General features: G+C 55.6%; 53 protein-coding genes (2 of these 53 running past the window's edge). 20 read left to right on the top strand and 33 right to left on the bottom strand.

Annotation, left to right across the window (positions count from 1 at the left end; genetic code table 11):
• Both nadB and ACN0XZ_RS02780 read right to left on the bottom strand, forming a co-directional pair.
• On the bottom strand, positions 1 to 1,152 hold the 5' portion of the coding sequence (nadB, locus tag ACN0XZ_RS02775) for an L-aspartate oxidase (protein ID WP_417456185.1). Its footprint begins 477 nt before the window's first position; 1,152 of the gene's 1,629 nt are visible here — the first part of the coding sequence; it begins with the start codon at positions 1,150 to 1,152; its stop codon lies off the left edge, out of view.
• Complete coding sequence (locus ACN0XZ_RS02780; RefSeq protein ID WP_417456186.1) at positions 1,149 to 2,105, bottom strand: ABC transporter ATP-binding protein; 957 nt, start codon at positions 2,103 to 2,105, stop codon at positions 1,149 to 1,151. The genes nadB and ACN0XZ_RS02780 overlap by 4 nt, the downstream gene beginning before the upstream one ends.
• Before the next feature lie 148 nt (positions 2,106 to 2,253).
• Between ACN0XZ_RS02780 and ACN0XZ_RS02785 the strand changes: the two genes are divergently transcribed.
• The 4 genes from ACN0XZ_RS02785 (at position 2,254) to ACN0XZ_RS02800 (ending at position 7,521) form a co-directional block, all read left to right on the top strand.
• Positions 2,254 to 2,436 (top strand): zinc-finger domain-containing protein, encoded by a 183-nt coding sequence (locus ACN0XZ_RS02785; RefSeq protein WP_417456187.1) that lies wholly within the window; start codon positions 2,254 to 2,256, stop codon positions 2,434 to 2,436.
• 73 nt (positions 2,437 to 2,509) lie between these two features.
• Positions 2,510 to 5,284 (top strand): DNA polymerase I, encoded by a 2,775-nt coding sequence (gene polA / locus ACN0XZ_RS02790; protein WP_417456188.1) that lies wholly within the window; start codon positions 2,510 to 2,512, stop codon positions 5,282 to 5,284.
• Between the two features lie 141 nt (positions 5,285 to 5,425).
• Complete coding sequence (locus tag ACN0XZ_RS02795) at positions 5,426 to 6,184, top strand: alpha/beta hydrolase (protein ID WP_417456189.1); 759 nt, start codon at positions 5,426 to 5,428, stop codon at positions 6,182 to 6,184.
• Positions 6,185 to 6,309: 125 nt separating this feature from the next.
• Positions 6,310 to 7,521 carry a Bcr/CflA family multidrug efflux MFS transporter gene (locus ACN0XZ_RS02800; protein WP_417456190.1) on the top strand — a complete coding sequence of 404 codons (1,212 nt, stop codon included), beginning with the start codon at positions 6,310 to 6,312 and terminating at the stop codon, positions 7,519 to 7,521.
• A gap of 49 nt (positions 7,522 to 7,570) precedes the next feature.
• Here the strand turns inward: ACN0XZ_RS02800 and ACN0XZ_RS02805 are convergent, their stop codons facing one another.
• The 6 genes from ACN0XZ_RS02805 to ACN0XZ_RS02830 form a co-directional block, all read right to left on the bottom strand.
• Positions 7,571 to 9,016 (bottom strand): inorganic phosphate transporter, encoded by a 1,446-nt coding sequence (locus ACN0XZ_RS02805; RefSeq protein ID WP_417456191.1) that lies wholly within the window; start codon positions 9,014 to 9,016, stop codon positions 7,571 to 7,573.
• A 152-nt stretch (positions 9,017 to 9,168) separates the two neighbouring features.
• Positions 9,169 to 11,706 (bottom strand): TonB-dependent receptor, encoded by a 2,538-nt coding sequence (locus tag ACN0XZ_RS02810; protein WP_417456192.1) that lies wholly within the window; start codon positions 11,704 to 11,706, stop codon positions 9,169 to 9,171.
• Positions 11,707 to 11,994: 288 nt separating this feature from the next.
• Positions 11,995 to 14,592, bottom strand: a complete 2,598-nt coding sequence (locus tag ACN0XZ_RS02815) for a TonB-dependent receptor (RefSeq protein ID WP_417456193.1) — start codon at positions 14,590 to 14,592, stop codon at positions 11,995 to 11,997.
• Positions 14,593 to 14,947: 355 nt separating this feature from the next.
• Positions 14,948 to 17,617 (bottom strand): TonB-dependent receptor plug domain-containing protein, encoded by a 2,670-nt coding sequence (locus ACN0XZ_RS02820; protein ID WP_417456194.1) that lies wholly within the window; start codon positions 17,615 to 17,617, stop codon positions 14,948 to 14,950.
• Between the two features lie 150 nt (positions 17,618 to 17,767).
• Positions 17,768 to 18,181 (bottom strand): hypothetical protein, encoded by a 414-nt coding sequence (locus ACN0XZ_RS02825; protein WP_417456195.1) that lies wholly within the window; start codon positions 18,179 to 18,181, stop codon positions 17,768 to 17,770.
• A gap of 535 nt (positions 18,182 to 18,716) precedes the next feature.
• Positions 18,717 to 21,734 carry an SBBP repeat-containing protein gene (locus ACN0XZ_RS02830; protein WP_417456196.1) on the bottom strand — a complete coding sequence of 1,006 codons (3,018 nt, stop codon included), beginning with the start codon at positions 21,732 to 21,734 and terminating at the stop codon, positions 18,717 to 18,719.
• Positions 21,735 to 22,025: 291 nt separating this feature from the next.
• On the opposite strand from ACN0XZ_RS02830, the gene ACN0XZ_RS02835 reads away from it, so the two are divergent.
• From ACN0XZ_RS02835 to ACN0XZ_RS02860, 6 genes are all read left to right on the top strand, one after another.
• The gene (locus ACN0XZ_RS02835) at positions 22,026 to 22,328 is read left to right on the top strand and encodes a YggT family protein (RefSeq protein WP_417456197.1); all 303 of its coding nucleotides are present in this window, start codon (positions 22,026 to 22,028) and stop codon (positions 22,326 to 22,328) included.
• Positions 22,318 to 22,641, top strand: a complete 324-nt coding sequence (locus ACN0XZ_RS02840; protein WP_417456198.1) for a DUF167 family protein — start codon at positions 22,318 to 22,320, stop codon at positions 22,639 to 22,641. The genes ACN0XZ_RS02835 and ACN0XZ_RS02840 overlap by 11 nt, the downstream gene beginning before the upstream one ends.
• Positions 22,642 to 22,700: 59 nt before the next feature.
• Positions 22,701 to 23,600 (top strand): bifunctional methylenetetrahydrofolate dehydrogenase/methenyltetrahydrofolate cyclohydrolase FolD, encoded by a 900-nt coding sequence (folD, locus tag ACN0XZ_RS02845; protein WP_417456199.1) that lies wholly within the window; start codon positions 22,701 to 22,703, stop codon positions 23,598 to 23,600.
• A gap of 55 nt (positions 23,601 to 23,655) precedes the next feature.
• Positions 23,656 to 24,276, top strand: coding sequence for a MarC family protein (locus ACN0XZ_RS02850; protein WP_417456200.1), 621 nt, complete (start codon positions 23,656 to 23,658; stop codon positions 24,274 to 24,276).
• A 90-nt stretch (positions 24,277 to 24,366) separates the two neighbouring features.
• Positions 24,367 to 26,022: a histidine kinase gene (locus ACN0XZ_RS02855; RefSeq protein WP_417456201.1), complete on the top strand. Its 1,656-nt coding sequence runs from the start codon at positions 24,367 to 24,369 to the stop codon at positions 26,020 to 26,022.
• 6 nt (positions 26,023 to 26,028) lie between these two features.
• Positions 26,029 to 26,760: a LytR/AlgR family response regulator transcription factor gene (locus ACN0XZ_RS02860; protein ID WP_417456202.1), complete on the top strand. Its 732-nt coding sequence runs from the start codon at positions 26,029 to 26,031 to the stop codon at positions 26,758 to 26,760.
• Here the strand turns inward: ACN0XZ_RS02860 and ACN0XZ_RS02865 are convergent.
• Positions 26,750 to 27,544: a hypothetical protein gene (locus ACN0XZ_RS02865; protein ID WP_417456203.1), complete on the bottom strand. Its 795-nt coding sequence runs from the start codon at positions 27,542 to 27,544 to the stop codon at positions 26,750 to 26,752. The genes ACN0XZ_RS02860 and ACN0XZ_RS02865 overlap by 11 nt on opposite strands.
• Positions 27,545 to 27,794: 250 nt before the next feature.
• Between ACN0XZ_RS02865 and ACN0XZ_RS02870 the strand changes: the two genes are divergently transcribed.
• Positions 27,795 to 29,468: a M28 family metallopeptidase gene (locus tag ACN0XZ_RS02870; protein WP_417456204.1), complete on the top strand. Its 1,674-nt coding sequence runs from the start codon at positions 27,795 to 27,797 to the stop codon at positions 29,466 to 29,468.
• 134 nt (positions 29,469 to 29,602) lie between these two features.
• Complete coding sequence (locus ACN0XZ_RS02875) at positions 29,603 to 30,331, top strand: hypothetical protein (protein ID WP_417456205.1); 729 nt, start codon at positions 29,603 to 29,605, stop codon at positions 30,329 to 30,331.
• Here ACN0XZ_RS02875 and ACN0XZ_RS02880 read toward each other — a convergent pair.
• The gene (locus ACN0XZ_RS02880; protein ID WP_417456206.1) at positions 30,328 to 31,269 is read right to left on the bottom strand and encodes an AEC family transporter; all 942 of its coding nucleotides are present in this window, start codon (positions 31,267 to 31,269) and stop codon (positions 30,328 to 30,330) included. The two genes, ACN0XZ_RS02875 and ACN0XZ_RS02880, sit on opposite strands and share 4 nt — an antisense overlap.
• Positions 31,270 to 31,290: 21 nt before the next feature.
• The gene (locus ACN0XZ_RS02885) at positions 31,291 to 32,523 is read right to left on the bottom strand and encodes an argininosuccinate synthase (protein WP_417456207.1); all 1,233 of its coding nucleotides are present in this window, start codon (positions 32,521 to 32,523) and stop codon (positions 31,291 to 31,293) included.
• Positions 32,524 to 32,744: 221 nt separating this feature from the next.
• Here ACN0XZ_RS02885 and ACN0XZ_RS02890 point away from each other — a divergent pair, with 221 nt between their 5' ends.
• Both ACN0XZ_RS02890 and ACN0XZ_RS02895 read left to right on the top strand, forming a co-directional pair.
• Entirely contained in the window at positions 32,745 to 33,515 is a 771-nt protein-coding gene (locus ACN0XZ_RS02890) for a MerR family transcriptional regulator (RefSeq protein WP_417456208.1), read from the top strand.
• 185 nt (positions 33,516 to 33,700) lie between these two features.
• Positions 33,701 to 34,519, top strand: a complete 819-nt coding sequence (locus ACN0XZ_RS02895) for a flagellin (protein WP_417456209.1) — start codon at positions 33,701 to 33,703, stop codon at positions 34,517 to 34,519.
• 23 nt (positions 34,520 to 34,542) lie between these two features.
• Here ACN0XZ_RS02895 and rlmN read toward each other — a convergent pair whose 3' ends face one another.
• The gene (rlmN, locus tag ACN0XZ_RS02900; RefSeq protein WP_417456210.1) at positions 34,543 to 35,760 is read right to left on the bottom strand and encodes a 23S rRNA (adenine(2503)-C(2))-methyltransferase RlmN; all 1,218 of its coding nucleotides are present in this window, start codon (positions 35,758 to 35,760) and stop codon (positions 34,543 to 34,545) included.
• Positions 35,761 to 35,952: 192 nt separating this feature from the next.
• Between rlmN and ACN0XZ_RS02905 the strand changes: the two genes are divergently transcribed.
• Positions 35,953 to 36,711: a carbon-nitrogen hydrolase family protein gene (locus tag ACN0XZ_RS02905; protein ID WP_417456211.1), complete on the top strand. Its 759-nt coding sequence runs from the start codon at positions 35,953 to 35,955 to the stop codon at positions 36,709 to 36,711.
• On the opposite strand, the gene ACN0XZ_RS02910 is transcribed toward ACN0XZ_RS02905, so the two are convergent.
• Genes ACN0XZ_RS02910 through ACN0XZ_RS02925 form a run of 4 tightly spaced genes read right to left on the bottom strand, consistent with a single transcriptional unit; the run spans position 36,692 to position 40,054 of the window.
• Positions 36,692 to 37,534: an MBL fold metallo-hydrolase gene (locus tag ACN0XZ_RS02910; RefSeq protein WP_417456212.1), complete on the bottom strand. Its 843-nt coding sequence runs from the start codon at positions 37,532 to 37,534 to the stop codon at positions 36,692 to 36,694. The two genes, ACN0XZ_RS02905 and ACN0XZ_RS02910, sit on opposite strands and share 20 nt — an antisense overlap.
• 13 nt (positions 37,535 to 37,547) lie before the next feature.
• Positions 37,548 to 38,072, bottom strand: coding sequence for an invasion associated locus B family protein (locus ACN0XZ_RS02915; RefSeq protein WP_417456213.1), 525 nt, complete (start codon positions 38,070 to 38,072; stop codon positions 37,548 to 37,550).
• A gap of 57 nt (positions 38,073 to 38,129) precedes the next feature.
• Positions 38,130 to 38,699, bottom strand: a complete 570-nt coding sequence (locus tag ACN0XZ_RS02920) for an RNA methyltransferase (protein WP_417456214.1) — start codon at positions 38,697 to 38,699, stop codon at positions 38,130 to 38,132.
• Between the two features lie 5 nt (positions 38,700 to 38,704).
• Positions 38,705 to 40,054 carry an MFS transporter gene (locus tag ACN0XZ_RS02925; protein WP_417456215.1) on the bottom strand — a complete coding sequence of 450 codons (1,350 nt, stop codon included), beginning with the start codon at positions 40,052 to 40,054 and terminating at the stop codon, positions 38,705 to 38,707.
• Between the two features lie 65 nt (positions 40,055 to 40,119).
• Between ACN0XZ_RS02925 and ACN0XZ_RS02930 the strand changes: the two genes are divergently transcribed.
• Positions 40,120 to 40,698: a septation protein A gene (locus ACN0XZ_RS02930; protein ID WP_417456216.1), complete on the top strand. Its 579-nt coding sequence runs from the start codon at positions 40,120 to 40,122 to the stop codon at positions 40,696 to 40,698.
• Here the strand turns inward: ACN0XZ_RS02930 and ACN0XZ_RS02935 are convergent.
• The 11 genes from ACN0XZ_RS02935 to ccmA all read right to left on the bottom strand — a co-directional run bounded on the left by ACN0XZ_RS02935 (position 40,695) and on the right by ccmA (position 48,833).
• Positions 40,695 to 41,222 carry an NUDIX hydrolase gene (locus ACN0XZ_RS02935; RefSeq protein WP_417456217.1) on the bottom strand — a complete coding sequence of 176 codons (528 nt, stop codon included), beginning with the start codon at positions 41,220 to 41,222 and terminating at the stop codon, positions 40,695 to 40,697. The two genes, ACN0XZ_RS02930 and ACN0XZ_RS02935, sit on opposite strands and share 4 nt — an antisense overlap.
• Positions 41,223 to 41,299: 77 nt before the next feature.
• Positions 41,300 to 41,659, bottom strand: a complete 360-nt coding sequence (locus ACN0XZ_RS02940; RefSeq protein WP_417456218.1) for a hypothetical protein — start codon at positions 41,657 to 41,659, stop codon at positions 41,300 to 41,302.
• A gap of 124 nt (positions 41,660 to 41,783) precedes the next feature.
• The gene (gene ccmI, locus ACN0XZ_RS02945; RefSeq protein ID WP_417456219.1) at positions 41,784 to 42,875 is read right to left on the bottom strand and encodes a c-type cytochrome biogenesis protein CcmI; all 1,092 of its coding nucleotides are present in this window, start codon (positions 42,873 to 42,875) and stop codon (positions 41,784 to 41,786) included.
• Positions 42,872 to 43,336 (bottom strand): cytochrome c-type biogenesis protein CcmH, encoded by a 465-nt coding sequence (locus ACN0XZ_RS02950; RefSeq protein ID WP_417456220.1) that lies wholly within the window; start codon positions 43,334 to 43,336, stop codon positions 42,872 to 42,874. Before ACN0XZ_RS02950 ends, ccmI begins: the two co-directional genes overlap by 4 nt.
• Positions 43,333 to 43,863, bottom strand: coding sequence for a DsbE family thiol:disulfide interchange protein (locus tag ACN0XZ_RS02955; RefSeq protein ID WP_417456221.1), 531 nt, complete (start codon positions 43,861 to 43,863; stop codon positions 43,333 to 43,335). The genes ACN0XZ_RS02950 and ACN0XZ_RS02955 overlap by 4 nt, the downstream gene beginning before the upstream one ends.
• Positions 43,864 to 43,866: 3 nt before the next feature.
• A complete protein-coding gene (locus tag ACN0XZ_RS02960; RefSeq protein ID WP_417456222.1) occupies positions 43,867 to 45,828 on the bottom strand; it encodes a heme lyase CcmF/NrfE family subunit in 1,962 nt (653 codons plus the stop codon).
• A complete protein-coding gene (gene ccmE, locus ACN0XZ_RS02965; RefSeq protein ID WP_417456223.1) occupies positions 45,825 to 46,307 on the bottom strand; it encodes a cytochrome c maturation protein CcmE in 483 nt (160 codons plus the stop codon). Before ccmE ends, ACN0XZ_RS02960 begins: the two co-directional genes overlap by 4 nt.
• Positions 46,308 to 46,469, bottom strand: a complete 162-nt coding sequence (ccmD, locus tag ACN0XZ_RS02970) for a heme exporter protein CcmD (protein ID WP_417456224.1) — start codon at positions 46,467 to 46,469, stop codon at positions 46,308 to 46,310.
• A 19-nt stretch (positions 46,470 to 46,488) separates the two neighbouring features.
• The gene (locus ACN0XZ_RS02975; protein WP_417456225.1) at positions 46,489 to 47,208 is read right to left on the bottom strand and encodes a heme ABC transporter permease; all 720 of its coding nucleotides are present in this window, start codon (positions 47,206 to 47,208) and stop codon (positions 46,489 to 46,491) included.
• A 180-nt stretch (positions 47,209 to 47,388) separates the two neighbouring features.
• On the bottom strand, positions 47,389 to 48,054 hold the full coding sequence (gene ccmB, locus ACN0XZ_RS02980) for a heme exporter protein CcmB (RefSeq protein WP_417456643.1): 666 nt from the start codon (positions 48,052 to 48,054) through the stop codon (positions 47,389 to 47,391).
• Positions 48,055 to 48,089: 35 nt separating this feature from the next.
• Positions 48,090 to 48,833, bottom strand: coding sequence for a heme ABC exporter ATP-binding protein CcmA (gene ccmA, locus ACN0XZ_RS02985; RefSeq protein WP_417456644.1), 744 nt, complete (start codon positions 48,831 to 48,833; stop codon positions 48,090 to 48,092).
• Between the two features lie 131 nt (positions 48,834 to 48,964).
• Here ccmA and ACN0XZ_RS02990 point away from each other — a divergent pair, with 131 nt between their 5' ends.
• Entirely contained in the window at positions 48,965 to 50,422 is a 1,458-nt protein-coding gene (locus tag ACN0XZ_RS02990; RefSeq protein WP_417456226.1) for a phospholipase D-like domain-containing protein, read from the top strand.
• Between the two features lie 162 nt (positions 50,423 to 50,584).
• Positions 50,585 to 50,878 (top strand): GIY-YIG nuclease family protein, encoded by a 294-nt coding sequence (locus tag ACN0XZ_RS02995; protein WP_417456227.1) that lies wholly within the window; start codon positions 50,585 to 50,587, stop codon positions 50,876 to 50,878.
• 67 nt (positions 50,879 to 50,945) lie between these two features.
• Here ACN0XZ_RS02995 and ACN0XZ_RS03000 read toward each other — a convergent pair whose 3' ends face one another.
• Positions 50,946 to 51,464 carry a DUF962 domain-containing protein gene (locus ACN0XZ_RS03000; RefSeq protein WP_417456228.1) on the bottom strand — a complete coding sequence of 173 codons (519 nt, stop codon included), beginning with the start codon at positions 51,462 to 51,464 and terminating at the stop codon, positions 50,946 to 50,948.
• A 144-nt stretch (positions 51,465 to 51,608) separates the two neighbouring features.
• Here ACN0XZ_RS03000 and ACN0XZ_RS03005 point away from each other — a divergent pair, with 144 nt between their 5' ends.
• Together ACN0XZ_RS03005 and ACN0XZ_RS03010 are read left to right on the top strand one after the other, a co-directional pair.
• Positions 51,609 to 52,475: a crotonase/enoyl-CoA hydratase family protein gene (locus ACN0XZ_RS03005; protein WP_417456229.1), complete on the top strand. Its 867-nt coding sequence runs from the start codon at positions 51,609 to 51,611 to the stop codon at positions 52,473 to 52,475.
• A gap of 106 nt (positions 52,476 to 52,581) precedes the next feature.
• Complete coding sequence (locus tag ACN0XZ_RS03010; RefSeq protein WP_417456230.1) at positions 52,582 to 53,778, top strand: hypothetical protein; 1,197 nt, start codon at positions 52,582 to 52,584, stop codon at positions 53,776 to 53,778.
• A gap of 7 nt (positions 53,779 to 53,785) precedes the next feature.
• On the opposite strand, the gene ACN0XZ_RS03015 is transcribed toward ACN0XZ_RS03010, so the two are convergent.
• From ACN0XZ_RS03015 to ACN0XZ_RS03035, 5 genes are all read right to left on the bottom strand, one after another.
• Complete coding sequence (locus ACN0XZ_RS03015) at positions 53,786 to 55,168, bottom strand: YjiH family protein (protein ID WP_417456231.1); 1,383 nt, start codon at positions 55,166 to 55,168, stop codon at positions 53,786 to 53,788.
• A gap of 129 nt (positions 55,169 to 55,297) precedes the next feature.
• Complete coding sequence (locus tag ACN0XZ_RS03020; RefSeq protein WP_417456232.1) at positions 55,298 to 55,858, bottom strand: GNAT family N-acetyltransferase; 561 nt, start codon at positions 55,856 to 55,858, stop codon at positions 55,298 to 55,300.
• 29 nt (positions 55,859 to 55,887) lie between these two features.
• The gene (locus tag ACN0XZ_RS03025) at positions 55,888 to 56,238 is read right to left on the bottom strand and encodes a DUF6916 family protein (protein WP_417456233.1); all 351 of its coding nucleotides are present in this window, start codon (positions 56,236 to 56,238) and stop codon (positions 55,888 to 55,890) included.
• 90 nt (positions 56,239 to 56,328) lie between these two features.
• Positions 56,329 to 56,964, bottom strand: coding sequence for a phage tail protein (locus tag ACN0XZ_RS03030; protein ID WP_417456234.1), 636 nt, complete (start codon positions 56,962 to 56,964; stop codon positions 56,329 to 56,331).
• 20 nt (positions 56,965 to 56,984) lie between these two features.
• On the bottom strand, positions 56,985 to 56,998 hold the end of the coding sequence (locus tag ACN0XZ_RS03035) for a DUF6916 family protein (RefSeq protein WP_417456235.1). The gene runs 430 nt beyond the window's last position; the window shows 14 of its 444 coding nt (coding positions 431–444); the start codon falls outside the window, past its right edge; the stop codon is at positions 56,985 to 56,987.

Raw genomic sequence — 56,998 nt, forward strand, 5'->3', positions numbered from 1 at the left:
GTTCGCACCGTGCAGGCCGGTATGCGCGCACTCGCCAATAGCATAGAGCCGCTCAAGGTCCGTGCGGGCATGCATATCCACATGAATACCGCCACAGGTATAGTGAGCCGCCGGCACAACGGGGATCATGTCTTTCGTGATGTCGATACCGAGCGAGAGACAATGCCGATAGATGTTGGGGAAGTGCGAAATGATAAAGTCCGCATCCTTGTGGGTGATATCAAGCCACACACAGTCCTGACCCTTACGTTTCATTTCGGCGTCAATGGCACGGGCGACGATGTCCCGCGGCGCAAGCTCTGCCCGCTCGTCATACTCAGGCATGAAACGCTCACCATCCCGGCCCCTGAGCACCGCGCCTTCACCACGCATGGCTTCCGTGATCAGGAAGGTTTTTGCATCCGGGTGATAAAGACAGGTGGGGTGGAACTGGTTGAACTCAAGGTTACTGACCCGGCACCCGGCCCGCCAAGCCATGGCAATACCATCGCCAGTGGAAGCGTCAGGGTTTGAGCTATAGAGATACACCCGGCTGGCGCCACCTGTGGCGATGATGGTGGCGCGCGCGGTGAAAGTTTCCACCCGGCCTTTTTCAAGGTTCAACACATAAACCCCATGCGCCTGATCATCGTAGGATGCTGGGCTTTTCAGATGCCTATTGGTGATAACGTCGATCGCCATATGATGCTCGAACACATCAATGTTCGGCTCCTCGAGAACACGGTCGTTCAGCGTGTTCTGCACGGCCTTCCCGGTCGCGTCTGCTGCGTGGATAATGCGGCGGTGACTATGCCCGCCCTCTCGGGTCAGGTGATAGTCATACCCGTCCTCATGGGCCTGGTTCACCCGGTCAAACTCAACCCCTAAGCTGATGAGACTTTCAATGGCGTCACGCCCACGCTCCACCACAAAGCGGACCGCCTCTTCGGAGCAAAGACCCGCACCCGCAACAAGGGTATCATCGATGTGAGATTGCACCGTGTCTGTGGCTTCTAGCACAGCAGCAATGCCGCCCTGCGCCCAGCGGGTGGAGCCGCCCGCCATCTCGCCTTTGGAAAGCACCGCAACCCGCATATGCGGCGCGAGCTTGAGCGCTGCGGTCAAGCCTGCGGCACCCGTTCCAACAATCACCACATCATAGGTGCGCCTCATTCAGCCGCGTCCTTTTGTTTTGCTTTATCGCTCGTGAGCTGCAGGAATATATCCTCCAGATCTGTCTCATTTGTCGAGATATCATTGATGGTGAGCCCTGCGTCCTGTACGGCTCTGAGCACCTGCCCGACATTGCCGGTCGCCTGCGAGAGCTGGACAGCGAGCTTGTTGGTCTCCCGCACCTCCGCCGTGAAAGCGGCGAGCGTATCCGGCACAACATCCAGCGCCTCTGCCACCTCAATGATCACTTCTTTCTCGTCAATGCGCTTCAGAAGCTGTTTGGTTGGCTCACACGCCACCACCTCGCCGTGGTTGATAATGGCGATGGTGTCGCAAAGCTCTTCCGCTTCTTCAAGATAGTGAGTGGTCAGCACAATAGTGGTGCCCCGCCTATGTAGCTCGCGCACATAATCCCATAGCTGTTGCCTGAGCTCGATATCCACACCGGCTGTCGGCTCATCAAGAATAAGGATAGGCGGGTTATGCACCATTGCTTTCGCAACCAGCAGCCGGCGCTTCATACCGCCTGAAAGTGTGCGCGAATAAGCATCAGCCTTATCGAACAGGTGAACAGCTTTAAGGAGCTCTTCCGTGCGGCGCTCATGCGGCTTCACCCCATACATGCCAGCCTGCACCTCAAGCATCTCCCGCGGCGTAAAAAACGCGTCAAACAACAGCTCTTGCGGCACAATACCGATATTGGCACGCGCGTTGCGCGGGTTGTCATCTACATCGAAACCCCAAATGCTGGCACTGCCTTCGGTTTTATTCACGAGGCCCGCAAGAATATTGATGGTGGTGGATTTGCCCGCACCATTTGGCCCCAGAAGCCCAAACATCGACCCCTGCGGGATATCAAGGTCAATACCCTTGAGCGCGAGTTTGTCTTCCGCGCCCCCACGGCCCTTGTATATCTTCTTCAGTCCCCTGATTTCGATGGCATTTTTCGACAATGTTCCAACCCAATCCTGAAATGCTAACGTTTATTTTATCATCAAAGCGTCCACACTGTTACCGCAGTGCTTGTTCGCCCGCTGTCGCTTGGTTATATAAAGCTAAATTCAAACTGCACGAGTTCAATTTACAATAAAGAGAAGCCCGATGACGGTAGAAGCTCCTGAAACCAAAATTGTCGACACCAAAAAAATTGCCTGCGACGGCGATGAAGGTGCCCTCGGCCACCCACGCGTTTATCTTACAATGGATCACGACGGCAAAGTAGAATGCCCATATTGTGACCGACTTTACATTTTGCAAGGCGGCCCGTCAGACACATCTAAGTGATTGCGCTGCCTTTTTTCTAATCTTTTGCCCAAGGAAATTTTGGGCGAGGCCTGCTTCAACTTAGGAATAGCACATGTCAGATGCCGACAGCAAAGCGCCACATCTTTACCTGATTGATGGCTCTGCTTTCATTTTCCGCGCCTACCACGCTTTGCCGCCCATGAACCGGGCAGACGGCACACCCGTGAACGCGGTGTATGGCTTCTCGAACATGCTCTTTAAACTGCTGCAGGACCTAAACGATAATGAGAAGCCCACCCATCTGGCGGTGATCTTTGATGCAGCCCGCAAAAACTTCCGCAACGATATCTACAAGGAATATAAAGCTCACCGCCCGCCCGCACCCGAAGACCTTGTGCCGCAGTTTTCCATCATCAAGGATGCTGCGGTTGCCTTTGGCGTACCCGCAATTGAGATGGAAGGTTATGAAGCCGATGACCTGATCGCCACCTATACCCACCAGGCACGCGCGAAAGGCTGGAACGTTACCATCGTCAGTTCAGACAAAGACCTGATGCAGTTGGTTGACGACGGCACCACCATGTTTGACAGCATGAAAAACAAGCGCGTTGGATATGACGGTGTGCTGGAAAAGTTTGGCGTAACACCTGACCGGGTTGTGGACGTGCAGTCTCTCGCGGGCGACAGTGTCGACAACGTACCGGGTGTACCGGGTATCGGCATCAAAACCGCCGCACAGCTTATTCAGGAATATGGCGACCTCGATACGCTACTTGAACGCGCGCATGAGATCAAACAAACCAAGCGCCGAGAAAACCTGATCGAGTTTGCAGAGATGGCCCGTATCAGCCGCCAGCTTGTGAGCCTTGCGAAAGACGCCCCTGTTGAGTTTGAGCTTGACCATATGACGCTCGAGGACCCGGCGCCTGAGCCCCTGATGGCTTTCCTTGACCAGCAGAATTTCCGCTCCCTCAAGGTCAAGGTTGTGCATCACTATGGTGTTGATGTGGGCACAGACCCGGTGAGCGACGCGGTCTCCGTTACAGAAACAGACTATGAGTGTGTGAACGACATCGCCGCACTGGAGCGCTGGATCAAGCTGGCAGAGCAAACCGGTGCCGTCGCAGTGGACACAGAAACAACGTCGCTCAATCCGGCGATGGCCGATCTTGTTGGCATCTCCCTTTCTGTTGAACCCGGCAAAGCCTGTTATATTCCCGTTGCGCACTCACAGGCCGGAGGTGATCTGCTGGCTGAAAAACCAAACCAGCTTGAAAAAGCTGTGGTGATTAAAGCCCTCAAACCCATGTTTGAAGACCCAAGCGTGCTCAAGATCGGGCAGAACCTCAAATACGATATGTCGATCCTCGCTCGTGAAGGCATTCAGCTTTCACCGATCGACGATACCATGCTGATGTCATACGCGCTGGACGCGGGCAAACATGGGCACGGGATGGACGAGCTTTCCGGCATCCACCTGGATATCACCCCTGTAAGCTTCAAAGAGGTTGCCGGTACCGGCAAAAACCAGATCACATTTGATCAGGTCCCGCTTGATAAAGCCACCCATTACGCGGCGGAGGATGCCGACATTACAGGACGCCTCTGGCGCATCCTCAAGCCTCGGCTCGCGGAGGAGAAAGTCACCACCGTTTATGAAACGCTGGAGCGTCCTCTGGTCAGTGTTCTGTCAGCCATGGAGCGTGAGGGTATCAAGGTTGACGTTAGCGTCCTCAACAAACTCTCCAACGAGTTTGGTGTGGGCATTGAACGGCTGGACAAGGAAATCCAGGAGCTCGCGGGTAGGCCCTTTAACGTCAATTCACCCAAACAGTTGGGGGAGATACTGTTTGACGAGCAGGGCCTGAAGGGCGGGAAAAAGTCCTCTAAAACCGGCGCATGGCAAACCAATGTGGATGTGCTCGAAAAACTGGCCGCCGAAGGACACGAAATCCCCAAAAAGGTGATGGAGTACCGGCAGTTCTCCAAACTTAAAAGCACCTATACGGATTCGCTCGTGCAGCAGGTCAGCAGTCGCACGGGCCGGGTGCACACGAGCTTCCACATGGCGTCCACCACCACAGGGCGGCTGTCATCCAACGACCCAAACCTGCAAAATATTCCGATCCGTACCGAAGAAGGCCGCAAAATCCGCCGCGCGTTTATTGCAGACAAGGGCAATATCCTGCTTGCAGCCGACTATAGCCAGATTGAACTGCGCATCCTTGCGCACATCGCAGATATTAGTGCCCTCAAACAAGCGTTTGCGGACGGCACTGACATTCACGCCATGACGGCATCAGAGGTATTTGGCGTACCCATTGAGGGCATGGATCCGATGGTGCGCAGGCAGGCGAAAGCCATCAACTTCGGCATCATCTACGGCATCTCCGCGTTTGGTCTCGCACGCCAGCTTGGTATCAGTCGTGGTGACGCGCAGGGATATATTGATGCTTATTTTGAGCGTTTCCCCGGCATCCGGAAATATATGGATGACACGATCGCCTTCGCGAAAGAGCATGGCTATGTGGAAACCCTGTTTGGCCGCAAATGCCATATCACGGCGCTCACTGACAAAAACCCGATGAAGCGCGGTTTTGGGGAACGGGCTGCCATTAACGCCCCCATCCAGGGCTCTGCCGCAGATATTATTCGCCGGGCCATGGTACGCATGCCGGATGCCCTCAAAGAGGCAGGTCTTGAAGATGTACGGATGCTTCTTCAGGTACACGACGAACTGGTTTTTGAGGCGCCTGAAGGTCTCGCTGAAAAAGCCATCCCTGTGATTGAAGAGACCATGGCAAAAGCGTGTGAGCCTGCTATCACGCTCTCTGTACCGCTTGAGGTGGACTGCGGAACGGGCCAGAACTGGCAAGAAGCGCATTAGAACTCTTGCCTCAGGTATAGACCGAAAAGGCCTATACCTCTTCGCGTTTTGCCGCGCGTGATGACCGTCTGATCTCTCCGGCAGGTGACATCGGCTATACCGTCAGTCCATACTGCGCTTGGTTCTGCAAGGGATATCGCGATGAAATACTGGGTAGCAGCTGTTCTGTTTTTGTCGGTTACTTTTCCGTCTCTCGCTGCTGGAAAGCTATCAGACAATATACTGATCGAGAGCAAAGTGCTCGGTTATACCTTGCAGTTCAGGGTCTATATTCCTGAGGGCACCAAAACGAACGATCACCTGCCCACGGTCTATATTGCCGACGGTCAGTGGTATATCTCTGACGGAAAGATGGTTGAAGTGCTGGACCGGGAAATCGCAGCAGAACGCATGCGCCCGGTTATGGCCATTTTTGTTGATAGTGGTGAACCGGGAAACCCCAAAAACAACCGCCGCAACGACGAGTTCATGTGTAACGCTGCCTATGCGCAGTTTTACCAGAACGAGCTCGTACCCACCATCGAGCACAGCTTCCCGGTTAGCAAAATGAGGGAAGACAGAGTGATAATGGGCCTGTCATTTGGCGGGTTGAACGCCGCCTGTTTCGGACTCATGATCCCGGACACCTTCGCGGGCGTTGGCATGCACTCCCCGGCCAATAGCCAGCACCTCAAGATGCTCTCGGATCTATACCGCAAACAAGACAAGCTTCCGATCAGAATATTCTTCTCGACCGGCACCAAGCGGGACAACACCAAAGCAGCCCGCAAGTTCCATCAGGTTCTGAAAAACAAAGGCTATGAGATGACCTATATGGAAGTGCCCTTCGGCCATAGCTGGGAGAACTGGGCACCTCTCGTGGATGACCTTCTCCTCACTTTTTTTGCCCGCACCCCATAGCATCCTTGCACGCAGCGCCATCTAGGCCCATGTTACCGGGGTGGTTCTCACCACGCTAACCTCCCCCGGGGCCACCCATATGACCATATGGCTGTGCCTCGCTCAATGATCCGAGGCACGCTTTCATGCAACTCCGCAGAGAAAACACGCTTGGTTTGGCGCTTCTTTTGGGAAGTGTCGTGGCGCTTATGCCGCTCGCCATTGACATGTATCTACCCGCTTTCAGTGCGATTGGTGCATTCTTTGATACACCTCAGTCGCAGGTGGAGCTTTCGCTTACTGTCTATTTCATCGGTGTTGCACTGGGCCAATTGGTTTATGGTCCGCTCGCGGACCGGTACGGCCGCCGCAAGCCCCTTCTGTTTGGTCTTACTATCTCTACCCTGAGTTCCGTAGCGTGCGCGATGGTGCCCACCATTGAGGGACTGATCGCGCTTCGGTTCCTGCAAGCCTTCGGCATGTGTGCGGGCGGTGTGGTTTCCCGCGCGATTGTGCGCGATATGTTTGAGCCCACAGATGTGGCGCGCTTCTTCTCTCTCCTGATGCTCGTGATGGGGGTTGCCCCGATCCTCGCGCCCATCTTCGGCGCGCAGATCAGCCTGCATTTTGGATGGCAGATGATCTTCTATCTGATCGCGGCCGTTAGTTTTATCGATCTGATAGCGGTGATGTTCCTTCTCCCTGAAACGCATAAACCCAACCCGGGGGTACGCCTCAGCGCCACCTTCAGCACTTACCGTGATATCCTGCGTGACCGCCATTTTGTCGGCTATTCCATGTCTGGCGGCGCTGCGTTTTCTTCCATGTTCGCCTATATCACTGGCTCCGCATTTGTACTGATCGAATATTATGGTGTGGCACCTGAGAATTTCGGCTTTATCTTTGGTGCCAACGCGGCAGGCTTCATCATTATGAGCCAAGTCAACCGGGCACTTCTGAAAAGATATAGCTATCACGCCATCTTCCATACTGGCCTCAAGGTGCTGGTGGGCGCAGGCGCGCTCTTGGCGATTGGTGGCATCATCGGCGTGCCGCTGCCATTTTTCCTCGCGCCACTTTTCGTCTTTGTGGCGTCGCTTGGCGTCATCTCTCCCAACAGTATGGCGGGAGCGCTAGCTGGTGAAGGAAGGCGTGCAGGGGCCGCCTCCGCCCTTGGTGGTGCGCTCCAGTTTTCGCTCTCGTTTATTTTTTCAGGCGCGGTGGGCATTGTTCACGCAACATCGCCAATGCCCATGTGCCTGATCATGCTTGTGGGGGCTGTTATTGCACTTCTGTTTGCGCAAATGACAAAGGGGCCAAAACGAGCTGATGGGGCACCCGCCGCGCAACAGCCATAAAAAAGGGCGGCTTGAGTGCCGCCCTTAACTGTCATATCAATTTGTGTCGTTAGTCGGCAAAATGCGTGAAGACATAAAAGAGCCCTGCAGACAATAATGCCGACGCAGGCACTGTGATCACCCATGCAGCCACAATTGTCAGCAGCTCGCGGCGACGCACCAGCCGGCGGCGTTCACGCTTCTTCTTCTCTGACGTGGTTTTGGCTTTCTTGTTTGGCTTGGTGGACAGATATTCCCTCAAAAAACCAACCCCAAACACACCACCAACAGCGATGTGCGTAGAAGAAACAGGCAGGCCGAGCCAGCTTGCGGCAATCACGGTTATAGCCGCAGAGAGCGCCACACAAAACGCGCGCATCTGGTTAAGTTTGGTGATCTTCTCTCCCACGGTACGGATAAGCTTCGGCCCATAGAGCAAAAGCCCGATTGAGATACCAATCGCGCCGATGACCATAACCCAAAGCGGCAACGCCACCTTGCCGGTACCCATATCCGCACTGCTCGCCGCGCTCACAATCGCGGCAAGAGGCCCAACGGCGTTCGCAACATCGTTGGCACCATGCGCGAACGATAGAAGGGCCGCCGAACAGATAAGCGGCACGGTGAAGAGCTTGGCAACCGATTTGCGGCGGTTCTCCAGACCATAAGACGCTTTGGCCACCAGGGGTTTGGTGCCTGCCCACACAAGTGCTGCGCTACCGAAACCGATAAGCCACAGCATGCCGACGCCAGGCACCCAAAGTTTCTTGAGGCCCTTCATCACCAGATACATGGAAAAGGCGCCCGCCATGATGCCGACAAAAACCGGCACCCACGTCCGGGATGCCTCAAGCATATCGTCTTTCGCGAGGATCACACGCTTGATCAGGAACAGGAACAAGGCCGCAACAATGCCGCCGAGAAGCGGCGAGATCACCCAGCTCGCAGCAATTGCGCCCATCTTGCCCCAGTCCACGCTACCCATGCCAGCCGCAGCCACACCGGCACCTACAACGCCGCCAACAATGGAGTGAGTGGTCGATACTGGCGCACCCAGCCATGTAGCCAGGTTAAGCCACAAGGCGGCCGCGAGCAGTGCCCCCATCATCGCCCAGATGAAGGTCATCTGGTCTGCCATGGCGCTTGGGTCAACGATGCCTTTGCGGATTGTAGAAACAACATCACCGCCAGCCAAAATCGCACCCGCGGCCTCAAACACTGCGGCAATCAGAAGCGCGCCCATCATCGTAAGGGCTTTTGACCCAACAGCAGGGCCGATGTTGTTGGCAACGTCATTCGCACCGATGTTCATTGCCATATAGGCGCCAATCACAGCAGCGGCCACGATGAACATACCGGTTGGATTGCCGGTTTGCGTCAGTGCGGTATAGATCAGTACCAGAACCAGAAATACGGTTGCCATGCCCAAGTTGGCAAACTGGCGCCCTTGCGCGCGAGCACCAGCGCTGAACTGCTGCACCTTCTCCAAGTCAACGTTGACCTTATGCTTTTCCATAAACCAGCCCTTCCCGATTTGCGGCCCCCAACTACCGCCCTTTTCGGCCTTATAACAGCGTGACACAAAAATGTAATAAAAATGTCAGACACAATGCCTGATAAACAAAAAAGGCGGCCAAAGCCGCCTTTTCGTTAACTATATCGCGTGTTCTAGTAACGGAAACGCAGGGTCAGGCCATAGGTGCGCGGGTCACCGATATAGGCATTGAGGCTACCGCCTGGAATGGTCGAATCGAACGTATCAAGCACATAGGCCTCATTGAGGAGGTTACGTGCCCAAAGCTGGAGTGACCACGCACCGTCAATGTCACCAACGCCCATGCTGGCACCTACCAGGGCATAGCTGTCTTGGCTTTGGCGATCATCCTGCGCCACAGAAAGGCGTGCATTGCTGTTATAGAAAAGCTCACCACGCACAAACATCTCAAGGTCGTCATTGATCGGGCGGCGATAGGTAGCCGTCGCGTTACCAGAGAACTTCGGCGTCTCGGACAGACGTGAGCCTGAGAGATCCTGCAACGGACGAAGAATGCCGCCACCTGCCGGAGCCACAAAGTCACAGCCTGTGGTGTCGTGCGCCGGGCAAGGACCGTTCGGGAAGTTCTTGTACTCCGCCTTCCAGAGCCACGTGAAACCACCGGTCAGGAGGAGTTCAGGTGACGCCTGGAACTTACCGTCAAACTCGAGACCCTGCGCTGCCGCATCCACGTTGCCGGGCACGAAGCTTGAGCCTGTGAAGATGTTTTCCTGGAAGCCGTCAATACTTTGGTCGAACACCGCAAAATCAAGGCTCATGCGGTTGTCAAGAAGGCGAGCTTTCAGGCCAGCCTCCCAAGATGTTGCGATTTCCTTGTCGAACTGGAAATCACCCACACGGGCCGCCGCGCTATCCAGGGCAAAACCACCGGCCTTGTACCCGCGGGAATAGCTAGCATAAACCGCCAGATCATCATTAACCTGATAGTTCGCGATCACGTTACCGGAGAAGTTATCATCCGAGAAGCTATCGTTCACGTTCGCGGCTGGCGGGAAGAACTGGAGCCCCGTAAGACCGAGAAGCGGGTTATAGTCAGGATTGGTTGCAACGGCACTTGCTTGGGCTGTTGCCGTTGGGATCACCGTGCTCTGGATCACTTCAGGCGGAACGCCATTCGCCGCCGCTTGTGCTACGGCTTGCTGTACAGCCTGCCCAACAAAAATCTGCACGAAATCAAGTGCCGCGAACGGATCATCGATCACGATATCCGAATCCATCGACTTCTTGTCATGCGTATAGCGCAAGCCACCGGTGAGGGTCAGTTGGTCTGTCATGTGCCAGTCAACCTGCACAAACGCGCTGTAGCTTTCGTTCTTCTGGTTAAAGAGGCCCTGCAACTGGCCGGAACCGTCCGCCAGGAAATATCCCGAAGGCGCCCCAAGGCCTGCTTCAAGTTGGCTGATCGCACCACCGGTCAGGATATCCGCGAATGGACGAAGCCCTGGCCCTTGAACGGTTTGGTTATCTGCAGAAAGGTCCTGATTATAGTAGTAGACACCGGCCATCCATTCGAACGGACCATCTGTGTTTGAGGTCAGGCGAATTTCCTGCGTGAAGGTATCATAGTCCTGATCCAGAACCCGGCGCTTGTTAAGCTGAAGGTCTGAGAAGTCAGCATCAATATCCTGCAACTCGCGGTAGCCACGGAAAGCAGTGATCGAGGTCAGTGTGAACTTCTCAAAGTCCATATCGATCTGACCGGAGACGCCGTAGGATTCGAGGTTACCAACAACCACTTCACCATCGATGGTGGTGGTACGATCCTTCACCGCAGGGGCACCGTTGATCTCTGAGCCGAGAACCGTGAGCGCTTGCTGTGAACCGGCTGCCACAAGATAGAATGGCGCCGCGCAACATTCCTCGTTCAGGTCGCTATAGTCGGCGATAATACGAACAGAAGTACTGTCGGATGGCTCAAAGAGGATCTGCCCGCGCAAGCCATAACGGTCACGTTCGTTCAGCTTCCGGCCATCAGAGTTGTTGATGGTACCATCACGCTTGTTAACGTTCACATCAAGGCGCATGGCAAGTTTGTCTTCTTGCAGCGGGATATTAACCGCAGCCTTACCAACCTTGGCGTCATAGTTGCCATAGGTTAGCTCGCCCTCAAGTTCAAAATCGTAGTGCGGGGCCTTGGTGACATAGTTGATCACACCCGCGGAGGTGTTTTTACCAAAAAGCGTAGACTGTGGCCCACGCAGCACTTCAATGCGTTCAATACCCAAAAAGTCATTGACCGACGCACCGTTTCTTGAGCGGTAAACACCGTCCACAAACACACCAACCGCAGGCTCTAGGCCGAAGTTGAATGTGGATGAGCCAATGCCGCGCACTGAAAAACTGGTGTTGGATGCGGACGCGCGCTGCACGATCTGCAAGCTTGGTACAAGCGTTTGCAGCGCAGTGAGGTCACGCGCTTGCGCAAGTGACATGGTGCTACCGCCGATCGCCGATACCGCGACTGGTGTTTCGAGGATGGTGGCTTCCCGCTTCTGCGCGGTGACCAAAATCTCCTCAAGCTCAAAACCTGAACTGCTATCTTGGCTGTCTTGTGCAAACGCAGCGCCCGACACCATCATCGCGCCGGTGGCGACTGAAAGCATAAGTTGAGTGCGGCAACGAGACGTGCCTTGTCCATACTTGAAATTCATACTTCCCTCCCTTGGACCTTTCGCCGGTGCCCTGCTGGCTTCCTTACACCGGTTTGTGGCAATACTGCCTCTCGATTTACGTGCGCGTCAAGCTGCGAGGCGCTCACTTTTTCGCAATTGAGACACCGGTGTCACCAGTGAAACACACCGAGTTTTGTGACGTTTTTTTTAAACTTGGCTCTAAGGTCAGGATTCCGTAACGGAAATTCTCGGCACTACTGCTTGCTCAAGAAAAATGGGGCGGCCGGAGCCACCCCAAAAAAATTTTCACCCTGCGTGTATCGAAGCTTAAAAATCGAGACTCAGGGTCAAGCCATAGGTTCGTGGATCATTGGGGTAGCCATTGTAACTTCCCGATTGCGCCACAGAATCAAAGATAAGCTGGAGATAATTCTCGTTGGTGATGTTCTTGGCCCAGGCCGAAAGCCGCCAGCGATTATCTTCACCCCCCTCGATGCCGATGCTGGCATTAAGAAGGAATGTGCTCGGCATATTGCCAAACGGATCAGCATCACCCGCAACGTTGCGTTTGCCCCGGTAGTAGGCCTCACCCTGGATAAAACCGAGCATATTATCGCCAATCGGTTGGGTGTATGTGGCGGTTGAGGTCACCGTCCATTTTGGGGCATCGGTCAGGCGTTCACCGGTAAGGTCAGCCGCCCCGGTATATGCCGCATTTGTCGGGTCACACGAAGGTTGCGGGTCTGTCACCCGGCAGGGACCGCCCACAAACGAGGTATATGTCGCATCGCTATAGGCTGCAGCAAACGTCCAGTTAAGATTCTCGGTTAGCGCGAACTGGCTATCGACCTCGATCCCCTTGATACGGATAGAGCCAGCATTTCTAAGCTCAAACCCGAGCCCTGTGAAAATGTTGGTTTGGAAGTCATCCACCTTCTGGCTATAGGCGGCGATATTCACCTGCGCTCGCCTGTCCCAGAAACGGATTTTGGCGCCAAGCTCCCACGCATCAACCGTTTCAGGCTCAAACTCATAGGTGTTGGTATCACTCGCGCTATTGGTCGCCGCCGCACGGGAGGTATCGAAACCACCAGCTTTATAACCACGTGACAAACTGAAATATGTGTTCAGGTCATCATTCCAGTCGTAGGCCAAAATCACATTGCCGGTCAGTTTGTCTTCTGAACGTGAACGATCAAAGTCATTCCGTGGCGGGAAGAACTGCAGCGCCGCAAACCCACCAAACGGATTGACGAAATTAGGGTCCGAGATGGTCTGGTTCAGAAGCGCCATCGCGGTCGGAAATGGAGCCCCTGCCCCCAGAACCTGTGCGAGGAAAATGGCGTTATAAACATTACCCAGATCGGGGGCACCATTTGCATCAAACACATCTGTAAAATTCAACTCAGCAAACGGGTCATTGATGTTGAAAACGCCGGTGGCGTCTTTCTTTTCCTTGGTGTAACGCAGACCGCCCGTCAGTGTCAGTTGGTCGGTGATATGAACATCAACCTGACCAAAGGCCGCCCAGCTGCTGGAGGTGGTATCAAACTTCTCCTGCACCATGCCGCCTTCTTCGGCGAAATAGGTGCCCACCGGTACAGGCGCTGGCCACAGCCCGCCACCTGCAAGGGCGGAGAGGGTTAGCTCAAGCCCGGTGATGTTATCCACGCCCGGCACAAAAGCACTTGACCCTGCGAGAATGCTGAAAAAGTCACGGTTATCGGCACCATATGGCACCTTGTCTGTAGCATCCAGATTTTGCTTCGAGTAAAAACCACCAACAAGCCAGTCAACCCGGTTGTCGCCAGTTGACGCCAAACGAATTTCCTGCGTGAAGATATCAACCTTTGTGAACTCGCCATTTCGTTTAATCAAATCGGCCTGCGTGAAATCAGCATCAAAATTGGCGTCTGATTCAAAATCCCGATATGCGGTGATGGATGTAAGTTCCGACGATCCCAAGTCCCACTTAAGCTCGCCAGATACTCCAAAGTCTTTCATGGCGTTCAGCATCTCGCCATTGAAGGCAGTTTTTCGCTCATAAGGGTCTGGCGGCACAATCTCAAAACCGAGAGCGGCGACCGCCGCCATGGTTGGACCATGTTCAATGAACGGCGCCGCGCAGCAAGCTTCATTGATTTCAGAATAATCACCAATCAAACGGAAGGAGACAGCGTCTGATGGCTCTAACAGCAGCTGCCCACGCACTGCCCAACGGTCTCTGTCGTTCACATCGCGACCATCACTCACATTCTCAATAAAACCGTCTCGTTTGTTAACGTTTGCCGACAGCCTGAAAGCCGCTTTATCTTCTGCGATTGGACCGGTCACTGTACCCTTGAGAATAATCTGGTCATAGTTTCCGTAGGTAACCTCGGCCTTGCCGCCAAACTCATACTCTGGCGCCTTGGTCACAAAGGAGATCACCCCGGCGGAGGTATTTTTACCAAAGAGCGTAGATTGCGGCCCACGCAAAACCTCAACCCGCTCAACCGACAGGAAATCACCAATCGCCGCACCGGTGCGGGACCGGTAGATGCCGTCAACATAGATACCGACCGATGGCTCAAGACCGGGGTTAAAACCTGAAGTACCAATGCCGCGAATGTTAACAACGGTCTGGAACGATGCTGCGGCTTGGGTGGTGTTCATGGCAGGCACGGCCATCATCAAATCGCGAACATCTCGAATGTTGGATTTTTCAAGCGTCTCGCCTGAATAAGCGCTAACAGCGATAGGCACGTCCTGTAGGGTCTTGGCACGTTTTTGCGCCGTGACCATGATTTCCTCTAATGTGAAACCGCTGTCACTATCCTGACTTTCCTGCGCAAGCACAGGACCTGAAATGCCAAGTGCTACCGCACCGATAGCAACCGAATGCAGCAAATGGGCCCGCAGCGCGCGCCGTGTGTATACCTTCATGGTAATCTCCCCAGATTTTCCCCATAGCCCGCCTTAACCGGTACTGGGTCAAATCTCCGCATGCTCTGGCAAACATGATGGCAGGAGTAGGCCCCAATACCAATTTAAGGCAGTTCATTAAAATGATTTACCTCGATTGGCAAAAGGTCAAGGAAAAGCACGCATAAAAGGCAAGTTTCCTGTCACCCGCCCAGCGTGTGTTGCACCTATGCCATTGATTTGCGGTTCTTTTTAAATCAAGGGGCCCGTCAGTTGTTTTCTGTCGGGGCACAAAAGTACACGGGTCGTTCCATAATAAAAGAAGGGCAGCGATGCTGCCCTTCTCATCGTTAATTTGCATGTTCCCAGCTAATGCTTAGAACTGCGCCGTCAGTTTCGCATATACCATGCGACCACGTGGGTCGTGGGTACGGCTCTCGTAACCACCGTTGGTGGATACATATGGCGGCGCTTTGTCAAACGCGTTGATCACACCAAACTGCAGGCTCGACCCTTCCATGCTTTCGCTGAAGGCGCTGAGCTGCAGGGTATACTGGGCATCGACAGTGGTCATTGAACCAACGGTGTTGCCCGGTGTCTGGTCATCGTTCATACCGCTGATATGACGGACATAGAAACGAGCGTCATGGTTCTCGTTCGCCCATGCCATACCAGTGTTGATGCGCCACTTTGGCGTTGGGCTGCCGAAGTTAGCAAAGTTACGGTTGCCTGCACCGTCAATGGAGCCCGCCTGAGGGTCTTCAAGATCATACTTCAGCACGTGTGTTGCTTCGAAGAACGGCATGAAAGTACCCATGTCGGTATCGATGTTGTATTTTGTCGATACGTCAAAGCCCTGAGTTTTGACCCGTGAGGCGTTGAGGTAATCCACGATCACCATGATGATGCTGCCCGACGTACCGGCTGAGCGGATAACGCGGGTCGGGTCCGTTGGGTTGGCGTTCACCACAGCCTGGTAGTTCTCCTGGATGATTACATCTGTGAAGGTGTAGTTCCAGAAGTCTACATCGAAGTCTAGACCGTCAACAGGTTCCCATGTCAGGCCAAAGTTCCAGGCTTTACCTTGCTCCGGCACGATGGTGCGACCACCATCAGGAGCAACCGAACGGATGGCCGCGAAGGCGGTGCCACCCAGCGGATCTGTAACCTGATTCAAGGATGTACCACCACCAGAGACCTGAAGCACACTCGGTGCGCGGAAGCTGGTGGAATAGCTACCACGAAGTGCCATCTTGGCACTTGGGCGATACAACAGCGAGATCTTCGGGTCTGTCGTTGAGCCGATATCACCGCCATAGGCCTCATGACGAAGCGCGAGCGAGAGATCAAGCTGGTCCGTAATCGGGATCAGTGTTTCCGCAAAGATACCAACAGCGGTACGTTCATCACCGAAGTCCGAGTTGCCGATTACAAACGCAAAACCGTCAGCGTTTGAGATATCGTCATAATCGCGACCCCAGAATTCATCACGGATTTGCATACCAAGCGCGAGCCCAATGTCGCCTGCGCCAGTGGAACCAACGGTCCCTGAAACCACAGCGTCATATACGGTGGTTTTGGAGGTGCCATCAATCACCTGTTCGCCAATCACATAGTCCATCACCGCCGCACTGTTAGGTGCCGTGGTATAGCTTGTGGCAAATGGGTTGAAGAACTCACAGCCCGCTGTACCCGGTGCAACCGAGCCAAGTTCAGCATCACAAGCACCGTAACCCGCCAATGCGCGCTGGAAGTTGGCGGTAATTACGTCAGCTGTTGCGATTTGATATGTGTTGCGACCATGGGTCACGCCAAAATCATAGCTCCAGTTCTCGTTGAAATCACCGGTGAGCTCAATGTTGAAGCGATAGGTTTCGGACGAGAAGCGGTTCGGGCTTGCTTCACCGCCATTACCAATTGCACGGCCAAGGAATGTTACACCTTGTCCAAATGGGTTTTCAGGGTGATACGCAGGCACACCGGCTGACCCCAATTGCAGATATGGGAAGGTCGGTGAGTTGTTCCGGATCGCACCGGTCTCAGCCCAGCCACCTTCAAAACGCAACTGGTGACCATCGCCAAGGTCCTGCGTAATGGCTGCATAGGCCTGTTTACGCTCTTCTTCTGGCACAAGGTTATAATAGTCACCAAAGTCAAAACCACAGGTACCTACGTTGATGCCGCCTGGCAGTGGCACCGCAACATTCGGAATACCACCTACTTCTTCACAGCCGTAAGGATCAATAACCGGCGCCGTCGTGCCGATCAGACCAATGATGGACGGCACATAATACGAGCCGGGGTTCCCGAGAACCGAGCTGTCGTCGGAGGCAAGGCTGAAACGGCGCTCCGCTGTTGTCAGTGGTGAACGATCATAATAGCTGAACGCACCCATAACGTGGGTGTTCTCACCACCAAAACCAAACATGGCTTCGTAGAGTTGATCAGACTGGCTGCCCTGGTCGGTCAGCGTCTGATATTTGGCACTTACCTTCACACCTTCGAACTGGTCATCGGTGATGAAGTTCACAACGCCTGCAACTGCGTCCGTACCGTAAATAGCGGCAGCGCCGTCTTTCACGATCTCGATACGCTGCACAGCGATTTGAGGCACAAGCGAGCTGGTATCAACAAACGCGATACCATCGTTTGTTGTTGTACCCGCAACCACCTGACGGCGACCGTTCAGAAGAACGAGCGTTGACGCCACACCGAGGCCACGCAGGTTGAAGTTGGACGTGCCTGACGTGCCGTTCTGCGTAAACGCATCCGGGTTGTTTTGGGCACCATTGTTGATTGTCAGTGTTTGGACAAGGTCGGCGACATTGCTCGCGCCAATCTGGTTCAGGTTATCAGAGCCAATCACCGCAATCGGTGACGGGCTGTTGAACTGTGATTTACCTTTAAGATAGGTACCGGTAACCACGACTTCCTCGATTTCCATTGTGGCATCGGCTTCGTCTTGGGCTATTGCCGGGTTTACTGCAAACAAACTCAAACATCCCGCGGCAAGCGCGGTCGTATTGAACAAGCGGTTCTGGCGCATGTTTCCCCTCCGTTGTTAAAAAGCAGCTGCTTTTCCTTCCCAACAGTAATTGGATAGGTCGAAAGCAATAAGCGTCAAGCTGAGGGGGGATTTTGGGTAGTGCGAAATATATTACTGTTGCATGCGCGCAACAGTTTTGACGACCTCAGGTTAACTTGGGTGGATAAGTGCCTGTTTTACAAACACCTCCGCCATACCAGGGCCGAGACGCGCATCTATATAAGGTGTCAAGTATGCCTTGACGATATCCGGGTCAATTGGCCGGTTTACCTGGAACCGCTGACGCGACAACATCGTAAGCGCCGTGTTGAAGTCGGACCTGATCTGCGGCAGGCGTGACCGCACCACTTCAAAGTCTTGCGTATTTTCCATCAACAGCACGATTTGCAGCGTTGCCTGGCCTTCAACAACACCACGCTTGATGACGGAGAAGTTAAACGGCTCCATCTCAATTTTGGGTTTGCCAACAAACTCGTTGTCTTTCTCCTCCTCTTCAGAGAAAGCAAAAGACGCTGAGCTGCCAAACCCCAGCACCACCAACAAAATAATTAGAACAATCCGCATTATCAGGCCACCATTCCAGTTCAGGTTATCGTCGCCGCACCATTATGCTGTTGACGCTGTGAACAGAGCCTTAACATCTCCCGCGACCAAACAGAAGGCCCACAGCGCTGTTCAAGCTCGTTTCCCTCCAATCACCCTAAGCAGCTAATCATGGCGCGCCAAGATGTTTAGTGGCGATTGTTGTATTTTGCGACATCATCTTATTATGCAACAATTAATTGTCTCTTTTTGCGATTATCCTGCGTATTTTATTGAATGCACATGCAATAAAAAATATAAGCTATTGTTATTAATAGATATAATGGAACGCCATAAAACTGGCACGCGCCTTGTATATATAGGTATACCTCTCGAGCAGGGGTGCGGGGATAGGTAAATTTATTTACTCGACCCCCAATCGTGCACCTGTTCCCGCGTACCCCGCTCGAGAGATACTTCTTCGGCAAGCCGCACTTTTCAGTGCGGTTTTTTATTGTCTGAAATTAATGAAGCCCGCGCAGCCCCGATGGCCACCACATTGGTCTGCCACTTAAATCTAGGCAAATAAGCTGAGGCTCGATGAAGAAGCACCCGACTGAAGCCGAGCAAGCCCTGTCTGAAGGTTGGCAAGCTGTGCCTGCTGATAGGGTGAGGCTGTGCCTTTGGGGCCGCCATTTTTTAACTGCTCAATAAGCGGATTATAGGTCAGGGAGCGATAGGCACGCTGCACGGTCGATACTGCAGTATCCAGAAGGCCCAACACATATTTTGCTGTTTGTTTGTCGCCAATATGGATAGCACCGTCGAGACCAAGCCCAAACACACCACCAGTATCATCCTCTGGTTTGATATCCTTGTCTTTGTCGGTGGTAATATCGAACACTTCATTCTTGGGCAGGATACGTCCGGGATCAATCCCGATGCGGCTCAGAAGATCGCGGCCGTCCTTACCTGCAAAAAGCTCAATGGCAACACCGTCATCAAGGGCGCTGATCTTCAACTTCTGGCCCTCATCCGTACTGGATACATCGACCTTGAGCTTGGAGAAGCCCGCAATGCGAATTTTCCGCGCCAGATCATCAAAGGTATCGCCCTCATCAAGCTCAATACGCTTCTTGGTACCGCCATCGATTGAGAGATAGAAAAAGTCATCCACCTTGGCAGACGTTTGGGTCTGGATATCGAGCGTCTCATCAATCTGGACTGTACCCTGCGGCAAACCAAGCGTCTCGAGAACAGAGTTGCCCCTGTTCGTGAAAGCTATACCGCCCGCAGTCGAACCCGCGAGTCCCTCCCCATATTGCTCAATGTCTTCAACAACCCCCGTGCTGCCATTGAGCCGTGCGACAAAAGCATCGGTGGAGCCTCGCGCAGTCTCGCCAGAGAAGGTGCCGCTGGTGGAACCCGCTACATACACCACACCGTCTACAACAGTGACATCAGCAACCCGGTCTGTACTGCTGGTAGAGAGATAGCTGGTGAAATCAGCCGCCAGGTCGCTCGCGCCCGAAAGTGTCAGCCCGGACACAAAACCCTCAAATGCGCCCGCTGCACTGCCATTGACCGCAGCTGCCCCGCCGGCATCCAAGCCGCCATTTGTCGTTACACCTGCGATGTATACTTTGCCGTTAGTGTTGTCGATCGAAATGCCCTGGATGGAACCACCCAAACCAAGGCTGCCAAAATCCACACTCGCAGTCTGATTAGTGAGGTCACTACCATCAACACGGCGCACGACCGCGTTGCCGTCTTCTTCAATCGCGAGGACAAGATTGTCATTCTCATCAACAGCAATGCCTCTGATCACTTCATTGTCGCTGGTGCCAAATACGTTGGAATCCACTAGGGTTCCGGTAGCACCGGATAGCTTCACGATCAGGGCATCCTGCCCGCCTGCAAAACCGGATGTGGCACTGATGCCCGACTTGGTATAACCACCCACGAAGATATCGCCGCTTGAATCCACCGCCACACTGTTCGCACCGGTTTCGCCAAAGGTATCAAGCTGGTAGCGGAATACTTCATCGCCGCGCTTGCTAATCTTCTGCACAAAAAGGTCTGTGCTATCCACCACGTCGGATGATGATAGCGCACTGTCGGTTTGGCCGACCAGAATGACGTTATCGTCGGCATCAACAGTGATGCCCTGCACACTGGCGGTGCCTGAAACACCCAGCAAGCGAGAGAAAACCACATTGCCTTCACTGTCAAACTTGGTGAGGAAAACATCCTCTCCTTCAGCCGCATTCAGTTGGTGCCCAAAACTACCCGCAGACGTTCCGACCACATAGATGCCGCCTTCACTGTCTGTTGCAATACGTTTTGCTGTGGTGTCCGCATTCACCTTGTTGGCGCTGTCGATATTGGTAAGCGAGGAGGTGTTATCCGTGCCATCGGCATCGTCATCGTCTTCCGTTGCGTCTTCACCCAGCACCTTGGTTTTTGCATCCGCCAGAAACTTGTCCCGCATCTCCTGAAGCCTGGGGTCAAGCTCGTCGTCGTCTTCCTCTTTCACCAAGCCTTTGATTTCCGTTGCCGCATAATCAATGCCCACGAAAGACGTAGTATCATCCGCCGTTATCGTGCCACTCAGGTTGTTAAACTCCGTGATCCGGCTTGTTACCGCGTAAGCATCATCAAGCTGCTTCACAGAAGACGCCACATAAAGTGTGGGAGTAGACGCAGCGGCAGAAAGAGACACCTCTTCCGTGATGGTCCCATCCACCTGCAACCCGTACCGACCGCTGGAACCGTCCCGCCGGATGTCGAAGCGGGTCTGGTGCTTGATATATTCTTCGCCCTCGTCGTCAAGCGCCGTAAGGGCTTCGATCTTGCTGTTGACCAAATCCTTGATGCTGTTGAGCGAAAGCGTGCCCGAGATCTCGCTTAGATCAATTTCGATATTGTCAGTCTCACCGCTTTTGGTGATCGAGACAGTGAAAACTTCGGTGCCAGTCAACCCGGCAAGCGCCTCATTTGGGTTTGAAGCAACCAAGGATCCATCAAACCCGGTTTCATTCTTGCCAAGCCGAGCGCTGGTTTCCGTTTTATACTGCTTCTCGCCCAGGAACAGTTCGAGCTTCTCGAGTTGAGCTGTCGAGAGATAATCCCTCACCTCAGCGAGGCCTGCCTGAAACTGCTCGTTCAGTCGCTTAAGGGATGCGGACGACGTTGTATCAGCGGAAGCATACTCCGCAAGGATACGCAAATTTGAGAGCGCCTTGAAGACCGCGAAAGACGCCTGCTTGTCCGGGTCGCTCGCAACCGCCTTCAGATCACTCGATTTCAGGTCAATAAATTTGGTGAGCTCACGAACTTCACGAATTTGCTGGTTGAGCGTCTTGGTATCTTCAGCCTGCTGCCAAGGAGGCACTATGCCATCATCTGTACTGCCGAAATTATAAGCTGCGCGGTCTTCTGCCGAAAGACTGGCCAAGGTGCGCTGTGCGATCTTGGAATTGGCAGAAGCCTGGATAAGCGAAGCATCCACCCCGATGATCTGGGTGCGGAAATTGGGTTGGCCCCCAAGGCCAAATAACCCACCGCCTGAATTTGCTAAGCCAAAAAATGCCATTCGCTACTTTACCAGCTTTCTGCCGTCTATCCTAGCGAGCCAATCAAAACCTTCTGGTCATATACTCGCTCGTTAAACGCGGCAAATATTGCCGCATAGGCAAATTATTCCCCGCTAAATCGACGACCTCATCAAAACGACTCGGCCTCGCGGGAATTTATTGCCGTTGAATTGCTTTTTCTCACAATTCTCCCTACATGTGATGCAAGGAACGTGACAATTACGCCAAAGTAGCCCTGAGGACCTGACCACATAAGGCTGCTGGCAACAAAGCGACGAGGACTTTGACCGATGACCGCCATTTTTGTGCTGCTGGATAGCCTTCTCGGGTTTTACGCATTATTGCTCATCATCAGCGTGGTCATGAGCTGGCTCACCACCTTCGGCATTATCAATACGTACCAGCCTTTTGTGCGGTCTGTTCTCAACTTCCTGCATGCCGTTACCGAGCCCGCTCTTCGGCCTATTCGCCGCTTCCTGCCTGATATGGGCGGCATCGACATTTCACCCATCATTCTCTGGTTCCTGATCTATGCGCTCAGGGTGTTACTGAAGGCGGATATCGCACCGCTCTTTGGTGTGAATGTCTACTGATGTTTTCGAAGCCACTGAAGGCGGTATCCGCCTTCATATCCGGCTGACCCCTAACGCCCGCTCGGAAATGCTCGACCGCCTAGAGCCGTCAGCCGACGGCACAATGCGCTTGCGCGCAAGTGTCACTGTGGTACCCGAAAAGGGCAAAGCCAACAAGGCGCTGGTCAAGCTTCTCGCCAAAAAACTGAGGTTGCCCAAATCGGCCATTCGCCTTATAGCGGGGGAGCAATCCCGGAATAAGACCATCTTCATTGATGGTCATCCGGATGAACTGATACCGGCGCTTGAAAAGATGCTCTCCAGCCTTGGGTGATGGGTTGCCCTGAAACGGCCGAAAACAGAGCTAAGGTGCCCGCAAGGAGACGCCCGTCCATGGCCACCACCCCTTCAAACCTCATAGATGGCAAGGCATTTGCCGCCCGTGTTCGTGAAGGCGTTGCCGCCGATGTCGCGAAGCTTAAAGCGCGGGGCGTCACACCAGGCCTTGCTGTTGTTATCGTGGGGGAAGACCCCGCGAGCCAAGTGTATGTACGCAACAAAGTGCGCCAGACCGCAGAGGTGGGCATGCACAGCGTTCATCATGAACTGCCCGCAGAGACCAGCCAGGAAGACCTTGTCGCCAAAGTGCGTGAGCTGAACGCAGATGACAGTATCAACGGCATTCTGGTGCAATTGCCACTGCCGAAACATATTGATGAAGCCGCCGTGATTGAGACCATCGCACCAGAGAAAGATGTGGACGGTTTTCATGTGGTCAACACCGGCCTTCTGGCCACAGGCGGTGAAGGCATGGTGCCTTGCACGCCGCTTGGATGCCTGCTCATGCTCAAGGACAGGCTTGGCGATCTTTCCGGCAAAAAAGCTGTTGTGGTGGGTCGCTCAAACATTGTTGGCAAACCCATGGCGCAATTGCTTCTGGATGCAAACTGTACCGTCACGATCGCGCATAGCCGTACGAAAGACCTGCCCGCCGAGGTACGCGCGGCCGATATCGTAGTGGCAGCTGTCGGTCGGCCAGAGATGATCAAAGGCGACTGGATTAAAGAGGGCGCTGTGGTCATCGACGTAGGCATCAACCGCATTGACGCGCCGGAGTTGGGCGAAGGCAAAACCCGCCTTGTGGGTGATGTGGACTTCGGGGGTGCGGCCCCACATGCCGGGGCTATCACCCCGGTTCCGGGTGGTGTTGGCCCCATGACCATTGCCTGCCTTCTGAAAAATACCGTGACAGCCGCGTGCCGACAGAACAATATCGACCCTGACGCACTATAAGGATAAGGGGTTCCTTCGCGCCAGATAGCGTGACGGTCACAAGGGGAAACGCGCCATGTATGAAGCTTTCATCGCCGCTTTTATCGGTCTTTTTGTGATTGTTGACCCCATTGGCATCGCTCCTGTGTTTGCCGGCCTTACCCAGAACGCCACCCGCCAGCATCAGCGTGCCATGGCGATCAAGGGTACGCTGATCGGGACCCTTATCCTGATCTTTTTTGCGCTGGTTGGTAAACCGTTCCTCAACGCACTAGGCATTTCCATGGATGGGCTTCGGGTGTCGGGCGGCATCATGCTCTTTGTCATCGCCCTTGAAATGGTTTTTGAGAAACGCACAGAACGCAAACAAGAGTCGGCCGAGAAGTTCGACGAATATTTCGAAGATGTCTCGGTCTTCCCGATTGCGTTGCCCCTGCTGGCCGGGCCGGGTGCTATCGCAACCATCATGCTGACAATGACGTCCTATGAGCATGACCTGATGGCCCAGATGGCCGTGCTCGCCGCCCTCGTGCTGGTGATGATCATCACCCTTATCGTCTTTTTCACCGCCGGCAAGGTGATGGACCTTCTGGGCCCAACGGTGAACGCTGTTCTCACGCGGCTCCTGGGGGTCATTCTCGCGGCCCTTGCAGCGCAATATGTGCTCGACGGGCTGAAGAATACTTTTCTTGGGTAACATGCTTGGGGTAATACGCTTGCGCCTCAGCATGAGATGTTCACGCTTTTCGATAAAGCAAATGACTGATCATGCCGTAACCTCAGCAGCATGAAAAAAATGCTGAAAATACTCGCCTCTATCTATCTGTTGCTTGGTCATGCAGCGCTCGCGCTTGAGTTCACAAACGTTCAGGACACCATCCTCGAGTTTGAGGGAGACAATCCAGGATCTCCCGACACCGATCCAAACTGGCGACCCTTCAGTGGGCAGGTTTTAACGGACGGCGGCAGCCAGTGGTTTCACATGGAACTCGTGGTGGAGTTAGATCGCGGCGAGCAGGTTCACGCACCTCTTGCACTCGGAATCAGCCTCATGGGGGTGTATGATTTTTACTGGGACGGCGAACTCATAGGGTCAAACCTGTACCAGGGCGCTAGCGCCAACCGCCTAAGCCGGGTTTTGGTGCCTGTTCGCAACCTCACTTCGGGCAAACATATTATTCGGATGCGCATAAAAACACCCGGCATGAAAAAGGGTGACCCTCTCGATCTCTATATTCAGCCAGCTGCGGTAAAATCTGACTTCTTCGGCGTCCACCCTTCTGTAATCAGCACATTTTTTGTGGCAACAGCCGGGCTCTTTACGGGGTGCTACCTGTTCCTCTTATGGCATAGCGGCGGGGCAAGGCCTGGGCTTTTTACTGCCATTTGCGTCAGCTTCTCAATCGTCGCGTTGATACTGCTGCAGGAGGGACGTTTTTTGTTCAGCTACCCCTATGGGTGGCAGCCCTTTATCGACAATCTTATCCCGCCGTTTGCAGCCCTCACTATCCTGCTATTACCGTGGTTTACGATCACGCGGCTGCAATTGGAGCCTCGAGCTTTATGGATGGTTGGAATAGCCATTGTCCTTGGTTTTTCCTTCATTGATATCAAGGGCGTCGACCATGACATTCGAGCACTTGTCCTCCTCTCGATCAGCCTGCTTGGGCTATCTGCACTCGCCTGGCGGCACGGTACAAAAAGTGCACTGCTTTTTGTTGCTGGTTTTGCGCTTGCCTTGGCCGGGCTTTGGTTGGACCCAGATCAGAAGCATCTATTTCTCATCGTGATCATCATACTTTTGGCTGTCGATCTGGGCATTGACATCAAACGGCGCGCTTCTGATGCCGCTCGACATGCTCTGGTGTCAGAGCGATTGCGTGCCGACCTGATTAAAAGAAACATCCAACCCCATTTCCTGATGAATTCACTTACCGCTCTCATGGAATGGGTAGAAACCGCACCGGAGGCGGCCGTTGAATTTATCGACGGCCTAGCCACCGAGTTTCGTATGCTTTCCGAGTTTTCAGAGCGTAGCAGCATATCAATGGCGGAGGAGCTGAAGCTATGCGAAATCCACCTGAACCTGATGGCCAAGCGATTGGATGCAACATTCGCATTTGAGACATCCACGGTCGACAGAGATGCCCTGATCCCTCCGGGCCTGTTTCACACCCTTCTGGAAAATGCCCTCACCCACAACGCCTATGCCGGCCAGAACATATGCTTTGAGCTCGACTATAAGAACCAGAACGGCACCATGTGCTACACCCTCATAACACCAATATGTACGCAACAAAGTAACGCCATTGGCACAGGCACTGGCACGCGTTATGTCCAGGCGAGGCTGGAGGAGTTTTGCGGAAATGCTTTTCGCTTTTCGTCAGAACCGTTAGGCTCACAATGGATAACGACCATTGAGATTGGGCAATTCAAACGTTAGGCAGCCATGTCCTATCAAATATTAATCGTTGAGGACGAACCGCTTGTAGCAAAGCGCCTAAAGCGGCTGACTGAAGAAGTTCTTGGCGACCGCCAAGATGAGATAGTTGTCGTACAATCGGTAACGGCTGCGGAAAACCAGCTCAAAAACCATACGACAGATCTTATATTGCTCGACCTCAATCTGGCTGGTGAAGACGGGTTTGACTTGCTGAAGCGCTTCACGGCCAAAGCTGCACATACCATTGTGGTTTCGGCGGAAACCGCCCGCGCGCTTGAGGCGTTCGAATACGGTGTCCTTGACTTCGTGCCCAAACCTTTCACAAAAACACGCCTGGCAAAAGCACTGGAACGCTTGTGGCTGAGGTCTGAACCAAACCAGACCCCAACAAAACAGCTATCTTTTGAAACTCATAGAGGCATTGAGGTCATCAGCGTTGATGACATTGTATTTTTCAAGGCAGCGGACAAATATTCCGAAGCCATCCTGCGCGCCGGAGAAACCAGATTTCACGGCAAATCTCTCAACCGGCTTGAAGATATCCTGGCGGAGGAATTTGTCCGCACGCATAAAAGCTATCTGGTACACCAACGAGCTATTCAGGACATCAAATCACTTGAGGGTAGCCGCTACGCCCTAAGCCTGAAAAACGGCGATCAGCTTCCAGTGGGCCGGACACGGGTTGATCATGTCCGGCATCTTTTGGAACATCAGGCCAGCCAGTCACTTAGAAGCTAAGCCGTGCCGCGAGGCGCGCCCGCCCCGGTTTACCAAACTCGTAATCGAGACCGAGTGAGAGACGCTTGCTAAAGTGATAGTAGGCACCTGCGCCAGCACGCACCTTGGCCGTGAAAGCCACGCTCAATCCATCGGCGCTGCTCGTAAGCCTACCATTCCCGTGATACCGGGCAAACCCGGTCAGCTCCAGATGTTCGGTTACCATGGCACGTAAACCAAGTTTGCCGTCAAGGGCAGTGCTTGACCCGCTGGCAGCGCCAAGAGCTGCTTCTGCAATGCCCCCACCACCGAGATCAAGGGTCGCAACTGAAAAGTCGACCTTGTTATTCACAAGACCCAGTTCGGCAAACAGGCCTACATTCTTGCCTATATCGGCGTGTACTCCAAATGCAGCTCGCCATTCTTTTTGTTTGGTGGCGACGATGCCTGCCGCAGTTAGTCCGCCAACGCTTGTGACATCAACTGCAACATTGTGGCTGGTTTGCAGATAATCTGAAACAATGTGAAAACCTGCATTGCCAATTGCAAATGGCAGTGTGAGCGAGACACGGGCGGCACCGCCGTTACCAGTGGCATCATAAAATGTGCCAAAGTTGTCATCACTGGTATCGCCAACCCCGTCCCTGTCGGTGAGGCGCAGTCCATTTGCGTTAAAATTGTCGTGAACAAAAGCACCTTCGATATAGCTGTAGTTGAAGGTTTTTTCCTCGTCTGTAGCCAACGTCGGGCCGGAAATTACCGCGCATAGCGCTGTCGCCATCATGATTTTATCTAGGGCTCTCATTTTTCTCTCCTGAAAGCTTTGAATTTGTCTGGACCCACCATGACCAAACAAACAACACGCTGCGATGATGGGGCAGCCAACGCCTCAAAAGCTTTCGTGAACGTCTCACACCTGCCACACCTTGCACCCAGTCGCGTGGGCTGAACGCCTAATCGCAAAGCTTGGCGGCAGGCGTTGACAGGGGCTTCGTCAGCCTGCACTGTCGCGGCAATAAACTTGGGGACAAACCGATCAGGGTTAGGAAAGATCAATGAAAAAACTGGTAACCGTTGCCAGTCTTATGCTTGCGCTTGGCGCCTGCGAAGACAAGGCAACCACCACATCCGACACCACCGAGAATACTGCGCAGGCACCCTATGCCATGACGGCGGACGCACTGGCAGAGCATGTAAAAACGCTGGCATCAGACGAGTTTGGCGGCCGCGCACCCGGCAGCCCGGGCGAAGAGCTCACCGTGCGATACCTTGAAGCCGCTTTCAAGGAAGCTGGCCTCAAAGGTGCCAATGACGGCAGCTTCATCCAGGAGGTACCGCTCGTTTCCATCGAAACACAGGGCACGCCAGCCATGCAGGTCTCTGGCGGCACGGGCGATAGCCTCGACCTTGCCTACCGTACAGATCAGGTAACCTGGACCCGGCGTGAACAGAACGACACCGAAGTGCATGAAAGCGATATGGTGTTTGTCGGCTACGGCATCAACGCACCAGAGCGCGGTTGGAACGACTATGAAGGCCTTGATGTAAAAGGCAAAACGGTTGTTATCCTCGTGAACGATCCGGGTTTTGCGACCCAAGACCCAGCGCTCTTTGAGGGCAACACCATGACCTATTATGGCCGCTGGGATTATAAGTTCGACGAGGCGGCACGCCAAGGTGCGGCGGCAGCCCTCATCATACATGACACAAAACCAGCAGCTTACGGCTGGGGCACGGTAGACAGCAGCTGGACTGGGCCACAGTTCGGTATGGTACGGGCAGACCAAGGCGCGTCCCTTTCCGAGCTTGAAGGCTGGATCACAACAGAAAGCGCTGACAAGCTTTTTGCAAAAGCGGGCCTTGACCGCGCAGCCCTTAGTGCCGCCGCGATGCAGCCCGGCTTCAAGGCAGTGCCTATGGGGCTTAAATTCTCAGGCGGTTTCCGCAGCGACATCAAACATGTGCAGTCCCGCAACGTGGCGGGCATGATTGAAGGCAGCGAACGGCCGGACGAGTATTTCATCTATATGGCGCACTGGGACCATATTGGCACCGACCCAACCGTTGAAGGAGACGGTATCTATAATGGCGCCCTCGACAACGCAACCGGCACGGGCGGCCTGATTGAACTGGCACGCGCTTACGCGAGCGCCGCAAACCCGCCCAAACGGTCCGTGCTTTTCCTTGCTGTTACGGCTGAAGAACAAGGCCTTCTGGGTTCAGCCTACTATGCCGCCAACCCGCTGGCACCGCTCGAGAAAACCGTGGGCGGCATCAATATGGACGGCCTGAACTATTATGGCCCCACTCATGATGTGACCGTTGTTGGTCTTGGCAACTCCGAGCTGGACGATTATCTCAAATCAGCCGCTGATGCGCGCAGCCGTGTGCTTGTGGCTGATCAGGAGCCGGAAAAAGGCTACTTCTACCGCTCAGATCATTTTGAGCTCTCCAAACGCGGGGTGCCTATGCTCTATCCAAACTCCGGGTACGATCATATCGAGAAGGGCCGGGCCTATGTGGAAGGTTTGGTTGCCGAGTTTCTCGCCAACCGGTACCACCAGCCGGATGATGAGTATCAGGACAGCTGGGACCTGACCGGCGCCATCAAGGACCTTGAGCTCTATTATGATACCGGTCGTCTGCTGATCGACAGCGACATTTGGCCAAACTGGCGAGAAGGCAGCGAGTTTAAAGCGCTTCGCGACGAGCAACGCAGCGGCCAGTAAAGTGGTGCAGAGAGTGTCTAAATAATTCAAAGGACGGCCCCCGGGTCGTCCTTTTTCTATAAACCAAAAGACGAGTTTCGGCCTCAAGCCCAGCCGCCTATGCTTTCCCAAGGGACCGATGAAGGGGATTTATGATGAAACGCCATACTTTTGCTGCTGCCATGCTGCTCGCTGCGGGTGCGTTGCCAACAACAGCGGCTGAGCATACCTGGAACAAGGGGCTCGACCTCTCAAGCGCTGACCTCAGCACCTTCCGCCTTATCCTGATGAATGAGGGCGCCGAAGCCGGAGACATGACCTATGGCTGGCGAAAGATGGGCGAGCACTATGTGATCGAGGACCGCACCACAATGGAGCCCAACATCGTTGAAACCGCCAAAGCGATGGTCGACGGAAAAACCCTGCTGCCGCAGAGCGTGGCGATCAACTTCATTATGGGTGATAGTTTCATGAATGTTGACCTTGGCTGGAACGGGTTGAACCGCCAAGGTAAAATTGTCAGCAAGCGCGCCGGTGGTGATGAGACCATACGTGATATTGACCTTGTTGAGGATAACCCGGCGCCGCTTAGGCTGGCGGTCATTGGGTTTGTGGCAGCCATGCCGCTTGAGGATGGCTTCCATAGCAGCTTCGACTGGTTCAATACGCTCGCCAACCGTGTGGAGACTGTCAAGATCGACGTTACAGGCACTCGGGCAATTGAAACACCTGCTGGCACCTTCGACACCTATGTGGTGGAACTGCGCGGCGCCACACCGGAAAACATCGTTTATGTTTCCAAGGAAAAGCCACGCAGGATCGTGCGCATCGATGTAGTGGGCAGGCCTATGTATTTTGAGCTGGCGGCAGAACAGCCGAGCTAATAGCCAAGGGCGTGCAAACCAACAAGTGTGAGCGATAATGTCACGGCTGACGCCGCCGTTGATATTAGCACCGTTGTGGCGGCACGGCGCGACCCAACCCCGTGCTGCGTTGCAAAACTATAAGCAACCATACCTGACGGTAGCGCGGCCATAAGCGTTGCACTGCCGACCCATACGGGCGGCAAACCAACAACAAACTCGCATACAGAAAACACAAGCGCAGGCAATACAAAGAGCTTCAGCGCTGTCGCCATAGCGGCCTGGACAATGTCACCAGCGATCTCGACACGAGAAAGTGCGAGCCCCGCCGCAAACAGGCCCACAGGTGCGGCCGCAGCGGCGGGCAGCGCAGTCAGGCGGTCAAGCCACATGGGGAACGGCAGGCCAAGCGCAGACCATGCAAGGCCCGTGATCAATGCAATAATGATAGGGTTCTGCCTGGTGCTCGCAAATGTGCGCACGAGAATGCCCGGTCCCTCGTCATTATTTTTGGCGCGTTCGACAATGATGGTGGTGATTGGTAACAGGGTCAGAGAGTGAAAGCTGAGGAGCAGCAGCAAAAGCCGCACACCTTCCGCGCCATAAGCCCCTTCAAGGATCGGGATGCCGATGAAGCCGCCATTGGCAAAACAGGCAGATAGGGCAAAAATACCCTGCTCCGCCATCGTCAGGCGGAACAGATATTTCGCCACCAGAACCGCAAGCGTATAGAGCACATATAGCGAGCCATAATAGCTGCCGACCAGTACCAGCTCATCAGGATGTGGCAGGTCACGCGGCGCGATTGAGCGGAACAAAAGCGCCGGAATGGCGATATACCAGACAAATGCGATGAGGATTGTGCTCGAACCCTCCGGGAAAAGCCGGGTACGGCCTAAACCATACCCGAGCATGATCAGAAGGAAGACCGGAGCAATAATGGTCAGTATTTCAGCCACAAATCCTCATCTTTCGCGTGCCTATTCGTAGGCTGGTGGCTCAGGCACCTTGCCGCGGCGCTTGAGAAGCTGTAGCCGAAGCGCGTTGAGCTTGATAAAGCCCTGCGCGTCGCGCTGGTCATAAACGCTGTCTTCCTCAAACGTCACATGTTCCATAGAGTAGAGGCTTTTCGGGCTCTTGCGGCCAACCACATGCACACCGCCTTTATAAAGCATCAGCCGCACCGTGCCTTCGACATGCTCCTGGCTCTTGTCAATGAGGGCTTGCAGCATCTCCCGCTCTGGCGAGAACCAGAAGCCGTTATAAATAAGCTCGGCATATTTGGGCATGATCTCGTCCTTGAGGTGCATGGCACCCCGGTCAAGCGTGATCTGCTCAATGCCCCGGTGCGCAGAGAGAAGGATCGTGCCGCCCGGCGTCTCATAGATACCCCGTGACTTCATACCCACGAAGCGGTTCTCAAGAAGGTCAAGCCGGCCAATGCCGTGCTTTTTGCCGTAGTCGTTCAGAGCAGTCAGCAATGTGGCCGGGCTCATGGCAACCCCATTGATGCCAACAGCGTCACCACGCTTGAACTCAACCTCGATATACTCAGGCGTATCAGGTGCTGTCAGCGGGTCATCCGTGCGGGCATAAACATATTCTTCCGCTGCCACCCATGGGTCTTCCAGTGCTTTGCCCTCACTTGAGGTGTGCAACAGGTTTGCATCCACGCTGAACGGGGCTTCACCGCGCTTGTCTTTTGGCACCGGAATCTGGTGCTGCTCAGCGAAGTTCAGAAGGTCTGTACGGCTGTGCAGGTCCCACTCCCGCCAGGGTGCAATCACTTTGATGTCAGGATTGAGCGCGTAATACCCAAGCTCAAAACGTACCTGATCGTTACCCTTGCCGGTCGCGCCGTGGCATACCGCGTCCGCACCAACCTCGCGCGCGATCTCGATCTGGCGCTTTGAAATCAACGGCCGCGCAATAGACGTGCCCAATAGATACATACCCTCATACACCGTGTTCGCCCGGAACATGGGGAAGACATAATTTTCAACAAAATCCTCACGCAGATCTTCAATGAAAATCTCTTTAATGCCCAGCATTTCCGCTTTTCGTCGTGCTGGCTCAAGCTCCTCACCTTGCCCCAGGTCTGCGGTGAAGGTCACCACTTCGCAGCCATATGTGACTTGCAGCCACTTGAGGATGATGGAGGTATCAAGCCCACCTGAATAGGCAAGCACAACTTTTTTAACTTGATCCGACATATGGAAACTCCGGTAATGCGTTAGCGCAGGCGAGTATAAGAGGGCGCAGCGCTCGGTCAATCGCTTTGGCGTTGTTATTTTTATGGGCTTAGCGCAGAAAAACTAATTTAGCCATGCCTGAAACACTGCCTGAGGCACTGCCTGGAAATTAATTTGAAAAAAGGCCTTGCCCCTGACGTTACGTCAGGCCCCAGAGACAGGGTGTTGGACAAGGAGACGGTATGCAGACCTTATCTATCGGTGAATTGGCAAAGCGGTCCGGCGTCAGTGAACGCGCCCTCCGCTTCTATGAGACAAAGGGGCTTTTGAAACCCCTGAGAACCGAGGCACGACAGCGAGCCTATCGCTACAGCGATATTTTACGCCTGCAGCAGATACAAATGCTCAAAAAGGCGGGCTTCACACTTCGGGACATTCTGGCCATGACCAAAGGGTCTACATTAAATGCCGTGCAAGTGCTGCAGGTTCAGGAAGCCATGCTGCGCGCGGAGGCAGAGCGTATCCGCACCGCGCACGAAGCGATCAGCGCGGCTCTCGACCGATTGCAGAACGAAAACGACGTCTCATTGTCCACACTTTGTCATATCATCAAAATGGGAGAACACGCTGTGAGCGAGGAAAAATGGCAAAAGGTGTGGGGTAAATTCTACACAGAAGAAGAACAGGAACGCTGGCGCGCCGCAAAAAATGCGGTGCCAGATGAGGTTGTAAAAGCGCAGGAAGCGGCATGGCCCGCCTTGATCGCGAAAACAGAGGCTTTAGTTGCGCAAGGCGCGGACCCCGGCGGCGAGGAAGCCCTGGCCGTGGTACGGGAATGGAACAAGATGACAAAAGCCATCTATGACATTGACCCCAAGCTCGCTGGCAGTGCCGCCAAGTTATATGACAATCTGGACGACTGGCCCGCCGATGGGCCCGAACCGCCCTTTTCAACCGAGGTTTGGACATTTGTCAAAAAAGCAGAGGCTGCCCTTAAGGCGGCAGGAGAATAACATGCTTTCGCGCCGGGCCTCATACAGGGCCCGGTGCGAGATACGCCGCCTTCCCCAACCCGCCTTCCGGCTAGGCTAAAAGTGCATATTTCCTAAACCCTGAATTGATGGTATGATTGCAGCTTATTCACTCAAAAGGAGTGACCACGCAAAACGCGTGGGGTGAGAAGCTAGAGTAACTGGCAATGCTAAGCGTGAATACAAATGCGGGCGCCCTTTCAGCCCTTCGCAATCTTGAAGCCAACCACAAATGGCTTCAGACGCTGCAAGAACGCATTGCAACCGGCTATAAAGTCGGCTCCATCAAAGACGACGCAGCAACCTACTCGATCGCCCAGCGTATGCGCGGCGACCTCGCGGGCCTGAACGCAACCCTCAAAAGCATTGATACCGCCACCGTGGCGGTTGATGTCGCTGTTGTGGCAACCGAAAGCGTTTCCGACCTGCTGATCGAGATGAAAGGCAAAATGGCGTCGCTTTTAAACGCACAAAAAAATGGCGACGAGAGTGCCGCAAGCGCTTACACGCGCGACCTCGATGCTTACCGTGAGCAGATCAAAACCATCATCTCAAGCGCAAACTTCAATGGCACCAACCTGATCGACCAGGGCAGTGATATCATCAGCGCGCTGGCGAATTCAGACGGCACGGAAACGCTGGATTTTGACCATCAGAATCTGTCTTTTGGTGGCGCGCTTATCACGCTCACGGACGATTCCAACTATACGATGGAAGAGCTTGAAAACTCGATCAAAAACGTGAACACCGCCCTTTCCCACTTTGGCACTGCTTCACGCAGGCTCGAGATCCAGAAAGAGTTTACCACCAAGCTTCATAATGTGATCGAAGAAGGCATCGGCCGGTTGGTGGACGCTGACCTCGCGCGCACTGCCGCCGACCTGCAAGCAGCTCAAATCAAGGAACAGCTTGGCATTCTCGCCCTTAATATCGCGAACCGCGAGCCGCAAACCCTGCTGGCTCTGTTTGGTGGTGGCCGCGGTTAAGCAGCCACGCATCCCAAATTATATCAGGTTAGGCCGGTAGAAGTGTGGTGTGGCTCTGCGCTCACTGCCGCACCTGCTGCGGCAGCTGCTTCCCGCTCAAGCTGAGCTTTTGATTTTTTCTCGGATGCCGACTTCAATTGCCCGCATGCCGCCATGATATCCCGCCCACGCGGGGTCCGGATCGGGGCGGAGATACCACCTTCATACACAATATCCGAGAACCGCTGGATTTGATCCCACTCAGAGCATTCATACGCGGTGCCGGGCCACGGGTTGAACGGAATAAGGTTCACCTTCGCAGGCAGCTTGTATTTGCGGATAAGGCGCACCAGCTCCCGCGCATCAGCATCGCTATCGTTCACACCCTTCAGCATGGCATATTCAAAAGTGATACGCCGTGCGTTGTGGGCACCGGGGTAATTCGCGCAAGCCTTGAGCACTTCATCAAGACCGTATTTCTTGTTGATCGGCATGATCTCGGAACGCACATCGTCGCGCACAGCATGCAGGCTGACGGCCAGGTTTACGCCAATCTCTTGCCCGCACCGCTCCATATGCGGCACCACACCGGAGGTAGAGAGCGTAATACGGCGACGGGAAAGCTGGATGCCTTCCTCGTCCATCACGATCTCAAGCGCTTTTTTCACATTGTCGAAGTTATAAAGCGGCTCACCCATGCCCATCATCACGATATTGGTCACCCGGCGGCCTTCGGTCGGGCTTTCCCATTCACCAAGGTCATCGCGTGCGATCATCATCTGCGCCACGATCTCAGCGGCCGTAAGGTTGCGCACAAGGCGCATGGTGCCGGTGTGGCAGAATTTGCAGTTAAGCGTGCAGCCCACCTGGCTTGAAATACAAAGCGTGCCGCGATCTTCCTCAGGAATATAAACCGTCTCGGCCTCGTTGCCGTCCGCAAAGCGGATCAGGTATTTGCGCGTGCCATCGTTTGAGTATTGCGCTTCAACAATCTCGGGCCGTTCGATAATGAAATGTTCGGCCAACTTCGCGCGCACATCTTTTGATACATTGCTCATGTCATCAAAGGACGTAACACCACGATGGTAAACCCAGTGCCAAACCTGGCTCGAGCGCATCTTCACCTGCTTCTCGGGCACGCCAATTTCGGCAATCGCGGCTTTAAGCTCTGCACGGTCAAGGCCAAGGATGTTCAGCTTGTCACCGGGGACAACAATGCGCGGGGAAACGATCGGCTCATGGCCGTTCGGGGTAATCTGCATCTTTTCACTCCTGCCTTTTGCCGTTTGCAGGTCGGCGCCAGGGCGTTTCAGGCAATCGCGGCGTTCCACCACGATGCGGGTTAAATATGGCGCGGCTTATACGCCTGTCACGCCACGTTGTAAAGAAGAGTGATTGACGCGCCATGGGCTCCTCAATAAGGTTTCCGAGAAGCCACTCAAGGGATGATAGCCATGCCCCTACCCTATGGTTACACCGTTGCCGCCGCCCAGTATTCCGCCATACGCGGAGACATACACGCCAACCTCGACACCCACATGCGCATGGCCGAGATGGCCGCGTCAGCAGGGGTGGATTTTCTGGTGTTCCCCGAACTTTCCGTCACAGGCTATGAGCTTGATCTGGCAGATAGTTTGCAAACCACAGCCGACGACCCCGCATTCATGCCCTTACACACGTTTGCAAGCCAGCATGACATGCGGGTGATGGCAGGCGTGCCCTTAAAGGCCGCGTCCGGCAAACCCTATGTGGGCTCCCTTATCTTCGGGGGCACAGCGCCCATCCCGTATAACAAGGTGCATGTGCACGACAGTGAAGCCCCCTACTTCCAGCCCGACAACAAGGTGGGACTGATTGAGCATAAAGGCGCGAAGCTTGGGCTCGCCATTTGTGCCGACCTTAATCACGCAAGCCATGCGGCACGCGCAGCAGAACACGGCGCGGATCTCTATGCCGCCAGTGCCCTGATCTCAGAAAGCGGGTATGCGCGCGAAGCAAAAATGCTGGAAGGCTACGCCCGTGAGCACCAGATGGCTGTGCTGCTCGCCAATTATGCCACCCAAAGCGGAAGTTACATCCCGCCGGGCGGTAGCGCCATTTGGGCACCGGGCGGTGAGCAGATCGCGCTAATTGACGACACTCGTGAAGCCCTTGTGACAGCCACCTACACTGAAGCTGGCTGGTCTAGCGAGATTATGGGGCTGGATAGCTGAAGGTTTCGCACGCCATCTCGCCCAGCACCTTGCGGGCGTTTGGCCACTGGTCATGCACATGGCGGATCAGCATATCAAAGCCACCATACTCGCTCATCCAGCGTTCTTCTTTCGGGGCGAAGTGCATCGGCACCATCGTGCCGATCTGCCACGCGCTCAAAACCGCTTCATTCTGCTCGGCGTTATTAAGGCCATACCAGAACGGCATCAGCATGACATCAACCTCGGTCTGCCGGAGCCCCGCATTGCTCAGGCTCTCCTTGGTCGCAGCGATATCGCCGGTGTGGAAGATGCGCACCCCGTCAAGCGAAACCCGGTAACCGATATTTTGCGGGCCACCTTCACCGTGGCTTACGCGGTAAGCCTCAACCGTCACATCCCCAAACTGGTTTGTGATAGGGCCTGCGCTCCAGTCTGGCAGCACAACATGAACACGGGCGGCCTCATCGTCAGTGGGGTGATGGGCTTTGAGCATCTCAAACGCTTCAGGCGGCATAACATAGTGTACGCGCTTGTTGGTTCGCAGGTGCTTGAGCGTGGCCACAGGGTCATAATGGTCATTATGTTTGTGGCTGACGAGCGCAAGCGTTACATGCTCAAACGCCCCGCGGCCATGGGTCATGTCGTCCATCAGGCCCTTGCTGGGCATGGCATAGTCGCCGTCATAGGTATCCACAACCCGTGCGGCATCAAAAAGCACCGTGCTCATACGGCCCTCAGCCAGAAAGCCCGAGTTGGCGATATGGCAAAGCTTGACGCCCTCAGCTGAAACACCGGCCGAGCAGAGAGCGAGTGCACCTATAAGAAGCGCGCGTTTGAGCATCTATTGTCCTTTGTTACCGGCAGGCTTTTGAAATGGCGTTATAGGCGGCCGTGAAGCCTGAAAGCGAATAGGTGTCAGTTGTATCAGTGCCGCGTTGGCTGGTGGCCTTCACCACCAGGTTTACACCAGCCTTCATGGCAGAAACCGCCGCCGCGTCGTCTTTGGGGTCATAAGCCCACGCACCCGGCCCTTCGGTGAAAAACTGGAACTGGTGCCTGCCATCAACCGAGATGTTGGCTTCGCTGCCCCGGCGGATCGGGTAACCCACAACCGCGTTTACCTCACCTGTGACACCAAAAGCGGGCCGATGGGTAACCGTGATATAGATCTGGCCGCGTGTGGCGTTGCGCTTGCTGGCGGTACTTTTTTTCGGGCTGGAGATGATATAGCAGGTTTTGCCCCCGCTACCGTCCGTGCCGGTCATGGCGTCCCAATCGCGGTAGCTGCCAAGCAGCCTTGGTTTCCCCTGAGCCTCGGCACCTGCACTCAACACACAGGATGCTGCCAACACACTGATGAGCAAAAAAGAAAGTCGCATACGGTCCTCGTTTTTGTCCCTCGGGCCCTTGGCCCACTGCTCGCAAATAGCTTGCGATTACTCGGTCTCACTGCGCCGCGCGCGGCGCTCCAATCGGCTAAAGCGGCCACCATGCACATGTGCGGCCTTCTCAATCGGTTTTTGCCCCGCCATCACAGGGCGCTCCGCGTATCCACCCAAAACCCTTAGCCGGTCATACATGACTATAGCACCGGCTGTCGCAACGTTAAGGCTGAACTTTGTCGGGATTTTGATCACATGCGCGCAGCGGGCGATCATCTCGTCGCTCAAGCTCACGCGTTCAGCCCCCATCACATACACCGCGCGGGTTGGGTGGCGAAAGCTGGGCAGGTCAATCGCGTCATCCGTGATCTCAACACCCACAAGCTGGCAGCCTTGCGGCACGTCCACCTCCGCCGCACTGGCATAATTATAGAACGGGATCTGGGTGTGGGTTTTGCTGGTGTCTGCAAAATCAGCCGTCACCACCTCACCCGTGTGGGCGACGACACGCGGGTTCACCGCAAACGCGAAGGAAGCGCCAAACGCATGGGCCGTACGGATCAGGTTCCCCATATTGCCTTCTTTGGAGACCCCATCAATACCAACACCAAAATACCCGCGCATACGCTTTACTCTCCTGCCGTCTGTTCGGCGCCTTCTGTCATTTCTTTTGCTTTAGCATAAGGATGCGCCGCTGCCAAAAGGCAGGATACAACAAGGATGCCGGACGCGATCATGAGCGAAAGCTCAAGATTCCATTCAAAAGCAAAACCCGCAATGATACTAGCGATTGGCAACAGCCCAACCGACATGAACATCAGGATGCTCATCACGCGCCCCAAAAGCTTCTCCGGCGTGGCTTTTTGCAAAAACGTGGTGAAGTGCACCCAGATGTAACTGTCGCCGCCGCCTGCGATAAAAAACACCAGCATCGCCCACCAATAAGGCGGGTAAAGCACAATCAGCCCAATGGTGGCGCCTGAGAAGGTGAAGATGAGAAACATCACCCGCACCACATTCTCCGGTTTCGGCCATTTGAGCATGCCGCCCGCAATAGCCCCTAAAAGTGCGCCGCTACCGTAAGCCGCGATTTCAAGCCCGTAAACATAAGCGCCCTCTTCAAAACGGAGGTCGGCAAGGGCCGGGAGACCGATGAATATAGGGGCCTGGAAAAACATCTCCAGAATGGCGATACCAATGAAACCAAGCCTGACAGAGGGGTTCGCCCAAACCCACTTAATGGCCTGCATAATAGCAGACGCCATGGACTGGCCCTCCTCGCTTTCATCCTTCTCGTAGTTTCTCGCTCGCACAAAAAGAAGCGTGAGGTAGGAGAACGCGAAGGTCAGACCATCGAGGAAAAATGCCCGGGCAAGGCCCATACGGTCGTCTTGAAAACTGCCACCTGCTTCCTGCGGTGTATGGCTCACGGTTGTTGCCTCACCCGCGATCACCACACCAGCGATCACCGGCCCGATAATCACCCCCAGCCACATGCTGGTCTGCACAAGTGAATTGCCGGTCTGGAGGTCATCGCCTTTCACAAGGCTTGGCACCATGGATGTCGTTGCGGGGTAGAAAAAGGCGTCCGCAAGGCCAAAGGCAATCGCCATGGCAAACACAACTTCAATGGTCACGGAATCGATATACAGAAGGTACGCCAGCACCATCACAAGTACGAGGCGCAAAAGGTTGGTCCATAACATTATGCTGCGCGGGTTTGTGCGGTCCACCAGCGCGCCGCCCCACAGCATGAGCGCCGCCCGTGGCAGCCCTTGGGCCGCAAATACCAACCCCATCAAAAGCTCGCTTCCGGTCAGTTGCAGGACCAGCCACGGAAAAGCCAGCATGCTCACATGATCACCGATCACGGAGACAAATTGGCCAAGCCAGTAGAAGAGAAAGTTGCGATCCTTCAGGAGGTGCAGCATAACGGGGGTTCCAACAATGATGTTTTGGTACGGTCGCCATCTAGCCACGGCATATCTTGTGCAGCAAGGGCGGAACGGCCTCGAACCACGCCAGTAAAGGTTTTGTGATCACAATGGCTGATAAAAAAGCAACATCCCCCTTGGTCAAGCTCGCGATTGATTTTGGCCCCCTGATCGTATTTTTCGCCAGCTTCAAGCTCGGGGATATCTATCTCGCCACCGGCACTTTCATGGTGGCCAGTGTTATCGCTATGATCGCGTCCCGCGTGCTGACAGGCAGCATAGCGCCCATGCTCAAGGTCACGTTTGTTATCGTCATGGTCATGGGGGGCCTAACACTTTACCTGCAGGACGAAACCTTCGTGAAAATGAAGCTGACCGTCATCAATGGCCTGATTGCCGCGGTGCTGCTGTTTGGGCTTATGACCGGCCGGCTTTACATCAAGATGGTAATGGAACTGGCGTTTGAGATGGATGATGAGGGCTGGCGCAAGTTTACCCGCAACTATGTTGCTTTTCTGGTGGTTATGGCCGTGGTGAACGAGCTGATCTGGCGCACCCAAAGCACAGACTTCTGGGTCAACTTCAAAACCTTCGGCTATATGGGGGCCACCTTTATTTTCATCATGGCGCAGATGCCGATGATGATGAAATATATGCCCGATGAGGACGAGGAAAGCAGCGACGCCTAGGGCACAGGGTTGGTAAAGGGCGCGAAATCTGATCGCCCCTCAGCTTCCCTGAAGTGCTTCAGCGCCCAGTGCACACTCGGGAAAGCAAGCTCATCCCAAGGTATTTCATCCCACGCGAACAGGCCAACCTCAAGGCTTTCAATACCCGGTGAAAACTCGGGCGCCTCCAGCGTTGCGCGGTACATCATATGCACCTGCGATATGTGCGTTACGGAATAAACGGCGAGCAGGTCCCTGATCCGGATTCGGGCGGTTGCTTCCTCATAGGCTTCACGCACGGCACCTTCTTCAGGTGTTTCGCCTGTTTCCATAAAACCTGCGGGGATGGTCCAGCGCCCTTTTTGGGGGTAAATGGCGCGCCTGCACAGCAAAACCCTGCCCTCATGCTCCACCACGGCGCCTGCGATAATGCGGGGGTTTTCATAGTGGATAAAGCCGCAGCTTCCGCACACTAGCCTTTCGCGCTCGTCCCCGTCCGGGACTTTGCGGTGAAAATGATCTGGAATGCCGGGTGCGTTTGCCATGACATAAGCCTAACGCACAGGCTTAAAACGTCCAGCCAATAGTGGCTGCACGCGAATGGCGGCAAGAGTGTTTGGGATTAAACCCGGATATCGACAATCTGCCCAAGCGGTGCGTTGCGCCCACTTGAAGCCAGCTGTGAGGTGCGCCCGATCGGGGCTTCCCGATTATTGGCATTCAGCTGGTTTACGCGCTCTTCCGCCGCCACAAGTTCTCTTGAGCTCGAAAGGTCGTTGCTGCGGCTTGACCGCTGCGCCGGGGCCTGCCGATTGGCTTCGCTGCGTTCGCCGATGCGCTCATCCACGCGCCGTGCAACCACATCTGCGGGGTCCCGCCCCTGTTCAGGGTTCGCACGAATAGAACGCCGGGCAGTGTCCGACTGCAGCTGCGCCTGCAATTGGGACCGAAGACCTGAAGCATTTGAGTTGATTTCAACCATCGCCAAGGATCACTGAACTATACATTCTGGCTATTTAAGCGCTGGGTTGAGGCCGGCGATTTCTTCGGGCCTGATGATCGGGTTACACACTGCACCATAATAATGCGCAATCGTCACCAGAGTCTTAAAGATCGGGTTTAGTTCGCACATTGTCAAGAAAGGCTTTCAGCGTCGGCTTATCTGCTTCATCCACAAGCGATATACCCCGTTCAAGCGCCGCGATGGCACTTTCCCTGTCACCCATTGAAAGCTGGGAGCGCGCCAGCATCATCCAGCCTTCCACGTCACCTGGGTTTGCTTCAAGCCGGGCTGCCAGCCGTGCGATCATCTGCGCGATGAAAGCTTCCCGGTCCTCATCGCTCATCGCGGCCACTGCCGCCATCTCATCATCGCTGATGGTGGGCAAGCTTTCACCGAGCGCTTCAAGTCGTTCACGAAGCGGTGCCATCCACGGCGCATCTTCTGGTGACCGGTCTGCGAGCGCGAGCCATACCGCACGGGCCCTGTCCTCATCACCTGCCTGAAAGAAGGCAAGGCCCATATAATATTGCCCGGCCGGGTGGTTGGGCTCGTCGCTCATAAGCCGTGCGAGCACAAGCCGGGCCGCAGGGGTCATTTGCCCGTTTGCCATGCCCAGCATGGCCTCAAGCTGCTGTACCCGCCATTTAGGCTCATCGGGCTCAAGCCGCGCGAGCTCAGCGAAGGCATTGGCGGCCAGTGAATAGTCTCGAATGGCGCGCGCCGATTTTGCCAGCACATCCCAGCCGCGCTTATCATCAGGCGCATCCTCAAGGTGAGCCTGAATGGCTTTCAAAGCTTCGCCATAGGTCGGGCCGCCTTCTTCAACCAGCATCTGCCGGTTGTTGGCGATAAAGCCGGGTTTCGCGGGCAGGTCAGGCCGCCCCATGACAACATAAAGCGCGGCAGGCACAAGAAGCACCAGAAGCGCATAGGGCATGATGCTCTGAAAGCCGCCGTCCGTCACCACGCGGGCATCGGTCGTCCTCTCGCGGCGCAGCAGGCGGCGCTCAATCTCCACCTTGGCGGCAGCGGCGTCTCGTTCATCAATCAGGCCGCGCTTACGGTCGGCCTCCAGCTCATCAAGCTGCGCTTTGAAATGCCCAACCGAATCTATGCCCGCAGCGCCAGACTGTGGCTTGCGTAACATCAGCAAGGCTGAGGTGAGAAGCAGCAGTATGAGCAAAACCCAGATCATTGCTCCCGCTCCTTCGCGGCCAGAATGGCTTCAAGCTCGGCCTCCTCTTCCGCACTCAGCGGCGCTGCGCCCGCTGTCGCATTGCGGCGACGGAAGACGAGATAAACAACCACCAGAAGGAACAGGAAGGGGGAGGCCCACAACAGGTATGTCTGCGGTTTTACGGGCGGCTCGAGCAGCACCCAGTCTCCGTACCGGTCCACCAGATAGGCACGCACATTCTCCGGCGTGTCGCCGAGAGCGATGCGTTCCCGCACAACCTGCCTGAGGTCACGCGCGAGGTCAGCGTTCGAATCCTCGATCGACTGATTCTGGCACACGAGACACCTGATCTCTTTCATCAGCTCGCGGGCGACCGCTTCTTTGGCTGGATCTTCAAGCGGATTGTCATCCACGGCCACAGCAAAAACCTGAACGGAGAAAATCACCAAAGCCAGAAATGCCACTGCAAGTCGGGTCATTTCGCGGCCTCCAGCGCAGGCAATATGGCTTTCTCAATCCCATCACCCACCACGGGGCCCCAGTGGCGGTAACGAATGATCCCGTCCGCATCCACCACAAAGGTTTCGGGCACGCCGGTTACGCCAAAGTCGATGGCGAGCCTGCCGGTCCGGTCAAGCGCGGTGCGCGTGAACGGGTCACCAAGTTCTTCAAGAAAACCAAGCGCGTCCGCATGCCTGTCCTTATAAGCGACGCCAACAATTGTGACCCCGTGCTCATGGGCAAGCGCCATCAGGTTTTCATGCTCTGCACGGCAAGGGGCGCACCAGCTCGCGAAAAAGTTCACGAGCACCGGCTCTTCCCGCTTGAAATAGGCGTTTGTGAGATCGCTCTCCTCGTCCCGAAGGCCGGGCAGGCTGAACTCCGGCACCGGTTTGCCGATCAGCACACTTTTGATCTCGTTCGGGTTGCGGCCTTCAAGCGTCATCATGCGGAGGAAAACCGCAAACAGCGCAAGCACGATGATAAGGGGTAAAAATCGCTGCATGGCCTATGCCCCCGCTTTCACGGTTTTGGGTGCGCCGATGCGCAGCCGCCTGTCACTGAGGGACAGAAGCCCCCCCACCATCATCATGACAGCACCGAGCCAAAGCCCGGAGATAAACGGCTTGAAATACAGCCTGACAGACCAGCGCCCCTGCCCAGCGGCTTCACCGATCACCGCATAAAGGTCACCGCTCATAAGCGGGTATATGGAAGCTTCCGTCGTATTCATCACCGGGTTGGTATACACCCGGTCTTCCGGGGTTAGCTCTGTCACCCGGCCACCATTTTTGCTTACATCAAAAAAGCCGCGCACAGCCGTGAAGTTAGGCCCCGCCACGGGTGCAACACCGCCAAAAGTAAAGTCGTACCCGGCAACAGCAACACTTTCCCCCGGCGCCATCACAACCAGATGTTCCTCCGTCCAGGCCTCCGAGATGGTGATACCAAAGAGGATCACCGCCAAACCTGCGTGCGCAAGGCTCATGCCCCATGATGCGCGCGGCAGGTTGCGAAGCCGCCCCCACGCATTTCCGGGTTTCTTGAAGAGCTGGATACGCTCCGCAATTTCAAGGAACACGCTTACGATCAACCAGGTGGCAAGCCCAAGGCCAAAGGCTGTCATCACCACACCACCGGCCGACTGCCACGCGATCACCAGCGCCGCCACCAGCGCCACAATAAGCGCGGGCAGCACAATTTGGGCCGCGCGGGAAATCCGCCCCCGCTTCCACGCGAGGAGGGGCCCAAAGCCAAGGGCGACGATAAGCGGGCTCATCAACACGGCTGCGGCATACTCAAAAAACGGTGGTCCCACGCTCAGTTGACCGCCACCCATGGCCTCCACAAACAACGGGTAGAGCGTGCCCACAAGCACCACGGCGGCGAAAGTGGACAAAAGCACATTATTGAGCACCAGCGCGCTTTCCCGGCTCACAAGACCAAAAAGCCCGCCCGGGGTCAGCTTGGGCGCCCGCCAGGCATAAAGCGTCATCGAACCGCCAATCACCACCGCAAGGAATGCGAGGATAAACACACCGCGCGCCGGGTCGCTCGCAAAAGCATGCACACTCGTAATCACACCAGACCGCACAAGGAAGGTGCCAAGAAGGGAGAAAGAGAAGGCCACGATCGCGAGCAGAATGGTCCAGCTTTTCAGCGCGTCCCGCTTCTCGACCACAATCGCGCTATGAAGGAGCGCTGTGGCCGCCAGCCACGGCATGAAAGCGGCATTTTCAACCGGGTCCCAGAACCACCAGCCGCCCCAGCCAAGCTCATAATAAGCCCACCATGAGCCAAGCGCGAGACCACCCGTGAGGAACATCCATGCCGTGAGCGTCCAAGGCCGTACCCAGCGCGCCCAAAGCGGGGTGACCTCCCCTTCAATCAGCGCAGCAGTGGCAAAAGAAAACACGACCGAAAGCCCCACATACCCGAGATATAGCATGGGGGGATGGAAGGCGAGGCCCGGGTCCTGCAGAAGCGGGTTCAGGCCGTTGCCTTCAAGAGGCGCGGGGTCAAGCCGCGTGAACGGGTTGCTGGTGAAAATCACAAAAAGCAGGAAACCAAGCACCAGCGCGCTTTGCACCGCCAGCACGCGAGCGCGAAAGCGAAGCGGCAAGCGCTTGCCCTTCACCGCCACCGCTGTGCCAAAAAGCGTGAGCACCAGCACCCAGAACATGAGGCTGCCTTCATGATTGCCCCATACGCCGGAGATTTTATAGAGAAGCGGTTTTGCGCTGTGGGAGTGGGCCGCCACCGCATACACGGAAAAATCAGAGATCAGAAAACTATAGGTCAGCGCCGCATAGGCCACCACAGCCATCAAAAATTGCCCTAAAACTGCATTGTCAGCCAAACTAATCAGGCGGGCATTGCCGCGGGCGAGGCCATAGTGCGGCACAACCGCACCAAGAAGCGCAAACACAAGCGCGATCATCAAAGCAAAATGGCCAAGCTCTGCAATCATCGCCCGGTTTCCGCCTCATAAGTGTCGAGGCCCTCCGGGTGGGTGCAGGCTTCCGCGTTTTTGGGCATGGTGCCGGGCGGGGCGTAATTTTCATCATGCTTGGCAAGCACGGTGTCGGCGATGAACACACCGTCTGGCGCGAGCGCCCCTTCGGTGACCACACCTTGCCCTTCACGGAACAGGTCCGGCAGCAGGCCTTTGAAACGCACCGGGATATCCGCCGCGCAATCTGTCACGGTGAAACGATAGGTCAGCTCATCGTCCTCACGGCCAAAAGAGCCCATGGCCACAAGCCCGCCAAGACGGAATCTTTTACCCGCAACTATTTGTTTTTGCTGCACATCACTTGGCTGCAGGAACAGGCTGAGGCTGTCACCCCCAAGGGCGAAAATCACCAGCAGAATAGCACCCGCGATCGCTGAAACCGCGAGGGAGGCAACCACAAGCCGCTGTTTTTTTCGTGTTCTCAAGCCTGCCATTTATTTGCTCTTTTGACGTTTTGGCCGCTGACGCTCAACATCGCGCGCGGCTGTCCGGTGGGCTTTCAGGGTCAATAGCGCGAGCACTATAAGGCTCACAAAGGTCACGCCATAAGCTGCCCAGATAAAGATCGCATGTTTGCCCATATCAAGTGCGTCCATCCTGAAACCCTTGTCTTTCCTAGGCTTGCACCGCAGAGGCGCGCATCACAGATAGCTTGCGCCGGTTAATTTCCAGTTTCATCCGGTAAAGAAACACCACGATAAAATACGCCTTGAAGGCAAGGGCGATGGTGAAAAGGGGCCATAACATCGCCGCGTCAATCGTCGGGCCGCCCATGCGCATCACACTTGCGGGCTGATGCAGCGTGTTCCACCAATCCACCGAAAACTTGATGATCGGGATATTCACTACACCCACAAGCGCGAGGATAGACGCCGCCCGCCCCGCCTTGTCTTCCTCGTCCATCGAACGCCAGATCGCCATATATCCGAGATAGAGGAACAACAGCACCAGAACCGAGGTCAACCGCCCGTCCCACACCCAGTAAGTGCCCCACATGGGCTTGCCCCACAGCATGCCGGTGATGAGCGCGAGCGCGGTAAAAGTCGCGCCAATGGGTGCCGCTGCCTTACCCGCCAGAAGCGCCAGCGGGTGCCGCCACACAAGGGCCGTGAAGCTCGCTGCCGCCACCACCATATAGGTAAACATGGCCATCCAGGCCGCGGGCACATGCACATACATGATGCGAACGCTCTGGCCCTGCTGATAGTCTTCAGGGCTCGCGACAAGCGCCAGATAGAGGCCATAGGCAAACGCCAGCACCATCACGATTTTCGCGATGGGCAGGATCTTGTCTGCCAGGCGGTTAAACTGGGCTGGATTGGCGAATCTATGCATGGCCCTTACCTATCCCGAACGGGGCCCAGCGGCAAGTGCGACGTGATGCCTCAGATACCGCTGTTTGAACCCCGAATCTACGCCACACTGTGGCGAAATGTGTGGCGTAAGTGTGCGCGAAAGTGCGGCGTATGTGTGGCGTAAGTGTGCGCGTTTTTGCGGCATGAGTGTGGCGGACCTTTATTCGAGCGAGAGCCGGAGCGCAGCCGCCGATGCCACCGGCCCGATAATGAGCGAGACAAGCGTCACAGCACCCAGAAACGCAAGATGCGGATAGGGGTCTGTCATGCCCGCAGCCGCATCAATGGCACCAACACCAAAAATCAGCGTCGGCACATAAAGCGGCAGTACGAGAAGCGACATCAAAACCCCGCCCCGGCGCACAGAAACCGTCAGCGCCGCCCCCACACTACCGATCAGGCTCAAGGCCGGCGTACCGATAAGAAGCGACAGCACCAGCATGCCAAATGCATCCTGAGACAGGTTCATCAGCATACCGAGCACGGGCGACAAGAGCACAAGCGGCAGCACTGTCGCCACCCAGTGCGCGAGGATTTTAGCCCCCGCCACCCCAAAAAGCCCGAGCGGTGAAAGCGCAAGGTCATCAAGGCTGCCATCTTCAAAATCCGCCTGATACAGGCGGTCGAGCGACAAGAGGCATGCCAGAAGCGCCACCACCCAGATCACCCCGGCGGCAATACGGGCCAGCACTTGCGGCTCTGGCCCCACCCCAAAGGGGAAGAGCGTCACGGCAATCAGGAAAAAACTGAGCGCCATGGTGCCGGTGCCGCCCTGCGACCATGCGAGCCGGATATCCCGCGCGCACAGGCTGATGAAAATGCCCATCAGGCCCCCATTTTTACCCGCGTTCATACCCCCCATCATACCCAAGCCTCATCAATGGTGATTTTGGGTTGATAGTCCTTGAGGTTCAGTTCCGCCCCCTCAAGTGCTATGGGGTCATGGGTTGCGGCGATAATCAAACCACCTGCCGCCAGATGCCGGGCCATCAAACCCTCCAGCGCCTGCCGGTTTGCGCTATCAAGCCCCACGGTTGGTTCATCCATCAGCCAAAGCGGCCGCCGCACCAGCGCAAACCGCATCAGGCTGGCGCGGTGCTTTTGCCCGCTTGAGAAAAACCGCGCGGGCTGGTCCAGAAGCCGGGTGAGGTCAAACACTGCCGCCGCGTCTTCCAAGGCATCATCACTCAGGCTCGCACCCGTCATCAGCTTCACGTAATTTTCGGCGTGTTCCTTCAGCGTCAGCACGGGCTTGAGCGCATTCTCGTGGCCCGCATAGATCACCGCCTCGGCCTCCGCCGCGCGGCTGCCGCGCCAGATGTCCCCCCCATAACGTAGCGTGCCTTCCCGCGCGGGCGTGAGCCCGGCGATCAGCCGCAACAGGGTGGATTTGCCCATGCCGTTAGGCCCACGCAAATACAGAAGCCCGCCATTTTCAAGGCTGAAAGAAAGGCCAGCGAACACACGCCTGCCGCCCCGCGTGCATGCAAGGTTTTCGGCGCTCAGCGTTACCGCATCAAATTTCTGCTGTCCAGCATCTGTCATGGCCGCAACGCTAGCCAATCGCCTGAGATAGCTCAAGAAAAACCGGCGTGCGCGCAGCATGTGCGACACTGTGCGTCACCTCTCCCGAGGTGCCTTTCAAACACACCACTGCTTCTCATCCCCCCTTTCATGACCTATATAGAATAAGACTAGGATAAGACACGGGCGCCCACATGGGCCCTTGGGGGTTTATGGACCTGAACGCCACCATATGGCCTGACGGCCTTTTTGTTGCGGGCTTTGTATTTCTGGCACAAATGTACGCGAGCGTGCATGTGCTCAGGAACCGGGATGACGTACGCGCCGCCGTGGCCTGGATCGGGCTTTTGTGGCTGGCCCCCCTGTTCGGCCTTATCTTTTACATGCTATTTGGTATCAACCGCATTGAGCGGCAGGCGAAACGCGCCCGGGTTCGTCGCGGCCTGCCCGCCCGGCGGGACCTGATCGCCGACCCGGACGGCCCCAGCCTTCTGGACGCAAACCCGGGTACCCCGAACCGCTGGCAGGCGCACGCACGCCTCGCGGGCCGGGTTACGGGCCTGCCCATCACCCTTGGCAACCGCATCACCCCGCTTGAGGGTGGCCGTAAGGCCTATGACGCCATGGTGGATGCCATCGACAAGGCCGAGCATACGGTGGCGCTCACCACCTATATTTTTCAGGCGGACCAGGCCGGGCGGCGGTTTATCACCGCCCTTGTGCGCGCGCATGAACGCGGGGTGAAAGTGCGGGTGCTGGTGGATGCGGTTGGCAACCTTTATGGGCTCAAGCCTGTCTCAAACCTTCTCCGGCGCAAGGGTATCAAGGTGGCCACCTTCAACCCGGCGCGGCTTTCGTGGCGGCTCGCATTTTTTAACCTGCGCACCCACCGCAAGCTTCTGATTGTGGACGGTTTCAAGGGGTTTGCGGGCGGCATGAACATCCGCAAACACCATCTGGAGCGCGAGGACGGCACCCCACGCGTGCGCGACACCCATTTCTGCCTTGAAGGCCCTATTGTCACCCAGATGATGGACGCGTTCGCGGATGACTGGGCCTTCTCAGCCAAAGAAGAGCTGGATGAAGACACTTGGCTGCCCACCGTGGGTGCCACCGGCCCCGGCGTGGTGGCCCGCGCGGTGCCTGACGGGCCGGATGAACCACGCCAGCGGTCTGCCATGATCATGGAATCCGCCCTTTCAAGCGCGCGAGCGCGCGTTCGCATCATCACCCCCTATTTTTTGCCGGAGCAAGCGCTGGTGGTGGCCCTCAAACAGGCGGCGCTGAGGGGCGTGCAGGTGGATATTATCGTGCCCGCAAAAAACAACCTGCCGCTTTTCATGCTCACCGCGCTTTCAGGCGCCCGGCAACTGGTGGAAGCAGGCTGCCACCTTTATCTTTCACCGCCCCCGTTTGACCACACCAAATTGATGATCGTGGATGAAGACTGGGTTTTCTTCGGCTCTTCCAACTGGGACGCACGCTCCCTGAAGCTGAACTTTGAATTTAACCTTGAGTGTTATGACGCTGGTTTCGCCCGCACCATGAGCGACTGGGTGAAAGACCGCACGGACACGGCATTAGAGATGACGCGCGAAGACTTCCGCACCCGTCCGCGCCTGCACCGCGCCATGGGCCGCCTGCTCTGGCTCGCCAGCCCATATTTGTAAGAACTGACCAAGCCAATTGGTGTCAATATCTGGACTCCCGCCTGCGCGGGAGTGACGGCAAAATGTGTATTGCCGATTGCACCCTTCACGTTTGTCATTCCCGCGAAAGCGGGAATCCAGAATTTTGTTGATATGAGGCCGCAATTTACTCACGCTAACCCTATGCAGAAATCAGGTTTTGTTTACATCTTGGCGTCGGCTAAGAACGGCACATTATACATCGGTGTAACCTCCGACCTTGTCCGGCGCATCTATGAGCACAAAACAGACGCCGCGTCTGGTTTCACCAAACGATATAGTGTGAAACAGTTAGTTCATTTTGAACGGTTTGAAGACATGCAGAGCGCGATAACACGCGAAAAACAGCTAAAGAAATGGAACAGGGCCTGGAAGCTACAGCTTATTGAAGAAGAAAACCCCGACTGGCTCGACCTCTTTGATGAAATCGTTTCATAACTAGTCCCATTGCAACCACTGATCTGGACTCCCGCCTGCGCGGGAGTGACGGTCGCGGGGAACAACCTCACCCCTCTTTGGGCAGGTATTTGGGCATGCGGTCCTTGATCTCGGCCTTCAGCCCTTCCTCAAGCCCCAGCATGAACAACACCTCCGCGATGAGGAAGGAGGGGGCCATGAAAATCTGCAACAGGTTATCAAACAGTGCGGGTTTGCGGCCTTCATATTTATGGCCCCAGAACTGGATGATCCACCCGATGATGAAAAGCGCGAGGAAAGCCTTGAGCGGCACGCCCTCACCCATCGCTGCCACCATGGCGGCGGCATACATCAGCGCGCCATAGATCAGCACCGCGATGGTGCCCACAAGAGGGGCGGCCATGATGTAGAACAGCAGCAGCGCACCCATGAGGATGTTAGCCAGCGTGAAGGTGCCAGCCGATAGCGTGATCACCGGCACGGTGGACGTGATGATCAGCACGGAAAAGACGATCATTGGCACCCCCACATGGTGGGTTGCCTGGTTGCGGCTATCCCTGTGGTAGGCCGAATACATGGCCATCTGTTCATAGAACCAGTTTTTCATGGGTCTTCCCTCCCGCGTGCGTGCCCTTGACCCATAAAGTGGACTGCCGAGTCTTTAAAATCAAGCAGGGAAAAGCGGGTGGCAGTGCTTTCCCCCACGTGCTTTAAGCCTATGTAACGCGGGAAGGCATCAAGGGAGACCACCATGGCAGTTTATGAGACCATCACACTCACACGCGAGGGAAGCGCGGCGATCCTGACGCTGAACCGGCCGGATAATATGAATGCTTTCACCCCCACCATGGCGCGGGAGCTGGAGGCCGTGTGCGATGTGGTGGACGCGGATGATAGCATCCGTGCGCTTGTGGTCACCGGTGCAGGGCGAGCGTTCTGCGCGGGCATGGACCTGTCCGCAAGCGGCAATGTGTTTGGCCTTGATGAAAGCATCGACCCCATGAGCCCGGAGATGGAACGCAACCGCGACACGGGCGGGCGGGTTGTGCTGAGGCTCTTCCGGCTCAAAAAACCGGTGATTGGCGCCATCAATGGGGCGAGTGTGGGCGTGGGCACCACCATGCAACTGCCGATGGACGTGCGCATTGCCTCCCCTTACGCCAAATTTGGTTTTGTGTTCGCTGAGCGTGGTATCACGCTTGAAAGCTGTGCAAGCTGGTTTCTACCCCGCCTTGTGGGGGTCGCGCAGGCGCTTGATTGGTCCCTCTCCGGCCGGGTGTTTAAGGCAGAAGAAGCGCTGAAGGGCGGGCTGATCAGTGAGATAGTTGAGCCAGACAACTTGATGGCCCGCGCGCTTGAACTGGCGGAAAGCTATACGGCACGCACCAGTGCCATGTCTGTTGCCATCAACCGGCAGCTTATCTGGCGCATGATGGGAGCGAGCCACCCGATGGAAGCGCACCAGATTGAAAGCCGCACCATGCTGCATACCTCCATGCATGATGGGCGGGAAGGGGTGCAAAGCTTCCTTGAGAAACGCGCACCTGAGTTTAGCGACAAGGTTTCAAACGGCCCGGTGCCGGGTTTTGACTGGGACGCAGAACCTCCGTTTGAGTAGGCGATGAGATAAGCGGCCCATACTGGCCTGCCTTTTCTGTTGCAGCGCGGTAAGACGCAGCGGTATGAAAGGGCATGCTTTTTCTCATTCATAAAGGCTGGGTGCCATGACCGAGCTTTGCTTTCGCCCCATCAAAGCGGCGACCGCGCAGGAGTTTGACCTGCTGTGCACCGGTGTGGGCGCGCACTTCAGGCCGCTTGAACGCGGGTTTGAAGCCCCCGTGAGCGCCCTTCAGCGTGTGAATGACCGCCTCCCGCTTTTCCAGAATGCGGTGACAAAGGAATGGCTGGACCGCTATTTCCGTTTCCAGTCGTCTGGCACGACTAGACTTGGTGTGCTTGAAGCGCGCGGTGCTCTTGTGCATGACGATTGGGGTCTCACGCTTTCAAAAAAAGCACAGGTAGCGGGCGAGCATATCGCCCTTTCCAGCCTGCACGGCTTCGGCTGGGAAGAGAACCACTTGGGCTATATGGCCAGAAACGGCTTTCTGGCCATGCAGGAGAGTGGTTCTTACCGCCTGGACGACAGTCGGCTTGAACGGCGCAGGCTTGAAGGCCGGGTGGCGCTCCTGTCCTTCCCCGGTGTGCATACCTATGGCCACTGGATTGTGGATGTGGCCGCGCGGCTGGAATTACTGAATGCGACGGAAGATCTGCACGCCATCGACGCGTTTCTGATGCCCACCCCTGCGCCGTGGATGCTGCCGTTTCTCGCGGCCTATGGTGTGCCAAGCGAGAAGATCGTGCCCCTTGATAAAACCACCGTGTTTGAGATGGACCGGCTTCTTATGCCCACCACGCTTTCCCAGCATGAAGGCGGGGTTGTGCCCATAGGGTTCGCGGGCCAGATTTTCAGGCGGCTCGGTGATATCAGTAGCACATGGGGCCGCACACCACCCCGCGGCAAACCCGTGCCCAGTGTGCCGATCATGCTGATCGAGCACACCGCCATGACATCCAAGACGGGACGGGAACTTGAAAATGCCGATGCGCTGAAGTCCCTCATCCTTGAGATGGGGGGTGAAGTGGCAAACCCGCTCAAGATCACGCTGTCAGCGCTTTTGATGCGGCTTCGGCACACGAAGCTGGCGCTTGGGCTCGATTCGTCCGCCCTTCATAATCTGGCCATGGCGCCCTGTGACCTGATCGCTATCCAGACGGCGCCCCGCTTTAATATGCTGCACCCCTCCATTCAGGAGGCCACCGGCAAGCGGGTTGGGTTTATCCAGGCCGACGAGACCCCCAGCGGCTGGCAAGTTGACCTGCAGGCCATGAAGGCCATGATCAGGGAAGCGCACGGCTAGCCACGGCTCAGTAAATAAGCGCCGCACCCACCAGAAGGACCGGGATCACGATGATGGTGCGCAGGATGAAAACCTGCGCCAGTTGCAGCACTGTGACCGGCAGGCCGGAGCGCAGGATCACAAGGCCCGTTTCTGTCATGAACACAAGCTGGCACAGCGAAAGCCCGGCGAGCAGGAACTTGACAGGCTGGCTCATGATATCACCCGCGATGATCGCCGGGATAAACTGATCCAGATAACCGAAGATCATGCCCGCAGCCACACGGGCGGGCTGCTCAATATCCAGCATTTCAAGCACAAAGGCGATGGGCATGCTGATCCAGTCTGCCATGGGGGAATGGAAAGCAATGATGGCCGTGAGGGTTGCAAGCCCCATAACCGGGCCAAGCACGCCAAAAAGCTGTTCCACCACCATGCGGGTGGCCGTGGCGGCCTGCTCGCGCGCGGGCGGCACGTTTGACGATGCTTCAAGCGCGTTATCAAGGCTTCTGAGCAGGATGGGTGTATCGCTTTTTGGCCGCCTGTAGGGGGCGGTACCATCAAGGTGCACATCCGCAATACGGCTCAGGGGCGGCAGGCGGCTTGTGATAACCGCGCACACAATACAGGCAACGATGGCGGTGAGATACCACGGGAAAAATACGGCGCCGATGCCGCTTACTTCCGCGATCACCAACGCAAATGGCAAGGAGACCACAGAAAAGTTTGTAGCGATCGTGACCGCCTCACGGCCCGTGTATTTGTTGCGGCTGTACTGCTGGGCAGTGACAAGCACCCCCACGTTGTTCGCGGATACGAAAGACGCCATCGCATCCACCGCAGACCGGCCCGGCAGGCGGAAAAACCGGCGAAAGGCTGGTGCCACAAAGGTGCCGAAAAATTCCATCGCGCCAAAGTCCGTGAGGAGCGGCATGACATAACACGCAGGCAGCATCACCACCGCGAACACCACACCCACCTCGTTGAAAAGCGCGATGCCGGTGTCGCTCAGGCGCACGATCTCAGGCCCCACTTCAAAAAGCACCATAACACCGATGGCAGCCCCCACAAGGCGCAGGAAAAGCCAGCCCCAGGTGCAGCTTGCCGCCGCAAAAAGATAGGGGCGTTTTTCTTCCCAATCAGGCTTTGCCAGCATGAAATAGGTGCCCAGAAGCGCGGATATCACAGTGATAGCAACCACCGCAGCCAGAAGCGCTTCCCCAAAGAAGGACTGCATCCAGCTGGTATAAAGCCCAAAGATCACGGTGACATTGCCGTCCACCGTGACGGGCAGAAGAAAGAGCGCCATACCAAAAAGGGAGGGGATCAGAAACTTTAGGATTGCGGGCAGTGATCTGTCTGGCGCCATGCGCGCGCCTTCACTTGCCCCGGTTTCTGCCGATTGCGCCATCTGGATTTCCCCCTACCCCTGACCACACTCGTGTGTGCGGTCTGTCTTTATGATGGCAAAGCTATATCTGCAATTCGCAAGGATGAAAAGCCTTGGCACCAAAACTGGGCAGTCACGGTCGCCCGCAGGTTAGACTGTGCCCTGCATGGCAGGCCGGGGCGCGATATCCTTGAGGCCGTGCATTTCGTCTGCTGTGGGGAACCAGCTCATGCGGGCATATACTTCATCAGACATGCTTTGATCCTCGACAAAACCGTATTTCGTCAGAAACTTCCCCATGGCGAAATCGTCCCGCCGCGACGGCACCAGAAGCGGTTTCCGGGTGGTGGCCGCCGCCTTCATTAGCCACAGGAGAATCGAAGACCCATAGCCCTTGCCCTGCGCCTTCTTGATGAAATCCAGATCGACAAGCCGAAGCTCAACTGGCTGGACATCCAGTGTCAGCCGACCAATGCGCGAACCGTTCTTCTCGAGAATAAGGTAAATCGCGTTCGGGAACTGGGCACCATAGCCGCCCTGCTGGGCGTCGAGCTGCATCTCGATTACGGTTTCGATATAGTCCTTGTCGGCGTCCGCCATACGCAGGTCGTCACGGTTATCCTTATACATCTTGGCGAGGAAATCCTTGTCGCCCCGGCCCGCTGGGCGGGCGCTGATACCGTGCGGTAGATTTACGGTTCCTTCAATCATGCTGTGCCTCCCTTTTCTTTCCCCGCGGATCAGTTAAAGATGACTTGATAGTAGGCGCCTTCGGGCATGTTTGCCGGGCGCATCATTCGGTGAATCAGGAGATTGTCGATCCGCGCGTCCTCAAGGCCGTGGATACAGCCCTTGAACTCAAGCGTCTGTTGCATCAGATGCGCTTCATCCACATCGGCGCGGAACACCAGAAGGAACGGGGTACGCGTGCTGTCGGGGCCCGCGGATTCCGGCTTTTCCTTGCAGTCCATCAACTGGACCGGCATCGCCAGATCACCTGCGACGAATCGGAAGTCCGAGTCGTTTCCCCCATTGAAATGCTGCGACGTTACCTCGCCAAGCGGGATCGGTGTTGCTTCACTGCTGGTCATGCTTGTCTCCCATAAAAATATCACCCCAAATCGCCTTCCCCGGCGGATGGGCGCCGCGCATACGCGGCACCCGATTGTTTTCTGCCTGCTCTAGCTGCGCGAAGGGTAGATACCTTCCATACAGATGCAGTAGTTGAAGGCTTGGCTTGGCTGGAGCACATACACCGCGTTTGAGAGATCCGGTGTCGAGTCGATGGTCAGATTATTATTGTTGAAATCACCACCGCCAGCGACCGTAACGCCGCCAATCTTGGCCTTTGACGTCACATCGGCCGGGTCCAGGAACAGGTTGTCCTGTACAGCACCGAAGGCGTTGCCTGGACCGGCGATATAATCACCATCAGCCGGGACCGATTTCTTCCCGCCGCCGTTGGACGCCACACGAACACTAAGATCGAGGCCACCGCTGGTGCCACCCGTATAGGTATGCGAATGGGTGTGTTCCGGCATATAGCTGTAGCTCAAAATGTGCTGGTGCCAGCCAGGCAATGTGCCAATAACCCTTTGGCTTGTGCCTGGACTTTGTCCCCAGCCCATCGGCACACGGCCACGCAGGTCCGGCAAGCCAAAGCTCTCGCGGCAGTCACCACCATACCGACATCCCAGCAGGGAAAAAAGGGCGGTGAACTGGGCGATGGCGTATATGCCGCCCCAACACCGGCCCCACTCTGCCGGCACGAAATTGAACCCGAGCGCCTTGATGACACCCATATATTGATCATACATGATAAATCTCCTGCCGCCCGTTACCCGAAGTTGA

It is taken from the genome of Kordiimonas sp. (assembly GCF_048264555.1).
In the GTDB taxonomy this organism is placed as follows: Bacteria; Pseudomonadota; Alphaproteobacteria; order Sphingomonadales; family Kordiimonadaceae; genus Kordiimonas.

Bases quoted from the DNA above. Each gene is read 5' to 3' on its own strand.
- ACN0XZ_RS02785 (WP_417456187.1), top strand. From the start codon at position 2,254: ATGACGGTAGAAGCTCCTGAAACCAAAATTGTCGACACCAAAAAAATT.
- polA (WP_417456188.1), top strand. From the start codon at position 2,510: ATGTCAGATGCCGACAGCAAAGCGCCACATCTTTACCTGATTGATGGC.
- ACN0XZ_RS02795 (WP_417456189.1), top strand. From the start codon at position 5,426: ATGAAATACTGGGTAGCAGCTGTTCTGTTTTTGTCGGTTACTTTTCCG.
- ACN0XZ_RS02800 (WP_417456190.1), top strand. From the start codon at position 6,310: ATGCAACTCCGCAGAGAAAACACGCTTGGTTTGGCGCTTCTTTTGGGA.
- ACN0XZ_RS02805 (WP_417456191.1), bottom strand. From the start codon at position 9,016: ATGGAAAAGCATAAGGTCAACGTTGACTTGGAGAAGGTGCAGCAGTTC.
- ACN0XZ_RS02810 (WP_417456192.1), bottom strand. From the start codon at position 11,706: ATGAATTTCAAGTATGGACAAGGCACGTCTCGTTGCCGCACTCAACTT.
- ACN0XZ_RS02815 (WP_417456193.1), bottom strand. From the start codon at position 14,592: ATGAAGGTATACACACGGCGCGCGCTGCGGGCCCATTTGCTGCATTCG.
- ACN0XZ_RS02820 (WP_417456194.1), bottom strand. From the start codon at position 17,617: ATGCGCCAGAACCGCTTGTTCAATACGACCGCGCTTGCCGCGGGATGT.
- ACN0XZ_RS02825 (WP_417456195.1), bottom strand. From the start codon at position 18,181: ATGCGGATTGTTCTAATTATTTTGTTGGTGGTGCTGGGGTTTGGCAGC.
- ACN0XZ_RS02830 (WP_417456196.1), bottom strand. From the start codon at position 21,734: ATGGCATTTTTTGGCTTAGCAAATTCAGGCGGTGGGTTATTTGGCCTT.
- ACN0XZ_RS02835 (WP_417456197.1), top strand. From the start codon at position 22,026: ATGACCGCCATTTTTGTGCTGCTGGATAGCCTTCTCGGGTTTTACGCA.
- ACN0XZ_RS02840 (WP_417456198.1), top strand. From the start codon at position 22,318: ATGTCTACTGATGTTTTCGAAGCCACTGAAGGCGGTATCCGCCTTCAT.
- folD (WP_417456199.1), top strand. From the start codon at position 22,701: ATGGCCACCACCCCTTCAAACCTCATAGATGGCAAGGCATTTGCCGCC.
- ACN0XZ_RS02850 (WP_417456200.1), top strand. From the start codon at position 23,656: ATGTATGAAGCTTTCATCGCCGCTTTTATCGGTCTTTTTGTGATTGTT.
- ACN0XZ_RS02855 (WP_417456201.1), top strand. From the start codon at position 24,367: ATGAAAAAAATGCTGAAAATACTCGCCTCTATCTATCTGTTGCTTGGT.
- ACN0XZ_RS02860 (WP_417456202.1), top strand. From the start codon at position 26,029: ATGTCCTATCAAATATTAATCGTTGAGGACGAACCGCTTGTAGCAAAG.
- ACN0XZ_RS02865 (WP_417456203.1), bottom strand. From the start codon at position 27,544: ATGAGAGCCCTAGATAAAATCATGATGGCGACAGCGCTATGCGCGGTA.
- ACN0XZ_RS02870 (WP_417456204.1), top strand. From the start codon at position 27,795: ATGAAAAAACTGGTAACCGTTGCCAGTCTTATGCTTGCGCTTGGCGCC.
- ACN0XZ_RS02875 (WP_417456205.1), top strand. From the start codon at position 29,603: ATGAAACGCCATACTTTTGCTGCTGCCATGCTGCTCGCTGCGGGTGCG.
- ACN0XZ_RS02885 (WP_417456207.1), bottom strand. From the start codon at position 32,523: ATGTCGGATCAAGTTAAAAAAGTTGTGCTTGCCTATTCAGGTGGGCTT.
- ACN0XZ_RS02890 (WP_417456208.1), top strand. From the start codon at position 32,745: ATGCAGACCTTATCTATCGGTGAATTGGCAAAGCGGTCCGGCGTCAGT.
- ACN0XZ_RS02895 (WP_417456209.1), top strand. From the start codon at position 33,701: ATGCTAAGCGTGAATACAAATGCGGGCGCCCTTTCAGCCCTTCGCAAT.
- rlmN (WP_417456210.1), bottom strand. From the start codon at position 35,760: ATGCAGATTACCCCGAACGGCCATGAGCCGATCGTTTCCCCGCGCATT.
- ACN0XZ_RS02905 (WP_417456211.1), top strand. From the start codon at position 35,953: ATGCCCCTACCCTATGGTTACACCGTTGCCGCCGCCCAGTATTCCGCC.
- ACN0XZ_RS02910 (WP_417456212.1), bottom strand. From the start codon at position 37,534: ATGCTCAAACGCGCGCTTCTTATAGGTGCACTCGCTCTCTGCTCGGCC.
- ACN0XZ_RS02915 (WP_417456213.1), bottom strand. From the start codon at position 38,072: ATGCGACTTTCTTTTTTGCTCATCAGTGTGTTGGCAGCATCCTGTGTG.
- ACN0XZ_RS02920 (WP_417456214.1), bottom strand. From the start codon at position 38,699: ATGCGCGGGTATTTTGGTGTTGGTATTGATGGGGTCTCCAAAGAAGGC.
- ACN0XZ_RS02930 (WP_417456216.1), top strand. From the start codon at position 40,120: ATGGCTGATAAAAAAGCAACATCCCCCTTGGTCAAGCTCGCGATTGAT.
- ACN0XZ_RS02935 (WP_417456217.1), bottom strand. From the start codon at position 41,222: ATGGCAAACGCACCCGGCATTCCAGATCATTTTCACCGCAAAGTCCCG.
- ACN0XZ_RS02940 (WP_417456218.1), bottom strand. From the start codon at position 41,659: ATGGTTGAAATCAACTCAAATGCTTCAGGTCTTCGGTCCCAATTGCAG.
- ccmI (WP_417456219.1), bottom strand. From the start codon at position 42,875: ATGATCTGGGTTTTGCTCATACTGCTGCTTCTCACCTCAGCCTTGCTG.
- ACN0XZ_RS02950 (WP_417456220.1), bottom strand. From the start codon at position 43,336: ATGACCCGACTTGCAGTGGCATTTCTGGCTTTGGTGATTTTCTCCGTT.
- ACN0XZ_RS02955 (WP_417456221.1), bottom strand. From the start codon at position 43,863: ATGCAGCGATTTTTACCCCTTATCATCGTGCTTGCGCTGTTTGCGGTT.
- ACN0XZ_RS02960 (WP_417456222.1), bottom strand. From the start codon at position 45,828: ATGATTGCAGAGCTTGGCCATTTTGCTTTGATGATCGCGCTTGTGTTT.
- ccmE (WP_417456223.1), bottom strand. From the start codon at position 46,307: ATGGCAGGCTTGAGAACACGAAAAAAACAGCGGCTTGTGGTTGCCTCC.
- ccmD (WP_417456224.1), bottom strand. From the start codon at position 46,469: ATGGACGCACTTGATATGGGCAAACATGCGATCTTTATCTGGGCAGCT.
- ACN0XZ_RS02975 (WP_417456225.1), bottom strand. From the start codon at position 47,208: ATGCATAGATTCGCCAATCCAGCCCAGTTTAACCGCCTGGCAGACAAG.
- ccmB (WP_417456643.1), bottom strand. From the start codon at position 48,054: ATGGGCATTTTCATCAGCCTGTGCGCGCGGGATATCCGGCTCGCATGG.
- ccmA (WP_417456644.1), bottom strand. From the start codon at position 48,833: ATGCTGCGCGCACGCCGGTTTTTCTTGAGCTATCTCAGGCGATTGGCT.
- ACN0XZ_RS02990 (WP_417456226.1), top strand. From the start codon at position 48,965: ATGGACCTGAACGCCACCATATGGCCTGACGGCCTTTTTGTTGCGGGC.
- ACN0XZ_RS02995 (WP_417456227.1), top strand. From the start codon at position 50,585: ATGCAGAAATCAGGTTTTGTTTACATCTTGGCGTCGGCTAAGAACGGC.
- ACN0XZ_RS03000 (WP_417456228.1), bottom strand. From the start codon at position 51,464: ATGAAAAACTGGTTCTATGAACAGATGGCCATGTATTCGGCCTACCAC.
- ACN0XZ_RS03005 (WP_417456229.1), top strand. From the start codon at position 51,609: ATGGCAGTTTATGAGACCATCACACTCACACGCGAGGGAAGCGCGGCG.
- ACN0XZ_RS03010 (WP_417456230.1), top strand. From the start codon at position 52,582: ATGACCGAGCTTTGCTTTCGCCCCATCAAAGCGGCGACCGCGCAGGAG.
- ACN0XZ_RS03015 (WP_417456231.1), bottom strand. From the start codon at position 55,168: ATGGCGCAATCGGCAGAAACCGGGGCAAGTGAAGGCGCGCGCATGGCG.
- ACN0XZ_RS03020 (WP_417456232.1), bottom strand. From the start codon at position 55,858: ATGATTGAAGGAACCGTAAATCTACCGCACGGTATCAGCGCCCGCCCA.
- ACN0XZ_RS03025 (WP_417456233.1), bottom strand. From the start codon at position 56,238: ATGACCAGCAGTGAAGCAACACCGATCCCGCTTGGCGAGGTAACGTCG.
- ACN0XZ_RS03030 (WP_417456234.1), bottom strand. From the start codon at position 56,964: ATGTATGATCAATATATGGGTGTCATCAAGGCGCTCGGGTTCAATTTC.